Here is a 57,671-nt window from a genome sequence, read left to right as displayed (position 1 = left end):
CCGATGTTTTTGCTCTCGGGCCGATGTTTCTGCTCTCGGGCTGATGTTTTTGTTCTCGCGCCGATGTTTCTCCGCTCGGGTCGATGTTTTCGTTTTCGGGCTGATGTTTCTGCTCTCGGGCTGATGTTTCTGCTCTCGGGCTGATGTTTTTGTTCTCGCGCTGATGTTTCTGCTCTCGGGCTGATGTTTCTCCACTCGGGCCGATGTTTTCGTTCTCGAGCCGATGTTTCTGCTCTCGGGCTGATGTTTCTGCTCTCGGGCTGATGTTTTTGTTCTCGAGCCGATGTTTCTCCGCTCGCGCCGATGTTTCCGCGCTCACGCTGATGTTTCTGCTCTCGGGTCGATGTTTCCGTTCTCCGGCTGATGTTTCCGCGCTCGGGCCGATGTTTTTGTTCTCGCGCCGATATTTCTGCTCTCGGGCTGATGTTTTCGTTTTCGGGTTGATATTCCTGCTCTACGGTCGATGTTTCTACTCTCACCCCAATGTTCCCGCTCCCAAGCCGGAAAATCCCCAAAAAAATAGGAGGCTGTTATAGCCCCCACAACTCATTATCAGACGTTGATATCGCCTTCGCTCCTGCACCATAAGCCAAATGAACGTCCTCACTTGTTCTGATCAAACCACCGGCGATGATGGGTATTTGCGTCCGTTCGTAAATTTCCGTAATTAACGTTGGGACTATTCCTGGCATGATCTCAATATAATCCGGTTTCACTCGATTAACAATATGAATTGTATTTTCCAATGCATGGGAATCCACCGCAAACATTCGCTGAATAGCTAATATGTGATGTTGTTTCGCCAATGAAATCACATTACCCCTTGTTGATATAATCCCATCAGGCTTTATTTCCCGGAAAATAAATTCAATGCCATATTCGTCTGTCTTTAGTCCTTGAATTAAATCAGCATGCACTAGTACTTTTTTATTTGATCGTTTTGCATATGACACAAGTGATTTAATTTGTGAAAGTCGCGATTCTAAAAAAATAATATAGTCGTGATTACTATCAAGTAGTTTTTCAAAATCTTTCATTTCCCTAACAGCTGGTAAAATTCCGTTTAGTTCAGCAATAACGATCACCTCATTAGAAAACTTGGCACTCGTCTCTCTATAGCAGGTGCCGAAGTTTTTCATTTATGCTTTCGTGTAAAATATATTTCCGAAACATTATCATAGCATTGCCGTTACGTTTTTGAAAAGTGGAAGGGCGATACAAAATATCAAGTTATCAAAATTATTCAGTTGGAACTAGTTTCAGTTCTTCCCCTTCACTACTGGCTATATTTGTTTCATGGTAGTTCCCTTCGACCCAGTCATCCATTTGATCATGATACCATTCACTTTTAAAATGCCCTGACTGCCCTGGTCCAACGATATGATACCCTAACGCCATATCATTTGTATCAATGACAAATCGCCATGATGCACCATGATCGACTTCACCGGTAGATTCATCATAACTTGCGGCCATTGGTGTCACACTGCTGCCCCCAACAGGAATGGAATCCTCACGATTAAAGAAGAATGCTAAGACTGGGCTCACATCTGAAAGTGGGTGGTAAAACTGGACTTGGTGATAGTCACCCCATTCCCACGCGGATAAATCGTCTCCAAAACTCGATGCTAATTGTTTGATCGTATTCGTTAACGATATATGTAGCACTTCCTTTAGGCCACCATTTTCCTCAATCCAAACTGAATTTCCCCCGTTTGCAGCTTTCCTTAATAGCTCATCCGTTGTTTGACCACGGCTACCAAATAGATCCATCATGTTTTCCGGGATCTCATCGTCATACAATACTGCCTCAACCTCATCCATCCATGTATGGAAAATTAATGGTTGAGCATAACGAACATCATCTTTGTAATCCCATTCCTCCAATAATGTCAACGCTTCTGACTCCGTATCAGAAATATCCGCGCCTTCCAATACTTTCATAAACATTGGAACGAACTCCCGTGCCTGCAAATTCGTTTGATCCATCTGCAAATCTTGCATGTCGTCTACAGTCAAATTATCGTTAGCTGCCAATACTTCTGCAATTCGTTCATAACGATAAGGCTGTGCCCATACGTTGCTTATATGATAAGGATATTGTTCACCGACTACTTTATTGTTTGCTGTAGCAATAAATCCTTTATCTGGATTTACAACAGTTGGCAGTTCATCAAAGGGAATGTAGCCCTGCCAGATATTTTCTTCTTCCCAGCCTGACAATGGCAATAAAGCATCATCACCATTTTCATAGATCGGAATATTACCATTAGCTTTATAAGCAATTGTCCCATCCTTCGCAGCAAAAACAAAATTCTGCGCTGGAGCTAGGAAGTTTTCTAACCCTTTTTCAAATTCATTCCAATTTTTAGCTTTGTTCATTTTCAGAATAGCTTGAAGCTCCGTCGTTGGATCAAGTGCCGTCCATCGCAGTGACATCACAGTATCCTTTCCGCTTTCTTCCGCAAATTCTGAGACAATTGGGCCGTGACGGGTTTCAACAACTTGATAGTCTATTGTATCCCCATCTTTGACTTTGATCGGTTCATCAATCACGTCCGCCTGTTCCCACTCATCCTCAAACAAAAATTCATTTGGATTATCGGGATTGCGTTTTTCAATATACAATTGTTGTACATCTGGTCCTGTATTGGTCACACCCCAAGCAACATGTTGATTATGTCCCAAAATAATCCCTGGAACACCGGCGAAAATTACTCCACCTACATTCATCTCATCCGTTTCTAAATTCATTTGATACCAAATAGACGGAGTGGCCAGACCTAAATGTGGATCATCTGCCAATAACGGCATCCCGGACTTTGTTTTATCCCCACTAACCACCCAGTTGTTACTACCATTAAAAGCATGAGGAATAACCGCATGTTCAAAGCTGCTTGCAACATCTACTTCTGCCTCATTTATAATGGTCGGTTTTGTTTCTGGATAGCTAGGAAATAACTCATAGGCCTTTTCCTCATCAAAGTTATGCAATGCATAATAATTGAAGGCTTGTCTTTCCCAATGCCCCCCAAGGTCAAATGCCATGTATTTCCCAATAGTTAGCGAATCAATTGCTGTCCATTCTGCTGGCTCTGATCCCATCAAGGTAAATTCAACTGGTAAACTGTTATCCTCTTTGGCTTCATTAATATATGTATTCACCCCATCTGCAAACCACTGCAAAACTTGTTTTGATTCCTCTGCATAGATGTCATATGATTCTTCAGCTGCTCTCCTTAACCCAAGCGTTCGAAAATATTTGTCCTGATCAACTGCTGCTTCACCAACAACTTCACTAAGTGTTCCGGAAGCTTGCCTTCTTGACATTTCCATTTGAAACATTCGATCTTGCGCTTGAATATAGCCTTGAGCCATAAATAAATCATGCTCATTTTCAGCCTTTATGTGTGGCACACCATTTTCATCCGTGATAACGGTTACTTCTTGTTGTAAATTTGGCAGTTCGATTGTCCCTTCCAATTGTGGTAATGACTTGTTTACATATGCGTTTATAAAAAAGAATACAGCAAGCCCTAAAGCTAGCAAAACACCGACAATATAAAGTATAATTTTTTTCTTATTACGTTTCTTTTTCCGTGGCTCAGACTTGAGCGGATTTGGTTCGTGTAGTTCCAATGAAAAGTTCCTCCTCTAAAATCTCTCTCATTCGATTAAAATTACAGTATTTTCTGTTTATATTATATAATTCTACATCGATCAAGAAATTCCTCTATTAGAGTGAATTATTATTCAGTCGGATATTATTGGTCAATATAACAGGAAACTTTCACTGAATCCGAGCCTGTGAGAGGAATAATCATAAAAGGATTCAAGATAAAAAAATAGCTGTTCCAATAACTACATGGAACAGCTATATTAAACGAGATGAATAATTATTTAAAAGCTCGGGTTGCTGTCACAGCCTTTTTCCATCCATCATAAAGTTCATTCCTTTTCCCATTTTCCATCGCGTTTTTAAATGTTTTATCATGTTGCCATTGTTTGGCAATTTCATCTTTGTCTTTCCAGTATCCAACAGCTAACCCTGCAAGGTATGCCGCACCTAATGCAGTTGTTTCCTGGACAACTGGCCGTTCAACAGGTACCCCTAATATATCGCTTTGGAATTGCATAAGGAAATTATTTTTTACAGCACCGCCATCAACGCGTAACGTTTTCAAATCGATTCCAGAGTCAGCAATCATTGCATCTAGCACATCTTTTGTTTGGTAAGCCAATGACTCAAGTGTTGCACGGATGAAGTGTTCTTTACTTGTTCCGCGTGTTAAACCAAAAACAGCACCTCTTGCCTCACTATCCCAATACGGTGTTCCTAGACCAACAAATGCTGGTACCATGTAGACGCCCTCCGTAGAATCAACTTTTGTAGCAAAACCTTCACTTTGTGGTGCGTCTTCAATAATTTTCAAACCATCACGTAACCATTGAATTGCGGAACCGGCTACAAAAATACTGCCTTCCAGTGCATACTCTACTTTTCCATCAACACCCCAAGCCAAAGTTGTTAGCAATCCATTATCTGATGCTACGCCTTTTTCACCCGTGTTCATTAGCATGAAACAACCTGTTCCGTACGTGTTTTTGGCCATTCCTTCATTAAAACAAGCCTGACCGAACAATGCTGCCTGTTGGTCACCAGCAATCCCAGCGATCGGAACCTCATGTCCAAAGAAGTGATAATCGACCGTATTCGCATACACTTCAGAGGATTGACGAACCTCTGGCAACATACTTTTTGGAACAGTTAAAATATCCAATAGTTCGTCATCCCATTTAAGATCATAAATATTAAACATCAATGTGCGAGACGCATTTGAATAATCGGTAATATGTGTGTTACCACCAGACAGCTTATAAACAAGCCATGTATCCATTGTGCCAAACAACAAATCACCATTGTCCGCTTTCTCCCTTGCACCATCTACATTATCAAGGATCCATTTCACTTTTGTGCCGGAGAAGTACGGATCAAGCAATAATCCCGTTTTTTCTCTAAACAAGTCATTGTAACCCTTTTCACGTAACGTTTTACAAATTCCTTCTGTCTGACGCGATTGCCAAACGATCGCTTTGTAAATCGGCTTTCCGGTATTTTTATCCCAAACTACCGTTGTTTCCCGTTGGTTTGTAATCCCAATTCCAGCGATTTGGCTTGGATCAACATCCGCTTTTCGCAGAACTTCTGCTACACAAGCTAAAACGGAATTCCAAATTTCATTAGCATCGTGTTCAACCCAGCCCGGTTGTGAGAAAAACTGCTCAAATTCCTTCTGCGCTGTTTCTACGATTGCTCCATTGTGGTCAAAAAGAATCGCACGTGAACTTGTTGTTCCTTGATCCAAGGATAAAATAAATTGTTTTGTCATTATTAATTCCCCCTAATTCATTTTTTCTTCCATTTTGTTAGCTGCTGTTCTCCCTTTTTTCAGTTCAGAACTGGCTGCTCCAATTAAGATAACAGCAATAATCGCACTTAACACCCAAAAGAAGACGGAAAATTCACCTTCAAAGATAGCTTTATAAAAGACCGCACCATAAACACCGCCGATAATTGGACCAACAACAGGAATCCAAGCATAACCCCAATCAGATCCGCCTTTTCCCGGTATCGGCAGAAGCGCATGTGCAATTCTCGGTCCAAGGTCACGCGCCGGATTTATCGCATATCCAGTCGCACCCCCTAATGATAAACCAATGGCAACGATCAATGCCCCAACAATCAATGGGTTTAACCCTTCTGTGAATTCATTGGCACCGATAAACATAAGACCCATTAACAAGACAAATGTTCCGATAATTTCACTAACTAAGTTGGAAAACGGACTGCGAATAGCTGGATCTGTTGCGAATACTCCTAATTTCGCCGCTTGGTCCTTTGTTTCCTTCCAATGTGGTAAATAATTTAAAAAGACGATAGCTGCACCAATGATCGCCCCAATTAGTTGTGCACTAATATACATTGGAACTTTTGACCATGGGAAGTCCCCAGCAGCTGCGAACCCTAGTGTCACAGCGGGATTAATATGAGCGCCAGTAAAATTACCAACCGCATATACCCCCATCGCAACGGCTAGACCCCAACCGACCGTTACGACGATCCAGTCAGATCCCTCAGCTTTCGATCCTTTTAGAACTACACCACCAACAACTCCACCACCTAAAATAATCAGAATCATTGTTCCGATTAATTCAGCTAAAAACTCGGACATCGTATACACCCCTCTGTTTACTAATAACCTTTTTGCAACAACAAGAAACCTTTTTGTGTATAAGAAAAAAGACCCACACTTCTGTAACACACCTTCCCTAAGGAAAGTATTACCGAAATGTGGGTCTCCAAATCTCCACCACGTCATTAACTTGTTATCAACAATTGTAAATCAAACTGAAAACGCTGTCAACAATCATTTTATTTAAAATAGCGGAATTATATAGACGGTGAATCATTTTAGTTGCCGTTTAACATTATGTGAAACTGGCATCAGCGAAGACTTTTTCCTATGTTCGGCCGATGATCCAAAAAGTTTCGCGAAGCAAATCCTCTGACCTGGTCCTCTGTGTAATGTTTCAACAGTTCATTGATGATATTTTGATAGGTCGCGGCATTTTCAAGGCCGTTAATATAACTGCTTATTCCATCAAAATCAGAACCAAAACCTATTTGTGAAACCCCGCCAAGTGAACATAAATGATCAATATGTTTAATAAGATCTGAAATTGTTGCGTTTTGTTCATTACCAGTTGTGAAAAGTGGATGAAAAACGACATGGATAAGTCCATTTTTTTCAAACATTGCTTTTATCTGGTCATCATATAAATTACGCGGGTGATCAGTTAGTGCCCTTACATTGGAATGACTCGCAATTGGATAATCTGCTAGTTCCATAATATCCCAAAACCCTTTTACAGTGGCGTGTGAGACATCGGTAAAAACATTATGCTCATTGTTATATGTAACGACTTCTTTACCAAGCAGTGTTAAGCCACCACCACGAGGCTCCCCTGCACCGTCCGCACACAGGTTAGCATTATTCCATGTCAATCCAATTGATAAAACACCTAATCGATAAAGATGTCGCAGTTTAACTAGGTCATTGCCAAAAGCATCTGCTCCCTCTAATGTTAGAACTGCACCTATTTCATCTTCGTTAAGGTCGTCTAGATCTCCCCATTTTTTAATATGTTTCATTTCAGGATTTTTCCCAAGTACTTCAGAATAAAATAAATCAATCTGTTCCAATGCATGCTGCCATTTCTCATCTGAAGGTACTTCTGGGTGGATGAATATGGCAAAAAACTGTACCATGACATTTCCTTGCTTTAAGCGTTGTAAATTGCTGTCCAATTGGGTTGAATTTTTAAAGGACAAAGGCTCCATATCAAATGCTTGTCCTCTTTTAGCCAGCTGCAATTTTAATAAAACATCGCAATGTGTATCGATTAGTTTCATGCAAAAGTCTCCTTATTTAGTGTTAGGTTTTCCGCTTATTTTGGAATCGTGCTACTATAAAGCACTCTTTTCCTTGACAAACTCAATGCATTTTTCAGCAATGTGTTCTTTGTCATTATCAAGTGTTGCAACATGATAACTGTTATCCAATGAAATAAGCTTTCGGTCTTCTGCTAAAATTGTTTCAAAAATTTCTTGTGAATTCTCCGGTGGTACGACATGATCCTCTACTGACGAAAAAATAAGGGTAGGCATGTTAATTTTCCCCAAATTATTCCGAACCTGTTCTGACAAAGTTATAAGTTCTCTCATCGATTTCACTGGTGTTTTAGCATAAGCGAGCTCTTTTACATTTTCTTTTTTTATATCGGAACCAATCCCATCAACAAATCTCGTATCTGTAGAAGATAAATCCTTGTATGCAGCATTCATTTCAGGCATATGTGTTGCAGCGTTAATCGGCATAATTCCCTTTAGTTCAGGATGATGCTCTGCTAAGTAAAGTGTGAGTGTACCGCCCATTGATAGCCCTGTAACAAACACTTCCGAACATGACTCATTTAATTTTTTCAACCCATTTTCAACCGTTTCCATCCAATTGTGATATGTTGCTTGTTCCATATCTTCCGGTGTAGTTCCATGCCCGGTAAGCCTTGGCCCAAATACAGTGAAACCAACATCAGCCAACTGTTCACCCAAAAAACGCATGCTTTGTGTTGAACCTGTAAACCCATGAATCACGAGTACTCCTGTTTGATTACCAAGAAAATAAAATTCCTCAGCACCATTCATAACCTGATTATTATTCCCCACAACATTTCCTCCTCCAGTTTTAGACAATTCCATTTTATCACAAAGTTGGGACATGGGGACAGGTTAGTTGTCCCATTGCTTTTTTTTGGGAACAATTCGCTGACCCCATGTCCCATCGACTGTTTACCCCCTGCCGCCCGCTCATCATGACTGGGACAAGAAACCTGTCCCCATGTCCCACACAAAAAGAGGACTCGGGTTGAGTCCTCTTTTTGTGTATGCTATTTATTTTCGATTTTGCATACTTTGTTCGGCGATTTGAATCATTCGTTTGACCATTTCGCCACCCACCGATCCGTTCTCACGTGCTGTCGTGTCAGCTCCAGGCTGAACGCCGAATTCATTTGCAATTTCTTGTTTCATGTTTTCCATTGCATTTTCCGCACCAGGCACTAACAAATCATTACTATTGTTGTCATTTGCCATGTTTGATCACCTCTCGTGGGGTTTGGAACAGAAAATCCCTGTTCAACATTATTGTTTAACATTAGGCATATATTATTCCTGGTGAATGGTGGTGTTTTAGGTTTTGTTTACTTCCTCCCATGTCCTTACCAAACCATTGATAATTGGCTCAAGTACATCATTATCGGTATTATACTTGCTATGTGAAAATGGATTCCAGCTTGTAAACATTCCACCAACATTTACGGCAACATCTTTTGTGACATGGGTTTGGAACGTATCATTTAATGATTTTAATGGGTAAGCAAGCACGTCATCTTTATCATAAAAATTAAGCCACTCACCCTGAACATTTGGATAATAATTTTTCAACACTGGCGAAGGAACATAAATGGGTGAACCAAAATCAATATATCGTAAAGACCACAATGCCATTGGACTCCCCATTGTGTAAAAAAGTGTGAGTGTATCACCTTTTTCTAATGGAGAATTTTCCATCGATTGTTTTGTCCACGTCCCTATCTTTTCCCGCCTAAATTGCAAATCAAAAAAATAATTACTTGCAACAATGGAGCCAAGACTGTGACTTATCACGCATAATGGCGCATCAGGACCAGCCTTTTGCTTTAATCTACAAAGTGATTCCGCAAGCATGGCATGCACCTTGTCATAGTTTTGCGCGCCTAGTGTAGTTGGCTGATAGGCCACAGCATCGGCGAGAAATTCAATTGTAAATTGCCGCAATCGATGGTAATCAAGGTCTGCATCTTTTTGTACCCGATTCCAAAGTTTTTCCTGCTCTCCTTCAAATACTTCCGACCAAAACACCGGTTCAAACACCAATTCCTGTTTCAAATCTTCTTGTTGAAATTTTTTTAAAAAACCATCAGCAACTTTTTTGATCATTTCCTCGGCAAAGTTTTCCTCAGGTGTACCTGCTCCATGAAGTATCGCAACAGCAATTTTTTGCGTCATGGGCTCACTCCTTAATTAGGGATTGAAAAGTCAATCATGTTATTACAGATTTTCCGAACGAGAAAGCCCATTCCGGTCCGATAGTACCCCCTTTAGGGATGGGATGATAGTGAGGTCAAATACGGAGTGACACTTTTAACTGTAATGTTTTGTGGTGCTTCAAGTATTTGAAGATTCCACTATCTTTAATTTTATATATTTGTTGCAGTTATAATGATGAACTGATGCAATATAAGTATGGAAGAATATAGAAGAACAAAGACAACTGTATCATTGATTAACTATCATTTTGTATTTTGTCCTCGCTATCGGAGGAAGATATTTCTGGATGCCAAAGTAGAACAAAGATTTAAAGAAATGACGCATGAAATATGTGATTCGCTAAAAGTAAAAGTTGTTGCTTTAGAATGTGACAAAGATCATGCACACATGTTTCTAAATGCACTACCAACATTAAGCCCAACGGACATTATGGCAAAAATAAAGGGAGTGACATCTAAACAATTGCGTGAAGAATTTTCACACCTTCAACACTTGCAGAGTTTGTGGACACGTTCTTATTTTGTTTCGACTGCTGGAAATGTATCAAGCCAGACCATTAAGCAATATGTTGAACAACAAAAAACAAGGGGGTGAAATTATGTCACAAACAATCACTGTGAAAATCAAATTGTTACCTACCAAAGAACAGGATTTAACGTTGACGAAAATGAGTAAAACGTACATTTCAACGATTAATACTCTTGTGTCTGAAATGGCGAAAGAAAAGAAAGTCACCAAGAAATCCAGTAAAAATATTGATGTACCTCTGCCAAGTGCGGTGAAAAACCAAGCAATCAAAGATGCTAAAAGTGTTTTTAAGAAGGCAAAGAAAACTAAATTTGAAACGGTTCCAGTATTGAAGAAGCCAGTTTGTATTTGGAACAATCAAAATTATTCTTTTGACCTCACTCATATTTCCATGCCAATCATGATTGACGGAAAAGCAAAGAAAACACCTATTTGTGCCTTATTGGTAGATAAGGATAACCGTAATTTTGATTTGTTAAAACATAAATTAGGTACACTACGTATCACGAAAAAGGCGGACAAATGGATTGCACAAATTTCTGTCACAATTCCCACTGTTCAGGGAACTGGTGTAAAAGTCATGGGGGTGGATTTAGGTCTTAAAGTACCTGCTGTCGCTGTAACAGACGATGAAAAGGTACGCTTCTTTGGTAATGGCAGCCAGAACAAGTTTAAAAAGAGAAAGTTTCGTTCTGTTCGTATAGCATTAGGAAAAAAGAAAAAGTTAAATGCTATTCGCAGTTCAAAAGATAAAGAACAACGTTGGATGGAAGATCAAGACCATAAGATTAGTCGTGCCATTGTTAATTTTGCTAGAGACAATAAAATTTCTGTGATTCGCTTAGAACAATTAGCGAACATTAGACAGACGACACGAACAAGTCGCAAAAACGAAAAGAACTTGAACACATGGTCATTCTATCGTCTATCGCAGTTCATTGAATACAAAGCGAATTTAGAAGGAATTAAAGTTGAATATGTGAACCCTGCATACACAAGCCAAACGTGTCCGGATTGTTCTGAAAAGAATAAAGCAAAAGACAGAAAATACAGGTGTAAGTGCGGATTCACAAAACATCGTGATTTAGTAGGTGCTATGAATATTCGATATGCACCTGTGGTTGATGGTAATAGTCGATCAGCGTAGGGAACTATATGTTCTGCCCTATGAGTGGCAATGAGATGCCCCCACCTTGTAGGCTGTTCAAAGCAGAAATGAATTGCGAACGCTTAGTCATGCAAGAATCCCACCCGTTTCACCGTAAGGTCTAGGGCTTGCGTCTTTAGACGTGGGAGTCTCAATTAAGATATAATTGACCTATTTACGCCGAAAAAAGCCCTAATTTAACAATTATTATTTATTCTGGGAAAATCTCACCGAGTTTTCGTACATCCACATTCCCGCCAGAAAGGACACATGTCACTTTTTTGTCCTTAACCCCTAACTTTCCAAACATTGCTGCAGCAACTGTCACAGCACTTGAAGGTTCAATTAGCTGTTTCATTCGTTCTAAAACGAAAAATAACGCCTGACGAATTTCTTCCTCACTGACAAGTACCAATTCATCCAAGTATTTTTGAACAATCGGAAATGTTACATCACCAGGTTGACTTGTTCGGAGTCCATCAGCAATGGTTCTTGTTTCCGGAATTGTAGTAATTTCACCTTTTTCCAATGACAAAAGTGTATCATTAGCAATTTCCGGCTCGACTCCGATAACTTTCACATTGGGTTTCGTTTCTTTTATCACCGTTAGGATTCCGGAAATTAATCCACCTCCACCGATCGGAACAACAACTACATCCACATCATCAAGCTGTTCAAGAATTTCCAAACCTACAGTGCCTTGTCCAGCAATGATAAACGGATCATCGTATGGTGGTATGTACACTCCATCTTTTTCCCGAGCCAATTCCTGGGCACGAGGAAGGCGTTCTGCAGAAGTAAATCCACATTTTTCAATTTTTCCGTTATATGCTTCGATCGCTTGAATCTTGCTCCATGTCGCATCTTCAGGAACAACAATTGTCGCAGATACTCCTAGTACATTTGCGATATATGCAACAGCCTGCCCGTGATTACCAGATGAAGCAGCTGTTACAAATGTTGCACCATCTTTAACAACCTGCTTGACTTTATTTGTCGCTCCCCTAATCTTAAACGCTCCTGTTTTCTGCAAATGTTCTCCCTTTAAATAAATGTCATTTCCACAAATAGCGGATAACTGTTGTGATTTTATAATCGGTGTTTCGTGAATAATTTCCGTAATCTGCTTACGTGCTTGATGGATATCGTGAATCGTAATCATTAGAAAGGCCCCTTTTCTCGATTTGCATACCAGGAACCCAAACAATTCAAAATAGTTCGGGTACCTAGCACACACAATTATTTTTCTCCCAGTCTCTCATCTACAAAGTTGCTTAAATCCGCAGCAAATTCATCAAAATTATCAGGTGTAATATCATCCTTATCGGTACCTTCTCCTCTATATTTTTGAACTGTTCCGTCTTCATATTGAAGCCAAAGTGAACAACTGTAACCATCCTGATAAGAAGTTGGATCTTCAAAAGTATAATTACGCTTCCATTTTTGAACCTCATGTTTTTCTAAAATCTCCATTACCTGTTCGGCTTCGTAAAATTTAATCGTCCCATTATTAAAGCGGAGGCCACGATTACGCATCGAAGGATTTTTATAAATCTCTTTACTTGCAACATCAATTGCTACTTCATTCATTTCAGATATGCTCCCATCACTGAAGTATACTTTAATTACCTTTCGCAATGAATGCTTTTCTTTAGCTTCTGGTGCTTTCCCTATAAAAGCAAATTCATAAATATCAATCCCATTCATGTCCTTTCCCCTATTTCCATCATTTACTTCATCTTTGATTTTCTGACTATCTGCATCATCATCTCCATTTTTCTTTGTAGATGTTTGACATCCAATTACCGTTAAACATACCGTAAATATTACTAAAAAATAGAATATCCTCTTCATTAGTCGTCACCCTGCTGTCAACATAGATTTGAACATTTTATCGTTCAAATTCTTCTGCGACCAACTGAATATTTTGAATGGTTTGTTGAAAAGTTAACTGCTGTGCAAGTTCCTTGGCTTGTTGATTGATATCTTGCGCTTTCTGATTCACAGTGAGAGTCGTTCGTTCGTCTTTTGAAATGGTTTTGTCAGTTGCTTGTTGGATAGCGTCCGAAGCGTTTCCCATACGTGTGGCAATTTGATCCGCCGTTAGAAAATTAATCTGAATCATTGCATCCTCCCATTATCCTATATTTTTGAGTGGCTGTTTATTTCTGAATTTTAACACAGTTAATTAAAATTCTAGCATGTATATGGAAGGGATTACAAGTTAATATTGGTGTTAGACACTGTTGTTTCTTGAAATTGTTACTTTTATTCTACATTGTTTTTAAACCTAATCTTCTTGAACAAGGGCTAATTAAGCATTCGAAAATCCAGCCATAACAGCCCAATCACTATTTTTACATCCCCCTAACCAAAATGAAATGAAATTGTAAGATTATTTTTCTAAAAAAAGGCAATAGCTTGGTAAGAGATCCTTTTTTATTTGTAATTAGAACTTTTTAGGATGTTTCGGCAAATTCCCGTTTTTAAAATGAAACTTACCAGATTAAACGAAGGGATGATATTCATGAAAGGCATCATACTTGCTGGTGGAAGTGGAACAAGATTGTCACCAAGCACAAATAGTATTAATAAACATCTTTTAGCAGTTTATGATAAACCAATGATTTATTATCCATTATCTGTATTAATGCTAGCCGGCATGAAAGAAATAATGGTCATCAGCACTCCCGCTGATAGGCCCCGGTTTGAGGAATTATTAGGTGATGGGTCAGAGCTTGGAATTTCGCTTTCATACGAGGAACAGGTTGAGCCAAATGGAATTCCGGAAGCATTTATGATTGCCGAGGATTTTATTGGAAAGGATGATGTCACCCTAATACTTGGTGATAACATTTTCTACGGGCAAGGGTTTACGACTCTACTAAGAAATGCAATCAAACACCATAAACATGCAACCGTATTTGGCTATCGAGTAAAGGACCCAGAACGATTTGGTGTTGTCGAATTTGACCATCAACAAAAAGTGATTTCACTGGAAGAAAAACCAGTGGAGCCGCGCTCAGATTTTGCCGTAACAGGGTTGTATATTTATGACCACCGCGCCGCCAGTTTTGCTAGAAAACTCAGTTTCTCAAAGCGTGGAGAATTAGAAATTACCGACTTAAACAAGGAATATTTAAAACGAGAAGAGTTAGACGTTCAATTGTTAGGGAGAGGGTTTGCCTGGATGGACGCTGGAACGCATGATTCCCTGTTTGATGCGGCAGAATTTGTGAAAAATATTCAGCAACGCCAAGGTTTTAAGCTCGCTTGTTTGGAGGAAATCTCCTATTACATGGGGTATATCGATAATGAAATGCTAATGAAAAAGGGAAAATCGATGGAAAAGAATGATTATGGAAAATACTTACTAGAAATTGCCGGCCGCAAACATACACAACAATACTGGGAATCCATCGATCAGAATCCAATGTTAGGACTGGTGGAAAATGAATAAACAGAAACCAACACTGCTTGTAACCGGTGGAGCGGGATTTATCGGATCTAATTTCATTACGTATTTTTTGGAAAAGTATCCTGATGAACTACTACTGAATATTGATAAACTGACTTATGCTGGATCAACAGCAAACTTAGATGAAGCAGAAAAGCATCAAGGCTATGATTTCATAAACGGTGATATTACCGATGAAACATTGATAAATAGAATTTTTACAGACTTTGATATTTCTGGTGTCATCCATTTTGCTGCAGAATCTCACGTCGACAGGTCTATCCAAGATGCTAAACAGTTTGTCGAAACGAACGTTATCGGTACGACGGTTCTTATGCAGGCAGCTCGAAATGCATGGGAAAAACAAGATGTGCTCACAGAAAGGCGATTCCATCACATTTCTACTGATGAAGTCTATGGGTCGCTCGGCGCAACAGGTAAATTTCATGAACTGACACCATATGATCCACGAAATCCCTATAGCGCATCAAAGGCGGGTGCCAATTTACTTGTCAAAAGCTTTGGCTCCACCTTTGGAATGAATGTCGTTATCTCCAGTTGTTCGAATAATTATGGGCCAAGACAGCATAAGGAGAAACTAATTCCCACAATCATTGCAAACGCGCTCGCCTTACAACCGATCCCTATTTACGGTGATGGTCAACATATTCGCGACTGGCTCTATGTAGAAGATCATTGTCGTGCTTTGGATCTTATCTACCATCATGGAAATAGACTAGAAACATATAATATCGGTGGGGGAAATGAACGGACGAATATCACGATTGCTACGGAAATTTGCGACATCCTGGATCAATTGAAACCGGAAATTAAGGCACATTCGTCCATTCATAGTTTTAAAGAACTTATTTTGTTTACTACGGATCGTCAAGGTCATGATCGAAGGTATGCTGTTGACGATACAAAACTCCGGCAATCATTAGGTTGGCAACCTGTCGTTTCATTTAAATCCGGTCTAAAACAAACCGTTGCATGGTATGTGAACCAGTGGGAAAAAGTTATCCTTTAATTTCGGTAGTTGTCCCCGTTTATGGTTGCCAATCTTGTTTAACAGATTTATATAATCGTGTTGCAACTGCCATCGAGGCGATTCCGGCCCGCCTGGAAATGATTCTTGTCAATGATGCCAGTCCTGATCATGCCTGGGAAACCATTAAACAATTAAGTGCACAGGATAGTCGTGTCAAAGGAATTGATCTCGCTCGAAATTTTGGGCAACATCACGCGATCACTGCAGGACTTGATCACACAACTGGAGACTGGATCATCGTGATGGATTGTGATTTACAAGATCGTCCAGAGGAAATTGGCAGATTGTATAGCAAAGCGCAAGAAGGATATGATGTTGTTTTTGGTAAGCGTGTGGAGCGACAGGATGGATGGATCAAGCGCAAATCATCACAGTTTTTTTATCGTGTGTATGATTATTTCACAAGTGGATCATCTGACTGTACGATCGCCAATTTTAGTATCAGCTCAAAAAAGGTAGTAGAAAGTTTTCGACAAATGAGGGAACAAAATCGCTTTTTTCCTCTATTTATCCAATGGATGGGGTATCAAACAGGTACAGTTCAGGTCGAACATAACGCAAGAAAAGTAGGGAAAACATCCTATAATCTAAAAAAGCTGATTTCGCTTGGGACAGATGTGATTATTTCCCAGTCAAATAAGCCATTACGATTATCGATTCAATTCGGTTTTATCATCTCCCTTATTTCCTTTTTGTATGGGGTGTTTTTAGTTGGCCGATACTTTTTTCTGGATGTACCTGTTCAAGGTTGGACCAGTGTGATGGTTTCCATTTACTTTATTGGCGGACTGATTTTTTTCAATATTGGCGTACTCGGTCTTTATTTGGGAAAAGTATTCAACGAAACGAAAGGAAGACCACTATATTTGATTCGCCAAACGACGTCTGAGGCATTAGAGAAAGATACGAATGACGGGAGCTGATTGTATGACGGAGCACTTACGACCTACACCATGGGACAAACGAAATTTTTCCATCGACACATACGAGGTTATTTCCATGACTGAAGATGCGTTGCTAGAAACCGATTGGCAAGAGGGCCATTACACCATTAAAGTAGATCCATTAAAAAGCCCTGAAAAATTATTGGATCATGGCTTTTACTATATGGATACATTGATCGAACCAGAATGTATGCGTGATGAATTCGTGCCGTCTGACCGCGGTGGCACATTCATTTCAGAAGATTACCAGGCTGAAGAGGTGTTCGCTATTGCTGAGGAAGCCTTTGTTCATGGACGGTTCCATCGCGACTTTAATATCCCATCATCGCTTGCTGACTTACGTTATATGAACTGGGTAAAAGATTTACATGAAAAAGGCCAGATTTTTGGGCTGTTTTATGAACATGAACTTGCTGGTTTTTATGGCTATGAAGATGACAAAGTTCTTCTGCTCGGAATAAAAAAGGATTTTCGCAACAAAGGGCTCGCAAAAGCATTCGCTAGTAAAGGGTGCTTGGAACAGTTCAGGCTTGGTCATGACACGCTTCGGACATCCATTTCAGCGGCGAATGTAGCATCATTAAATTTATTCTATTCGCTTGGATTCCGATTGAAGCATACCGTAGATGTCTACCACAAATTGAATGGTACCAAGCCGGTGGAAGTGTAGCAATGGGATACGCGTATATTTTTGGAACTATATTTTTTACCGTTTATGGACAATTAATTTTAAAATGGAAAATTGATCGGGCTGGAAATCTCCCAGAAGCAGGAATCGATAAGCTGCTTTTTCTATTGCGCCTATTACTCGATCCTGTCATCTTATCCGGATTTCTTTCCGCTTTTGTCGCCTCCCTGTTCTGGATGGCGGCAATGACTAAATTTGATATCAGCTATGCATATCCATTCATGAGCCTGTCATTTGTTCTGGTCTTCCTGCTTTCTATTTTTCTTTTTCAAGAGCCAGTTAATGTTCAGAAAATAGCTGGGCTCGGATTAATTGTCTTAGGCATTATTGTGACAAGTCAATCGTTATGAGTAGGTGCGGGTGCGGGTGCGGGTGCGGGTGCGGGTGCGGGTGCGGGTGCGGGTGCGGGCTGAGTGGTCCGGCGACTTTCCGTGTTCGTCCGGCGACTTCCGGTGTTCGTCCGGCGACTTTTCGCGTTCGTTCGGCGACTTTCGATGTTCGTCCGGCGACTTCCGGCTTTTGTCCGGCGACTTTCGGCGTTCGTCCGGCGACTTTTCCCGTTCGTCCGGCGACTTCCGGCGTTCGTTCGGCGACTTTCGGTGTTTATCCAGCGACCGTACTGTTTTTATTAAAATGTGAGGTGATAACGTGATTCCGTTTAATAAACCGTGTGCTGTTGGGAGTGAAGAATCGGCAATACGTGCGGCGATCGAAAATAGTAAACTATCAGGTAATGGCCCGTTTACTAAAAAGTGTACCGATTGGTTGGAGGGTCGTTTGCAGTGTAAAAAAGCTCTGCTGACTCCATCGTGCACCGCTGCATTGGAAATGACCGCAATGTTAACGGAAACCAAAGACGGGGATGAGGTTATCATGCCATCCTATACCTTTGTCTCGACAGCAAATGCCTTTGTAATTAGGGGCGGGAAAATCCGCTTTGTTGATGTCACACCAGATACAATGAACATTGATCCTCAACAAATAGAAGCAGCAATTACGGATCGAACAAAGTCTATCGTTGTTGTGCACTATGCAGGGATCGCCTGTGACATGGATGCCATTATGGAGATTGCACACAAGTATGGACTATGGGTTATTGAAGATGCAGCACAAGCTTTGTTGAGTACATATAAAGGAAAACCACTAGGAACGATCGGTCATTTTGGTACCTTTAGCTTTCACGATACGAAAAACTACACCTGTGGGGAGGGTGGTGCGCTCATCATCAACGACCCAACTGCCCTGGAGCGAGCGGAAATCATCCAGGAAAAAGGAACAAACCGCCAGCAATTTAAGAAAGGAATGGTCGATAAATACACATGGCGCGATATTGGTTCTTCCTTTTTATTAAGTGAATTAAATGCTGCGTATTTACACGTTCAATTCCAGCACGCCAATACAATTAATGAAAATAGATTGCAAACCTGGCATCACTATAAACGAGAACTGCAGCCAGTGGAGAACATAACAATCCCCCACGTACCAGAAAATTGTATGCATAACGCTCATATGTTTTATATTAAAATGAAAGATGTGACAGAACGGAACCAGTTAATGGATTATTTAAACAAACACGCTATCATGACGGCGACACATTACGTTCCATTGCACAGCTCGCATGCCGGAAGAAAGTATGGAAAGTTTATTGGCAGTGACACAAACACAACGACTGAAAGTGAACGATTATTACGTTTGCCGTTATATTATGGAATCGGAGAAGAGGCAGTCGATTATGTGGTCAAAACGATTCACACCTATTACCAAACATAAATACGTTATTATCGCTTGTTTTATCATCTTGGCCTATCTAATGCCATATTACGTGCTAGGTGAAGACACCCATATTCGTGTACATGACAATTTAGATTCCAATATCGTCTGGTATAAAATGCTTGCGGAAAGTGGGCAGATTTTCACCCTGGCAGATGTTACCTTGCCAAATGTGATTAACGGATTGCCAAGAAGTGCATTGCCTTCAGCGTTCGATGCGATGGTCTGGTTGTATGTATTATTTCAGCCAATGACTGCATATATGATCGGGCAAACAATCATGAGGTTTGTCGCCTTTTTTGGTATGTATGTATTGTTAAAAAATCATATCCTTCGAAAAAACAATGTACCGCTCATTTCAGCTGGTGCTGCATTAGGATTTGCTATTTTACCGTATTGGCCTTCTGGTTTATTATCTATCGCTGGATTGCCATTAGCATTACATATTTTTCTAACCATCCGTTCATCAGGAAAAGCCACGCCGATATATTACTGGATCGTGTTATGTTTGATTCCCTTTTTCTCAAGTTTCATTTTAACATTTGTATTTTTCTTAGCACTGATGGGATTATGGTGGTTGTTTGATTGGATCCGGATGAAGCAAGCAAATTGGACTTTTTTTGCAGCAATTGCGGGTATGACTAGCATTTATATCCTTAAAAATTATTTGCTCATTTACTCGATGTTTTTCGAAAGTGGATTCACTTCACATCGCAATGAATTAGACCTTGGACATAAAGACTTACCTGGAACGCTTGATTTATTCCTGCATAATTTAATTAACGCCCATACACATGATTTGTCACTGCACTTTTTAATCATTTTTCCTATTATTGGGCTTGCATTGCTTGTGGCTGCTTATCGTAAACTAAAGCCAAAGCAACTGATTGGCTTTTTCCTTTTTAATGTGTTTCTTTCATTATGGTACGCATTTTGGTACTGGGAAGGCTGGCGTGTTGTAAAAGATAATTTCATGGTCGCCAACACCTTTAATTTTAGCCGGATTCATTTTTTCCATCCGGCAATTTGGTACCTCTGTTTCGCAATTGCGTTAACGATTCTGTGGAAGCACTTTAAATTTTTCAAACCATTTGTTGTTATCTTGCTTGTCTTGCAATGTTGGATGGTGTTTCAGTTGAACGAGGAAAACAAGTATAGTGAAATCGGCACACCGACATTCAAACAATTCTATTCCGAGTCCTTATTCCAGGAAATTGAGGATTACATTGGCGATGACCAGTCAAACTATCGCGTTGTCAGCATTGGTCTCCATCCCACCATCGCACAATATAATGGTTTTTACACATTGGACACGTACAATAATACCTTTCCACTAAGCTATAAACATAAGTTTCGTAAAGTGATCGCCCCGGAACTTGAAAAAAACGCCAAGCTAAAGAGCTATTTTGACACATGGGGTGGTAGGTTGTACATGTTCGTTGGTGACTTAGGAAAACATTATATGTTCACCAAAAAAAGTAAAAAAACGATTGATGACCTTACAATAAACACAGGGGCATTAAAACAATTAGGTGGCGATTTTATTTTTTCAGCTTTACCAATTGAAAATTTTAAGGAAAATGGACTTCGTTACGAGCGAAACTTTGTGAAGGATAATTTGCCATGGAAGATTTATTTGTACCGTGTTGTCGGGAGTGAGTAAATAACAATGGGAGAGTAGAACGAAAAAAATCGATCTACTCCCCCCTTTATAAAATGTCGTTGTTATTTTGCTGCGCTTCCTGTACTTGCTGACGTGTATCGTGAAGTTGTTCAGAGGCTTGCTGGAATTGTGGATTTTCCGTTGCCTCCGTTCCCGCCTGCTCCCGAGCAGTTTGTAATTCATCCTCAGCTTGTTGTAACCGTTGTTCCGCTTGTTCCAACAGTTGTGCATCTGAACCCTGTGCATCACTAACAGCTTGCTGAGCCGATTTTATTTGCCTGCTTGCTTGTTGTAATTTTTGATGTAGGTTTTGTTGCGTCATAAAAAGCACCCCCATTATTTTTGTGGAAAACTATCTTTATTGTTCCTTGAATTTTTCCATTTATGTATTACCCCTTAACCAAGCAAAAAGAGTTCCTGGTATCAATCACCAGCAACCCTTTTTTCAATTTCATTTAATTACGCTCCAGCAACAATTCCACAAACCGGTCCCCAACTTCACTTGTTGAACGTTTCCCGCCTAAATCAGGGGTAAGTTGCTCGGGTTCGTTTAGTATTTTTTTAATGGTCTTTAAAATAGTGCTTCCCCACTGCTTCTCACCGAAGAAATCCATCATTTGACTAACGGACCAAATGGCTGCAAGTGGATTAGCTAACCCTTTTCCAGCTATATCTGGTGCTGAACCGTGGACAGGCTCGAACATGGAAGGATAATTTTTTTCCGGGTTAACGTTGGCCCCTGTCGCGAGTCCCATTCCACCCGTTATTGCGGCGCCAATGTCAGTCAAAATATCGCCAAACAAATTCGATGTCACCACAACCCCAAAGCGTTCCGGATTTGAAACAAAATAAAGACTTGCTGCATCAACAAGATACGAATATGTTTTTACATCTGGATATTCCTTTCCAACTTCCTCAAAGACCTCATCCCAGAAAACCATGGAATAATTTAGGGCGTTTCCCTTACTAACACTTGTCAATGTTTTATTCGCTTTACGTGCTTCTTCATATGCATAACGAATAATCCGCTCCGTACCTTTTCGAGAAAATACCCCTGTCTGCAATACCACTTCTTCGGGCTTTCCCCTATATAACCAATCTCCAACTCCGGCATACTCTCCTTCACTGTTTTCCCGGATGACAAGAAAATCGATGTCCCTTTCCGTTTTCGATTTTAATGGTGTCAAGGTCGGGTGCAATAATGTAACAGGACGCAAATTCACATACTGATCAAATTCTTTACGGATCCGCAATAATAAATCCCTTAATGAAATGTGATCAGGTACACCTGGATAGCCGACAGCCCCAAGGTAAATCGCATCAGCACTTTTTAATTTTTCCATTCCGTCCGCATCCATCATTTTTCCATTCTCGAGATAATATTCACATCCCCAAGGATACCTCGTGAAAGAGAATGAAATCGCATCGTCCGCCTTTTCGATTGCTTGTAAAACTTTTACACCTTCTGCAACAACTTCTGGCCCAATCCCATCCCCTGGTATTAGTGCGATTGTGTAATTTTTCATGATTTCCCCCCTACTTTTCTATGCGCCAATCCTACTGTCCGCTTCCATGTACTTTTTTTCATGACGATTGCCTAAATAACGGAGCAAGAAGAATTGAACAATAATCCCCGCAATTAAAAGGGCAATACTACTTCCTATCACCGAATATGACAAATATAACACACCGGTAATTCCTGCTGGCACGAGCGCGGAGTTATCAACCCAAATGCGGGAACATCAACCCCAATTCGAAAACATCAACCCGAATACGGGAACATCAACCCCAATGCGAAAACATCAACCCAAATGCGGAAACATCAACCCGAATGCGGAAACATCAACCCCAATGCGAAAACATCAACCCCAATTCGAAAACATCAACCCGAATACGGGAACATCAACCCCAATGCGGGAATATCAACCCCAATTCGAAAACATCAACCCCAATTCGGAAACATCAACCCAAATGCGGAAACATCAACCCGATCCCTCGTATCAAGGCAAAGTGTTTTTCCGTAACGGCAGTCCAACCCCTATTTCAATCTACATCGCATTTTTCTTCAACTACGAAATTTAAAATCAAAAAACAATGAACTGTTGAACTCGCCACTTATCACTTGATTTAAGCAAAGGAGGAAGCACATGTCTACATATACTTCCTTCGTATCCGTTCCATCAACCCCGATAATACTTCATCAACAATGCTATTCATCCACCCGGCAATTTCACGTGCGTTAATTTCCTCATCCCCCTGTTTGCCAAGTAAAACCACTTCATCCCCTTCACGGACATCAGGTATATTTGTGACGTCAATCAAAGTTTGATCAAGCGAAATTGTACCAACAATCGGTGCTCTTTTCCCTCGCACGAGCATTTCTCCTCTGTTTGACAGTGCACGTTGGTAACCGTCGCCATGACCGATTGGTACGATTGCTATTTTTTCCCTAGTTGATGTGACATAACTACCACCGTATCCAACTGGTGTATTCGGTGGCAGTTTTCGAACATGTAAAAGTCTGGATTTTAATGTCATGACGGGTTGAAGTGTTATCATATCGCATTGACGAGGTGCTGGTGGGTAACCAAATAATGCAATTCCTGGTCTGACCATGTCTAGGAGCATATCATTTCTTTCAATGGCAATGGTTGAGCCTCCAACATGATGGAGGGGAAAATCATATCCATATCTTTCTAAATTCATGACCGTGTTTTCAAATAAGGTAAATTGCTGTTTCGTCGTTACCCAATCCGCTTCATCTGCACTGGAAAAATGTGTGTAAATCCCCTCCCATTGCAACCCAGGAAGATGGTAACACGATTGGCAAAAATCTACCATGTTCATTGGATCGATGCCAAACCGTTGAAGCCCTGTATTCATTTTCAAATGTACCGAGGCGGTTGTATGCTGTTTAATCGCCTCTTCACTGATAGCGTGTGCTAGTTTTTGATCGGAAATGGAGGCTGTCAATCCGTAATAGACAATATCTGCTGCCCGATCTGCTGTAACGGAACTTAAAATATGAATAGGTACGTCTATGCCATTTTCACGAAGCATTGCACCTTCTTCAACAGCTGTTACACCTAGACGTTCTGCTCCAGCGTCAATAGCTGCTTGCCCGATAGGAACGATTCCATGTCCGTACGCATTTGTTTTTATAACCGCTAGAAGCAAGCAGTGTTTGATGTGCGCTTTTAGTGTCCGAATATTTTCTTTAAAAGCAGTTACATCTATTTCCGCTACTGTCGGGCTTTGGGATACCAAATTCATTGAATGCAACAAGGGTTGGTCCCTCCCCTATACAGGTATCGTTTTGCTGAACCGTATTTATCACGTTCTTCAAATTGCTAGTAAAGCGTGCGAAATTCCTGCAAAATTCGCTTCGTTATTTCGCCAGGTTTCCCCGAGCCAATAACCTTTTCGTCAACTTTTAGGATAGGAATGACATCTAATTTTGTGGCGGTAATAAAGACTTCATCTGCGTTCAGCAGGTCATCAATGGAATATGCTGTTTCGTTTACCTTTAATTGTATCGCGTCACATAGTTGGAGAATTTTTCGCCTTGTAATCCCATTTAAAATAAAATTGTTTGCGGGATGTGTGTAAAGTTCACCATTTTTTACGATAAACACGTTCGATGCACTTGCCTCTGTAACAGTTTCATTACGATGGAGAATTGCTTCGATCGCATTGTTCTCTACTGCCTTTTGCTTTGCTAACACATTAGGTAGTAAGTTAAGTGTTTTAATGTCACAGCGTAACCAGCGAATATCTTCCGTGAGCACTGCGGTTGCGCCCTGATCTTCTACATCGGTCATTCGTTCTTCAGCCCTTGTGTATGCAACGGTTATAGGCGAAACATCAGCGTTTGGGAACTCGTGCCATCTAGGTGCAGCCCCCCGGGAAATCTGCATATAGATAATTCCTTCTGTCAGCCCATTTACCTTGACAAGCTTTTCCAAGTTGTTTTTCAAATCACTAATCGAACTAGGTAATGTCAATTGAACTTCCCGAGCACTTCTCGCAAGGCGTTCTAAATGTTCATCTAGCATGAGTGGATTACCATCGTAAACACCAATCACTTCATAGATTCCATCACCAAATTGATACCCACGGTCCTCGATATCAATTACATTTTCTCGATCGATAAGTTGATTATGATACAACATTTTCGCCATTGTAAAACCTCCCTTTTATTATCGGCTATTATGAAAGTCTGGATTTATATCGATGGGCAACATCCAATAGAACAGAGGTATCCACACTACATCCACTAATTACAACCACAACATGAGAGCCTAACGGAACTTTATTATTTAAAATGGCACCAATTCCAGAAGCAGCGGCCCCTTCGATAGCCATGTGGTGTTTATCTAGCATGACCGCCATCCCTTCTGCAATTTCATCTTCTTCTAGTAAAACAATATCATCCACATATTGCTGAACCATATCAAACGTATACTGATTATAAGTGCCAATTCCGCCTAGTAAACTATCAGCCAGTGTGTCTTTTTCCTTTATCGTGATCGGTTTCCCCGCTTGAATGCTCTCATACATGGTTGCCCCACGTGCTGTTGATATTCCGATTACTTGGATATTTGGATCAATCGATTTTAATGCCAATCCTAACCCTGAATGCAGTCCACCACCAGATAAACCACCAATGACAGTATCGACTTTTGGCAAATCATCTAGCAACTCCAAACCAATTGTTCCTTGGCCAGCAATAATATGCGGATCATCAAATGGATGTATCACCGTGAGTCCATGTTGTTCCTCCAACTGATAACAACGCTGTTCTGCATCATCTTGTGATTCCCCATAAATTTCAATTTGTGCACCTGAATTTTTTAATGTATCCACTTTAGCTTGGGGAACCTTGCTGGAAATACAAATCGTGGCATCAATCCCTAACTTCTTAGCAATGTAAGCAACACTCACCCCAAAATTTCCAGTCGAAAATGTCGTTATCCCACGTTCCATTTCAGCTGGCGTTAAGCTTAAAATTTTATTTGCTGCTCCTCTAATTTTAAAGGAACCACTAACATTCAAATTTTCAAGTTTCAAGTGAACAGATGTACCTGTGAAATCGGACAATGCCTGTGAATAGATGAGGGGCGGTTTCGTAACAATCGGAGAAATCCGTTTCCGTGCCTCCCAAATATCTCGTAGGACAGGTTTTTCTATCATCTTATCCCCTCATTTCTATTGTCTGATTTGTGATGCACGCTCGGGATGCGCGACTTTCCGCTCGAGGTGCGCGACTTTCCGCTCGAGATGCGCGACTTTCCGCTCGAGATGCGCGACTTTTCGACCGAGATGCGCGACTTTCCGCTCGAGACGCGCGACTTTCCGACCGAGGTGCGCGACTTTCTGACCGAGGTGCGCGACTTTCCGCTCGAGATGCGCGACTTTTCGACCGAGGTGCGCGACTTTCCGCTCGAGATGCGCGACTTTCCAGCGGAGGTGCGCGACTTTCCATTAACCGTTTAACGATCATTCTATTAAACAACGTCTGACAGTCTCTGCCAAAATAGATGCGCCAACTGGTAATACCTGTTCATTGATATCAAAGTGTGGTGTATGCAGATCGCGGTTTATTCCGTCTGCTACGGCACATCCAAGGAAGAACATTGCACCGGGAGCAGCTTCTGTCATATGTGCAAAGTCCTCGCCGCCCAGTCCGAATGGTGTTTCTACTATTGTAAAATTGGGATATAAATCCTTAATAGCACCTTTAATTAGCTTATTAACCTTAGGATCATTTTTTAATGACGGGTCTTCTGGTGTTATGATTAATTCATAATCGCCATCCAAAGCTCGCACCAATGAAAAAGCCTTCTTTAATTCTTCATGTAGTAGTTGTCGAACTTCTGGTTGATAGCTGCGAATGGTGCCCCGGAGTGTTACAACAGACGGAATTACATTGTTTGCTGAGCCAGTTTGGATACTACCAATACTAATAACTGCTGGGTCGAGCGGGGATACACGACGTGCCACAATTCCATGCAAGGCCTGCAACACTGGTCCAAGCATCCAGACTGGGTCTGCTCCCAAATGGGGATATGCCCCATGCCCGCCGGTTCCAAAAATTTTTGCAGTAAACACATCAACATTTGCCATACTATAACCATCGTGAACTTTCACTTCTCCAAGCTGATTCTCTGGACTCATATGCAGGGCAAGGACACAGTCAACATCCGTTAATGCACCAGCCCTGATCATGTATGGGGCTCCTGTCGAACCGGTAGCGTCAGCCATTTCTTCAGCAGGTTGGAATAGAAATTTTACCGTTCCTTGTAGTTCCTTATTCTGAAAACTTTCACCAAGTAGACTAGCAACACCTAATCCAATCGCAGTATGTGCATCATGACCACACGCATGCATCACACCTTGATTTTGCGATTTATATTCATGTTCATTTTCTTCCTGAATTGGTAAGGCATCCATATCAGCACGAACCGCGATTGTCGGGCCCGCACCAGAAGAAAGCGTGCCGACGACAGAAGTTGGATAGCCTACTCCAACCTCCACTTGCATACTTGGAATTTTCCCTAACACTTGAGCTACAAATTGTGCCGTTTCTACCTCTTGAAAACTTAATTCTGGGTACATGTGGAACCTTTGTCGCCATTCGATCATCTGTACAGTCAACTTTTTTGCCTTATCAACCATTGCTTTGTTTTCCGTAGCCACAACCAAGCCCCCTCTATGAACAAGAAGGAAGTTATACAACCTCCTTCACGTTAACTTACAGATGCAATCGCGGTAATTTCTACTTTTACACCTAATAATTGACTACCAACTGTAATTCGCGCTGGCTTTACGTCAACATTTTTAAAGTAAGATTCATAGACATAATTGAACTCCTGAACATTTTCTGAGGTCAAATCAAAAAGATGGCACGAAACATAAACAACATCAGCTAGCGTCGCATCCTTTTCTGCCAAAATATGTTTAATATTCTCCAAGCTGGCAGCGGTTTGTTCGGCAATTGTTTCTCCTGCTGACGTACCACCGTCTTGCCCCGATACAAAAATAAACGCCCCAGATTTCACACCTTGGGAATATGGCCCACTAGGCTTTGGTGCATTTTCCGTTTGGATCACTTGTTTCAAAAACATCACCATCCTTTCCATTAATAGGAGGAAGAAGGGCCCCGCCTAGTAGAAAGCTAGAATCTGCACGCCTTTCTCCCTTTTCACTTTACTCCATACCAATGGAAACATATTGTGACTCTATAAACGCATCGATTCCTTCATGCCCACCTTCTCGGCCAATGCCACTTTCTTTCATTCCACCAAAAGGAACCTGGGCCGCGGATGGTGCCCCGTCATTCCAGCCTACAATTCCGAAGTCGAGCTGTTCGATTACCCGCGTCCCTTTTGCTACATTTTCCGAAAATACATAAGCAGCTAATCCGTATGGTGTCTCATTTGCCAACTTTACTGCTTCATCCTCTGTAGCAATTTTTTGGATTGGTGCCACAGGGCCAAATGTTTCTTCTTGCATTACCACCATCGATTGATCCACATCTTTGATGACAGTTGGTGCAAAGAATACCCCGCCATCTTGTGTTATTGGTTCACCACCAGTAACGACCGTCGCCCCCTTTGCTACTGCGTCTTGTACGTGATATTTCACTTTATCTAGTCCTGCCTGATTAATTAATGGACCAATCGCGACAGATTCATCCGTACCGTCGCCAACTTTTAATTGTTTCACTGCCTCCGCAAATTTCTCGACAAACTGATCATAAACACCTGCTTGAACATAAATTCGATTGGCACATATACACGTTTGACCAGCATTTCGGAATTTTGAAGCTATCACACCTTTAACAGCCAAATCCACATTTGCGTCATCCAAGACTATCAATGGTGCGTGCCCACCAAGCTCAAGGGATAACCGTTTTACTTGGTCAGCACTTTGTCGAATTAAAATTTTCCCAACCTCAGTAGAGCCAGTAAAGGTAATTTTACGGACTCTGTCATCCTTCATAATGGCACCAGCAATTTTGGACGATGATCCAGTCACAAGGTTTACAACCCCATTCGGAAAACCAGCCTCTTCACACAGTTCCATTAATTTAACAGCTGTTAATGGGCTTTCACCTGATGGTTTCATGATTATCGTACAACCCGCTGCAAGTGCTGGACCCATTTTTCGCGTTAACATAGCTGCTGGAAAATTCCATGGTGTAATTGCTGCTACAACGCCAACAGGTTTTTTCCATACTTGCAGCCGTTTCCCAGATGCATGTGACGGAATTGTTTCACCATAAATTCGTTTGCCTTCTTCTGCAAACCATTCAATAAAAGAAGCGGCATAGGCTACCTCTCCTCGCGATTCATTGATTGGTTTTCCCATTTCCAATGTCATAATTTGGGCCAATTCCTCTTTATTTTCCAGCAGGAGCTGATGTAATCGTTTTAAGTAACCCGAACGCTCATATGCTGTTAGCTGTGACCATGACTGATAAGCCTTATGGGCAGCGTTAATTGCTTGCTTCGTCTCTGCCTCTCCACCATTCGGTACCGTTCCAACAAGTTGCCCATTAGCTGGGTTCGTTACGTTTAATGAGTCAAGAGCATCCCCAATCCATTCCCCATTGATATGCATGGCATAATGTTTCGCTTTGACTTTATCCATTTTCTCCATCACTCCAATCTGGTTTTATTCAACTTTTCAAACCTAACTTTTAGCACCAACAAGAACAGACGCAATTGATTCCTCTAAGATGTTCAACCCTTCTTCCAATTGCTTATCTGTAATTACTAATGGCATAAGTAATCGGATAACATTATCATAAACCCCTGCTTTCAGTGCGATAAGTCCCCGTTGGTGGGCCTGTTTTAAAATCTGGCCGGTTAGCTCTTTTTCCGGTTCTTTGCTAGCACGATCTTTTACAAATTCCAAAGCACACATTGCACCAAGTCCTCGATAATCACCAATGACATCAAACTGGTCATACATCTGTTTGAATTTCTCCATAACCCGCTTACCGACTGTTTCAGCACGTTCATTGATGTTTTCTTTTTCCATCACTTCCAATACTGCAAGCCCGGCACGACACCCGAGTGGACTTCCGCAATATGTTCCACCTAATTCACCTGGGCGTGCTGCATCCATAATTTCTTCACGTCCAATCACACCACTAATCGGCAGTCCGGCAGCCATTGACTTAGATATCGTGATCAGATCTGGCTCAACCCCGTAATGCTCCGTTGCAAAGTATTTACCTGTGCGCCCAAAACCTGTTTGAATTTCGTCCGCGATGAACAGAATGCCATGCTGTTTACACAATTCATAAACGCCTTGAACAAATGCCTTGCTCGGAACAATAAATCCACTTTCCCCTTGCACTGGTTCCATAATGAACGCTGCTACGAGACTCGGATCCACTTCACTAATAAAAAAGTTCTCCACTTGCTGCAACATGAAATCTGTATATGCTTCCTCACTCATCGAGTCTGGACGCCGATATGCATATGGATATGGGGCATGGTAAACTTCAGGGGCAAATGGTCCGTATTCATATTTATATGGCTTTACCTTACCAGTTAATGACATTGACAATAATGTTCGCCCATGAAAGCCGCCGGAAAAGGATACAACCGCCTGCCTCCCAGTAGATTTGCGAGCAATTTTTACCGCATTCTCAATTGCTTCAGCACCACTGTTTAAAAACATGACTTTCTTGGTAAAACTTCCCGGCGCCAGTGCAGCGATTTTTTCCGCAAATTCAATATATGGATCATACATCATGACATTAAACCCGGTATGAAGATACTTATCCACTTGATCATGTAAAGCATCGATAACGGTATCATGGCTATGGCCGACATTAATGCATCCAATTGCTCCAGCAAAGTCGATAAATTGATTCCCATCAACATCCTTCAGCAACGCTCCCTTTGCTGATTCAACAAATGTTGGAATCCCATAGCTGACACCTTGTGGAACAACATCGTGCCTACGGTTAAGCAGTTCCTTTGCCTTTGGTCCAGGTAATTCCGTTTTCACATGTGCAAATTGTTTGTTCATTTTGCTGAAACCTCCCCATTTTCATTTAGTTGGTTAGTACCAAGCAGCTTTTCCTCAACATAGCTAATGTGCGTTTGCACCTGGTTTTGAACTGTTTGTATGTCCTTAGAAGTTAGTGCACGAAGTAAATCCTGATGTTCGTTGTAAAATGATTGTGGACTGGAATAATACTTATCGAGATGCATGAGAAATGTTCTGATTTGTACTTGAAGTGAGTTGTAGATTTTAATAATACGGGAATTATGGCATAAGTTAACAACATAGCTGTGGAATTTCATATCGAGGTCAAACAACTCATTCCAGTCTTGTTCCTCGGCCTTTTCTTTCATTTGACTGGTTATTGCCTCCAGCTTTTGTAAATGCTGTTTCTCAAGGCGTGGTATGGCATCAGTAAAAGCACGGGTCTCCAACAACGTCCGCAATTCAATCATTTCACCCAAATCTTGGTCTGTAAAATTTGCAACGTACGTCCCTTTCCGCGCTTTACTAATTACTAATTCTTCAATTTCCAACGTTTTCAATGCTTCCCTTATCGTGCTTCTGCTGACATCAAACCTTTCTGCCAGTTCTGTTTCCAGCAAACGCTCCCCAAACTGAATTTCTTTATTCCAAATTTCTTTTTTTAACGCGTCCGCAATTAACTGACTCAATGGTTTTTGCAAAATAACACTATCATCATCCATATGCAAAACCCCTCTCCATTTAACACATAATTGTTTTATGTCGATTGTCGACATCATCACATATTCATCATAATTCAGACTATTTAGATTGTCAATTATAATTTAGATAATTTAAAATATTTATTTTTCGTCTTGACTTACAGCTTATTTCTAGCTATTTTAGGGGTAGTTACCGATTAATAGGAGACGGAGGAATTCAATGAAAAAGAAAATTATTGCGTACAATCGTGTAGAGAAGCCTGTTCTGGAAGACTTGCAAAAAAAATATGATGTACAATTTTTCAAAAACATTGATACAAAAAACGATCCGGATTTTTTGAAACATGTAGGCCAAGCAGAAGGAATTATTGGGCTGGAATTGGAAGTGGACCGCGAATTACTGGAACGCGCGCCACATTTAAAAATCGTGAGCAACGTCTCTGTCGGCTATAACAACTTGCATGTAGAAGAACTAAACAAGCGAAACATTATGGCCACTAACACACCAGGCGTACTAACAGATACTGTCGCCGATACTATTTTCGGCATTCTTATTGCAACCGCTAGACGAATTCCAGAACTAGATCAGTTTGTAAAAAATGGCGAATGGGTAACCGAGGCAGTTGGCGAAGAGCACTTTGGCATGAATGTCCATCATAAAAAGCTAGGTATTATTGGGATGGGACGCATTGGCCAAGCAATCGCACAGCGAGCTCATTTTGGTTTTGATATGGATATTTTATACCATAGCCGAACACGTAAACCCGACGCCGAAGAAAAATTTGCTGCAACATACCTCGACCTTTATGCATTATTACGCGAATCTGATTTCGTTTGCCTAATCACTCCACTAACACCAGAAACAAAAGAACTCATCGGAAAACGGGAATTCCAGTTAATGAAAAAATCAGCAATCTTTATAAATGGCTCAAGAGGAAGAACAGTTGTGGAACAGGATTTGATCAAAGCACTTCAGAATGGTGAAATCGCTGCTGCAGGATTGGATGTTTTTGAAAAAGAACCGGTTGATCCGAATAACCCGCTACTGCAAATGAAAAATGTTGTTACAACGCCACATATTGGATCCTCAACACACGAAACAGAACTTGAAATGTCGGAGCTCGCTGCTTACAATCTTGAGGAAGCATTGAACGGTAGAAAACCACCAAACCTAATCAATCCAAGTGTGTGGAATGGAAAGAAAGCGTAAATCTTTTATAGATTATAGCATTTAGCATTGTTTACACATGAAATAGGCGGAAGGTACGGCCCTCCGCCTGTTTTTATTTTGGTGATTTTCGCAAAGGAGCAGTGATCAAATACAGGAAATGACCTTTCACCCCTCCAATAGGAAAACTAAGCCAAGCGAATATTAGGTTTAACCAACAATTCTCGTGGAAAATCCGCAAGCACTTCACAACCTGAATCTGTCACCCGGAATGATTCACTGATCTCAACACCCATTTTTTCCATCCAAATGCCAGGGATTAAATGGAAGGTCATGTTTGGTTGTAACACGGTACGATCACCAGGTCTTAGGCTAGCTGTATGCTCACCCCAGTCAGGTGGATAGTTAAGCCCCATCGAATAGCCCATGCGTGATTCTTTTTTGATACCGCTTTTCTCAATTACTTTACGCCAAACTAATTCAAGTTCTTCGCAAGTTACACCTGGCTTAACAGCATCAAGCGCTGTATTAATCCCTTCAACAACAACATCAGCTACATATTGCATCTGCTCCGATGGCATACCAATTACCGCTGTTCGGGCTAGTGGTGAGTGATAACGTTTGTAGCAACCTGCCAATTCAACAATTACTGGATCACCCTGTTTGAACGTATCATCCGTCCAAGTCAAATGACATGCAGATGTTTTTTCACCTGTTGGGAGTAATGGAACAATCGCAGGGTAATCCCCGCCAAAATCCTCCAAACCACTGATTTGTGCATGTGCGATTCCTGCTACGACATCACATTCTCGAACTCCTTCATTTAACGTGTCAAAAGCAACTTGCATCGCTTTTTCGGAAATTTTTGCAGCCTGTTTAATATAGTCGATTTCCTGTTCCGATTTTATAATCCGAACCCAATTGACCATATTCGTACCATCTTTAAAGGTGGCATTAGGCAATCCTTGCACAAGTTGCATATAACATTTTGCCGTAAAATAGTATGCATCAAGTTCAACAGCAATGGTTTGGTTATCGCGTCTTTTCATTTTTAACAGATCACAAACAAAATCCATCGGGTGTCGCACTATTGATTGAACATAATTATCGGCGTAAGGAATAATATGGTCCGCATCAAGCCAAGTTGTATGTTTTGCGGCGCTAGCATCCTGCCCACGGCCCACCCAAATCGGCTGATCTTCATCAAGCATCACAATAAGTAGTTGATGAACGTAAAATGACCAAGCATCATATCCAGTTAAATAATTCATGTTTGCCGGATCTGTTACTAATAGGACATCGACACCAGAGTTAACCATTCGCTGTTTCGTTTTGGTCAACCTCGCTTGAAACTCAGAAATAGGAAATGTTAACACATTCATCCCTTCCCCTCGTGCATAATTTAACTGACGCATTTTGGAACGCGCTTACATAGTTTAATAATGAATTTGCATTGATGTGAGTTTGGTTAATTAGTATGATGTGGGCTGCTATATTTAACAGATGATGACAAGTAATTTATCCCGTGTAAACGGGCAGTAAAAGTGGGAGAGTAAGAAGCCCCACTAAATGAAAGGTGAGTATTAGAAGAAATTTTGCTTTATTCAATAGATATATTAAAGACTGGATCAGGGTAAAATAATGAACTTTTGTCGATTGTCGACACTGTGTTACCACTATTATAATTCAGTCCTTTTTTAGATGTCAATAATTATTTGAATAATTAAAAATGTACTATTATTTTATGAAACAATACCTTAAAATGCTATTGTTCAAACTAAATTTAATTAAAAATAGAAATTCGTTTAGATCTTTATTTAGGCTCTTTGCTGCTTTTTAAATTTCGTAGTTGATATAAAATGCGCACTAATTACTGCTACGGAAATAACTTCGCTGGTGTTGTGGTTTATAATCTTGTTACAATTTTTGGTTGCTTAGTTAAATCAAAATTACCATTTACTTTTGTGATAGTTGATTACGTTTCGGCGTGCTCAGCCTCTTCGTGACGCAAAGAACGCGTATCCGGGGTCTTTCGGATATCTATTGTACCCACCAGGAGAAGAAGACTAAAAAGCTCGACATTAGCTAATGCCGAGCTTTTCCATTTTTCCATTTAGAGAAATCGTCAATTACTAAAACAGTTAGGCGGAGTAAAATACCTTTAAAAATTATGCAATACGATCAATTTCTTTCTTCATATGATCATCTGCATATTTCTTCCCGTACTTCGCCATCGAAATTTTATAAAGAATCACACCTAAGACAGCCCACAATCCTACAATTGCCCATTCGTAAGGCCAAATCAGTGCAGACGGCATTCCTGGCATATATAAAATGGATATGCCGGCAGCCAATACTACCGCAATCCAACCAAGTGTTGTGCCACCAGGAAGTTTAAATGGACGCTTCATATCCGGTGCTTTTTTTCGTAAAATGATAAACGAAATGGCCACCATCAACCAGGCAACAACTAACCCAAGTCCACCAGCATCGACCAGCCATACAAGTGCAGGACGGCCTAATAACGGAGCAACTGTTGAAAATAGACCAATCAGCAAAATTGCTTTATGTGGAGTTTTATATTTTGGATGCAATTCACCAAGGGCTTTTGGTAGCATCCCCGCGTTCGCGAGTGCATAAATCGCACGACTACCACCAACATAGAACCCAATCCAACTTGTTAATATTCCACCAATACCACCGAGCACAAGGATATTGCCCATAAAGCGACTATCCCCAAAGGCCTTAGCCATTGCATCAGCTGTTACTAGATTTGATTCACCGATTTCTGCCGGATTCAATGTCCGCGAAACTCCAAAAATAACCGCAATATACCAAACAACTGCTAGAATAACAGATGCAATTAATAATTGACCGATTCTCTTCTGTGGTAGATTAATTTCTTCGGCGGCTTGAGGAATAACATCAAATCCGACAAACATGAATGGCGTCATAATAATAACGGTTAGTAATCCTGCAGCTCCTTTTTCAAATAATGGTTGCATGTTTTCCACATTGCCACTGACAGTACTGCCCGTAATTAACATAAGTCCCGCAATAATGATTAACAATGTAAAAATAAATGTAATCACTGTTGTTAACTTAATCCCACGGTAATTAATCCATGTTATGAGTAAAGAGCCAACAATTCCAATTCCAGCCCATGTAGCCGTTACATCCCAGCCTGCAATGGTGTATAAATAACCTTGACTATAATTGGGAATCAAATACTCGAAAACAGTTGGCAGTGCTACAGCCTCAAAAGCAACTACGGAAACATAGCCAAGAATAATCGCCCAGGTAGCGATAAAAGATGCCACCCTTCCCATCGCCTTATAACTGTAAACATGCTCTCCGCCAACAAGTGGTAGTGCTGAGGCTAGTTCAGCATATGTAAGCCCGACAAAGACAACTAGCGTCCCCCCAATTGCAAAGGCCAAAATTGCTCCAAGCGATCCTGCCTCGGTAATCCACAAACCAGTTGTTACGACCCAGCCCCAGCCAATCATTGCTCCGAACGCAAGTGCAAGAACTTCTTTATTCCCCAAAATCTTCAATAGTTTTTGTTCGTTTTTCATTTGCTTCCCTCCAGTCACTTTTATTTAATTAGATTATTCTGTTAATTATAATTATACCAGTTCCTTTCATTATATTTTTTTTAAATTCGCAGTTGATAGAAAATGCGACACAGTGAAGTTCTCTTTTGTGACGTTTTTTCTGGTTCTAATGGGATTGTGCTTGGACTTTCGCTCCGTCAGAATACTTCGCTTTCCGTGGGCACGGCCTCAGCCTCCTCAGAAGCAAAAAACGCTTCTTCCGGGGTCTTCGGACACGTGCTGTTCCCACAGGAGTCTACGTATTCTGACTCCGCTGATAGGGAATTTCCGATTATAGAGTGGTGATTGTCCATGAAATCAATGTTTAGAAGAGTTCTTATCACTTGAACAGAAAACTATTCTAAGCTGCGGAAAAATGCGAGACTCCTCGAAAATGAAATACACATTTTCTTCGTGCGGTGAAGATTCAAGGATGCCTTTTCAAAGTCCTATGGGAAAAGGAACAGTCTGAAGACCCCACAGTGAGCGTTCTTTGCGAGCGAGGAGGCTGAAGCGTTCCCCATGGAAAGCAAGTATTTTTCCGCAGCGCTGGATTAGCACTCATCTTATAAAGTTTTGGAGGAAATCACGTTGCTATTACGTCGCACTTTATATCTATTGTGTATAAAACAACAAATGGCTTCGGTGGGGCGAGTAATCGCAGTCCCAATCTTTTAGAAAACAGCCTATATTAAATATATCCCATATGGATGCTAGACTTGTTGCGTTATATTATTACTACACGCCATTAGAGTCCTACAATTTAAGATCGCTCTAACTGAAAATAGTCTTTCACATAGCTGGCTAAAATAATATCCTAGCCCAACCTAAAACAGGGGTGCCTCTCCGTTCTTTTAATGCGTAACACCAAGTTGATTTTGAACGGCCAGTACTGCATCATGAACTTTCTTAACCAATGTATTAACTTGCGATTGATCGATAATGAGTGGTGGTGCAAAGCAAATAATGTCTGATCCGTCATACGTAACAGGGCGACAGATGACACCTCTTTCATGTAACGCTTCGATCACTTTCGGCGCAACTCTTAGATCCGGAGAAAATCGCTTGTTTGTTTTCGGATCCTGAACGAGCTCAATTGCACCGAGAAGGCCAATCGTTCTAACATCCCCAACAATATTCAGTTCCTGTTTCAACCGTTGGAAGCCTTTCAGTAATACTTCACCCATTTTATGAGAGTTTTCCACCAACCCTTCTCGTTCCATAATTTCAATATTCTTCAATGCCACAGCTGCGGCAGTTGGGTGCCCACTATATGTAAAACCGTGGAAAAGTGTACCCTTCGATTTTTCTTTCAGCACTTCGTGAATATGATCGGAAACAACAACACCGCCAAGTGGAATGTAACCACTAGTAACCCCTTTAGCAAACGTCATCATATCAGGAGTAACGTCCCAATTCTCCATTCCGAACATTTTTCCAGTTCGCCCAAATCCCGTGATAACTTCATCCGCAACAAACAAAATACCGTATTCATCACACAATGCACGTACTTCTTTAAAATAATCTTCGGGCGGAATTAGTACACCACCAGCACCTTGGACAGGCTCTGCCATAAATGCTGCCACTGTTTCCGGTCCCTCCATTTCAATCGTATGGCGCAGTGATGTGATCGCTTTTTCTGTACTACTTCCATATGGTGTATCCGCATGGGTAATGTCTGTCATCATGTGACCTGCCATCCCCCAAAATTCAGGAATCCCCGTTACACTTGTCGAAGCTGCCGCAACCCCGTGATAGCCACGTTTTAGTGCGATAATTTTACGTCGTTGTGGTTCCCCCTGAATCTTCCAATAATGGCGCACTAGTTTAACTGCCGAGTCATTGGATTCCGATCCGCCCGAGGTAAAAAAGACACCATTTAATCCTTTGGGGCTAATGCTAGCAATCTTTTCTGCAAGTTTAATAGCCGGCTCATGGCTAAACGTAGAAAATGTGGAACTAAATGCCAGGTTCTTCATTTGTTGTGCAGCAGCTTCAGCCAATTCCTCTCGTCCATGCCCAACATTGACATTCCACAATGATGACATCGCGTCAATGTATACGTTTTCATTATTGTCGGTTAAATAAATCCCTTCCCCTTTTTCCATGATCACCTTTGCGCCATTTTCCTGTTGTTGTTGGATGGATGAAGTCGGATGAATAAAATACTTTTTATCCAATTCGATTAAATTGTCCATTTTGAATCCCCCTTTTTATTTATTCAAACTTGCTTCTATAAAACAAAAAACCAGCAAATACAGGCAGAGCTAAATAAGCATACTCTCTCTACCTATATTAACTGGTTTTAATCCAAGGTCATGCTCTACTTCATCAGCAGAGTCAATTAGATTTGGCAGTTAATGATTATCTTATTATTAATAATTTACCAAATATTATCACCGTAGTCAATCCTTTTTAAAGTATACTTTTATGGAAAAATACCTTTTCTAAAAAATTTATCCCAAATACCTCCATCATAGCGAAAGGAGCACCCAAAGTTGGATTGCTCCTTTCATTAAAGTATTTTTCACTATGTTCTATCCCAAAAACGTTGTTGAGCGACTGCTGTGACAAAGTCCTTTCCGAAGTTTGGATTATTTTCGGCAAAAACAACCCCGGCCAGATTATTATCTTCTGATCCTTTAATATAAGACTGGGCGGTCGTCGCAACACCAATTGGCTTATAGTGTTTGTATTGTTCATTTACAAAATGCATAATGTGCTGATTGAATTTTGCTTGATTTTCAGCCCTTCCACCAACAACATAAATCGAATCATAAAGGACAGGATATGTTGAAACAAATGCCTTTTCAGCTTTGATTTTTGTGCCATCAGCCCCAGTTACGGTGCCAAGCTTTTCACTAATAATCTCTATAAATACCCCATATTGCTGTAAGGTGGTAAGAACACCTCTTACCTCTTCTCCGTTGAATCCGTTGCTAATTAACACCCCTACTTTTCTTGTATATGCATAGTGCGGCGTATTAGCCAAGCTGAGTGAAGGGGAACTTTTTGATACTGGCACGTTTCCTCCGCTTGGACGGTTGACGCCAGTACTATCAGCAATTTTACATGCCATCTCTCTATCAACATTAGCAAACATATCCACAACTTGCTGTCTGACCGATTTACTTTGTACATAGCCAAGATGAAAGTTAAACGTTTCCACGATGTTTTGTTTCTCAACAGGCGACATACTATTCCAAAAAAGTCTTGGCTGGGAAAAGAAATCATAGAACGATTCGCCTGGTCGTTCCCTCGTCTTGTGTCCATCAACCTTTTCAGGATAATGTGCATACCCGCCTTCTTCAGGAGGAGTTTCTGCTGGTGTATTTCCAGCTAATGAATTTTTGTGGTAGTTTACGGAATCAACATCAATCCGATGGCGCACATAGCTTTGTCGTTGGTTAAAATTCGTTTCAGCAATAGGCTTATTGACCGGTATTTCATTTATATTTCCCGTTCCAAGTCGATGATAATCCGTATCTCTGTAGGCAAAAGATCTACCCTGCAAGACGGGATCATCGGTGAAATCGATTCCTGGAACAATAGTTGCTGGGTCGAATGAAGCCTGTTCTTCTTCTGCAAAGTGATTATCAACCAGCCGATTCAATGTCATTTTACCAATGATTTCAACAGGAACAACATCTTCCGGCCAGAGTTTTGTATCATCCAGAATGTCAAAATCATACTTAAATTCATCTTCTTTAGCGATCAACTGCACACCCAATTCATATTCTGGATAAGCTCCACACTCAATAGCCTCATGTAAATCCCGCCTATGGAAATCTGGATCTACCCCGCCGATTATATTCGCTTCATCAAGTAACAATGAATGGACCCCTAACACAGGCTTCCATACAAACCTAACATAGGTTCCTTTCCCCTGTTCGTTAATAAACCAGAATGTATTGACCGGCCAAGCTTCCATCATACGCCAGCTTCTTGGACGACCCCGATCGGACATAAGCCACATAATAAAATGCGCAATTTCTTGGTTACTGGCGACATAATCCCACGTATTGTCATGCGCAACAGTAGCTTGTGGAACCCCTGTTCTAGGATTTGGTTTAACTGCATGCACAAAATCTGCAAATTTCATGGCATCCATAATAGAGAAGACTGCAAATGAGAGTGCCAGCATATCGTAATTTCCTTCTTGTGTATAAAACTTGGTTGCAAAACCGCGTATATCAATGGCTGTATCCTTTGAGCCTTTACTCCCGATAAAGTTGGAAAATCGAACAAATACAGGTGTTTTACATCCAGGCTCTTGTAGAAAATGAGCTCTTGTGACATGCCTCATAGATTTATATAATTCAAATTCTCCATATGCCCCGTCACCTCTTGCGTGAACCACTTTTTCCGGGATCCGTTCTCGGTTAAAATGCGATTGTTTTTTATAAAAATGAAAGTCTTGAAATAATGTTGGCCCACGTTTTCCTGCCCTTAAAGACCACCGATCATTCGAGATTTTTAAACCGGCATCACTCGTTAATTTTTTACCTGGACCAGTGTTTTTTTCACGGTTCTTTTCCAGCTGCTCATCTTTAGGGTTGCCGTCAGTGGGCTTTATATTTCGATTTTGATTTTGATCTTGATTTTGATCTTTATCTTTATCCATCTGATCACCCATCCTGTTGTAAGATTTTAAACTCTATTTAAATCCATATGTGCCTTTATAAAAGTTTATTACTCTTTTTTAGCCGATTATTGCAAATGGGGAAAAGTGTAGATGATTGCTTTTGTAAAACTAGCGCAATCCAGGCATTGTAAAGCAGCATACATTCTTCCGGCAACTTTCCGCGTTCGTCCGGCGACTTTCCGCGCTCGTCCGGCGACTTTCCGCGTTCTTCCGGCAACTTTCCGCGTTCGTCCGGCGACTTTTCGCGTTCTTCCGGCGACTTTCCGCGTTCTTCCGGCGACTTTTCGCGTTCATCCGGCGACTTTCCACGTTCGTCCGGCAACTTTCTGCGTTCGTCCGGCGACTTTCCGCGTTCATCCGGCGACTTTTCGCGTTCGTCCGGCGACTTTTCGCGTTCGTCCGGCGACTTTTCGCGTTCGTCCGGCGACTTTTCGCGTTCGTCCGGCGACTTTTCGCGTTCCTGTCTCTTATACTACTCTGCCCGTGCCGACGATGGAGNTCCGCGTTCGTCCGGCGACTTTCCGCGCTCGTCCGGCGACTTTCCGCGTTCGTCCGGCAACTTTCCGCGTTCGTCCGGCGACTTTTCGCGTTCGTCCGGCGACTTTCTGCGTTCGTCCGGCGACTTTTCGCGTTCGTCCGGCGACTTTTCGCGTTCGTCCGGCGACTTTCCGCGTTCTTCCGACAACTTTTCGCGTTCTTCCGGCAACTTTCTGCGTTCGTCCGGCGACTTTTCGCGTTCTTCCGGCGACTTTTCGCGTTCGTCCGGCGACTTTCTGCGTTCGTCCGGCGACTTTTCGCGTTCGTCCGGCGACTTGGCGTTTAATTCGATGTAAGAGGACACAACGAATCTGCAAACAAAAAGAAACGTGATTTTCCAACCACGTTTCTAAAGTTAGCCTAATAAAAATCATCATACACAAGAGCAGCTTCGATCACAAAGTTAGGATGAACCTTCATTTAGTCGCTGCTAACTATCATCAAAGCCGTTTGCCAAAGACATATTACTCAACTTCTCAGCGATTATCTATTTTTTCCGGATACAAATCATGATTCATCATCCGATGGTCGGCCATTTGCATAAATTTTGTTCCGGGCTTACCATAATTGCAATACGGATCAATAGAAATACCTCCGCGTGGTGTAAATTTCCCCCACACTTCAATATAACGCGGATCCATTAGATCGATTAAATCGTTCATAATAATATTCATACTGTCTTCATGAAAATCACCATGGTTTCGGAAACTAAATAAATATAATTTTAATGATTTACTTTCCACCATTTTTTCTCCGGGTATGTAGCTAATGTAGACCGTACCAAAATCTGGTTGTCCTGTTTTCGGACACAATGTTGTAAATTCCGGACAATTGAATTTTACAAAATAGTCTCTGTTTGGATGCTTATTATCAAATGTCTCTAAAACTTCTGGTGTGTAATCAAATTCATATGTCGTTCCCTGGCTGCCTAAAAGCGTAATATCTGGTAATTCCTCATCTCGTCTTCCCGCCATTTTAAAATACCTCCCACCATTTTTAAAAACAAAAAAAGACCACAGCCTAAGGCACATGGTCTCCTAATCGATATCATCTGTCCTTAGTTTTTTATAGAGGGTTTAAGCTAAGAACCTCTCTCAATATCTTCAATTATTATATAGTGGGCTTCGTGTGATGTCAATTCGATATTACCTTTCAACACCAAACACTATTCCACTTTGTTTACGTGCCTCTTCTGTAATCGAAAGCACCAAATAATTTAATTCTTTCAACCTTTTATATTCCTGCTCATTCTCTGTCTCTATGATTTCTTGAAAATGATTAATCTCAAATACCATGTCATGCTCATGAACCACAGTATCTAATATTACTTTTTCATCAGAATGCGTTTTGACTAGCGCTTGATTTGTAAGTGTACCAGAATCACCGAATAACAGTGTACCTTCTTCCCCATGAATTTCATTTGGGTTAAAGGAATTGGAAATTTTCGAGCAAACAATCGTGCAAGTAAAATCAGGGTACACTAAAACAAGTGTGCCATTTCCATCAATACCACTCTTCAAGATAACAGGGAAATAGGTAACACGTTGCGGTTTACCAAATAGTGCTACAGCAATAGAAAGTGGATAAATCCCTAAGTCCACAAGTGCCCCACCGGAAAATTCAGCTGAAAAGATATTAGGTGTTTCCCCAGCTAAATACTTATCATACCGTGATGAATACTGGACTCGTTGTAGCATCATACTGCGGACGGTTCCTATTTCCTTGATATTCTCCTGCAGACGTAAAAAATTAGGAGAATGGATATTTCGCATGGCTTCAAACAAATAGACTTCATTTTCCTCGGCAATTCGGTGTGCTTCCTGTAATTCCGTTGTATTTGAAAAAATTGGCTTTTCACAGATAACATGCTTTTTATGCTTTAAAAATAAGACGGCCTGTTCAAAATGCAAGGAATTGGGCGACGCAATATACACACAATCGAGTTCATCACTTGCTGCCATTTGCTGTAAATCCGTAAAATAATGTGGTGCATTATTTTTTTCGGCAAACTGTTTTGCTTTGTCTTCCGCGCGGGAATAGACTGCCGCAAGTTTAAAATTATCCGCTTCGTTTGCGGCATCAATGAAGGCTTCCGTGATCCAGCTTGTTCCAATGGTACCGAATTTCATTTTTTCACACTTCCTTTATGTAATTGTTGTTAATAAATAACGTATACTACCTCATCTGCATTTTAGCAGGAAAAGAACTAGAACGCACGAAAGTTAATTGAACCGTTTTATCAAATCCCTCCACAGCTTGAATTTCCAATCGATTAATATTAAGATATTTCTAATTATAGATATTAACAGGAGGGATCAACATGGACCTAGGTTTACAAGGAAAGTCAGTTGTTGTATTGGCATCGAGCAAAGGCTTGGGAAAAGCATCGGCACAAACGTTTGCAGCTGAAGGAGCACATGTTTTTATTTCCAGCCGAAATGAACAGGAATTAGAAAAAGCAAAAAATGATATACAAAAAGAAACCGGAAATGAAAATGTGGAATACGCGGTCTGCGATATTACTAAACCTGATTCCATCAAACAATTAATCGCAAAAGCGGTAGAGAAAAACGGCACTATAGATGTTCTGGTTAATAATGCAGGCGGTCCTCCAGCAGGGCTATTTTCCGATTTCGATGACCAGGCATGGCACGATGCATTTGAATTGAACCTGTTAAGCTTTGTCCGGACCATCCGAGAGGTTTTGCCCTATATGAAAAAACAACGAAGCGGTCATATTGTTAATATTGCTTCCTCCTCTATTAAACAAACACTGGATAATTTGATTTTATCCAACACATTTAGAGCGGGGATTGTCGGTCTTTCCAAAAGTTTATCTCAGGAACTTGCAGAAGATAATATATTAATTAACACAGTTGGGCCAGGAAGAATTGCAACTGATCGTGTTGCCAATTTAGATCAACAAAATGCGGAAAAACTCAACATGAATGCGGACGAACTAAAAGCCAAGACGGAACAATCCATTCCAATTAAGCGATACGGCGAGCCACAAGAATTTGCGAATATGATTGTGTATTTATGCTCGCAGGCAAACACTTATGTGACAGGACAGTCATTGGTTGTAGATGGTGGTTTGGTGAAAGCGTTGTAATAGGAGAACTATTCAAAGAGGGTCCCATAAGCTCTTAGCATGACTTACGGCTTATGAGACCTTCTTTTTTTAAAAATGCCTTCAAGTTTACAAATTACAATTCTACCCCTTAACAGATCCAGCCAATAACCCTCTAACAAAATACTTTCCTAAAAAGATGTAAACCAGTAAAGTCGGCAGAGCTGCAAGTAATGCTCCGGCCATTTGCACATTCCACTGGACAATTTGGCTACCGGATAAATTCTGTAAGGCAACCATGACCGGCTGCTTATCTGAAGTTGTGACGGTTACAGCAAATAAAAATTCATTCCAAATATTTGTAAACTGCCAAATCGCTACAACGACAAAGCCGGTGATAGATAAAGGTATAATAATATGTCTGAAGATCCCGAGGAAATTTGCTCCATCTATTTTAGCGGCTTCTATCATTGTATCTGGAATACTTGCGTAAAAGTTTCGGAACATCAGTGTTGTAATCGGCAAACCATATACAACATGCACAAGAATTAATCCTGGTATCGTATTATATAAATCAATTGTCCGTAAAAATTGAATCAATGGAATTAAAATACTTTGGTACGGGATAAACATTCCGAACAAAATAACCATAAAGATTGTGTTAGCACCTTTAAACTTCCACTTTGATAAAACATATCCATTCATAGCACCTAACAATGCAGACAATAATGTTGCCGGTACAACCAAGTAAATACTGTTCATGAGGTTTGGAGCTAAATTAGAAAATGCTTCAGCATATGAACTAAAATCAATCGAAGTTGGTAATGCCCACATTTGATCTAGCGATACTTCATCTAAAGGCTTTAAACTTGTTACGAGGATGACGTAAATTGGCATTAAGAAAACAATTGCCAAAACGATCAGAATGAGATATTTAAAGAACTTTCCTATATTAAATGCCGCCATTAATTATCACCCTTTCTACTATTCCATAGGTAGGGAACGATAAAGATTGCAACTAAAAGCAACATGATAATTGCAATAGCAGCTCCGTTTGCGTAATAGTTTCCCCTAAATGTCGTTTCAAACATGTATACACCAGGTACATCAGTGACGAAATTTGCACCTGATCCTGTCATCGCATAAATAAGATCAAATATTTTCAATGAAATATGAGCCATGATAATAATGACGCTCATCGTAATCGGTAGTAGCATTGGCAGCACAACTTTTCGATAGATTTGAAACTCGCTTGCTCCATCCATTCTTGCCGCTTCCCGCAGCTCATCCGGAATACCGCGCAATCCAGCTAAATACATTGCCAGCGAAAAGCCAGTCATTTGCCAGACTGCTGCAATAACAACTGCAATGATCGCCACAGGCAAGCCAAACTCAATGCTCCCCCATTCAAATCCTGCCAAAACATTCGTATCTGTATACCACTTGGGTTCGATACCAAAAACACTTAGAAATTTATTAAATCCCGTTGAAGGATTTAACAACCACTGCCAGACAACACCAGTAACAATAAACGATAATGCCATCGGGAATAAAAATATATTTCGAAAGATCGCTTCACCTTTTAATTTTTGGTCAATTAATATCGCTAATCCCATTCCCATTACAATGACCAATCCAATAAATAACACAGTGAAGAACAATGTATTTCGTAAATCAGCTTGAAATCGAAAATCATGAAATAAATATATATAGTTTTTTAGACCGACAAAGGAAAAATCTGGTACTAATGTATTCCAATTGCTCAGTGATACATACCCCGTCCAACCGATAAATCCATAAACAAAAACAAGGATTAAAAGAAAAGACGGAATTAGAAACCCGATTGCAGTCCACTGGTCTTTGGTCAATCTCCTTTTACGTCGTTTTACTTGAATCTCTCTCTCCACATAATACCTCCTAACGAGGATTGAGTTACTAAAAAACAGGAGGCTACCTTGATGGAGGCAGCCTCACTACTTCTTTTACATTTCTGGTGCTGCGTTTTGTAAAGCTTGAATAAAGTTATCTGCATCCCGCTGAGTAACAAAAATATTTACTGCTTGATTGGCCTTTGTTAAAAACCCTTCAGACGCCGCAGATCCATGTGCAAGACTTGGAACTAATCTAGCATTATTAAAATCTTTCATTGCATCTTGACCATATTCATCATAATTGGACTTATCAGCGTCAACCCGTGCTGGAATAGAACCTTTCAGTGGGTTAAATGCATCTTGACCCTCTACAGAACCCAGAACCTTTAGGAATTCCTTGACTTCCTCCGTATTTTCAACACCCTTTGGCAATCCAAACGTATCCGTAATAATGGAAAATTGACCATCAGTATTAGGGAATGCAAAATAGCCAAAGTCTTTATTCGTTTCCAAATCCAAATCATTGTTAAAGTACCCTTTTGCCCAGTCACCCATGTTGATCATTGCAGCTTCCCCATTGGCAACTAACTGTGCTGAATCTTGCCAGTTTCGTGATGCATGATCTTCATTTACGTAATCAAGTATTTTATCAAACTTTTCTACAGCTTCCTCAATTCGCTTATCGTCAAAACCAATTTCACCTTCAAAAAGTTTTTGGTAATCATCAGGTCCTAACACACCTAACAATATATTTTCAAAAACCTGTGTGGCAGGCCAGCCTTCTTTATCACCTAAAGCTAATGGTGTTACACCTGCATCTTGCAATTTATCTGCTGCATCAAAAAACTCATCAAATGTTGTTGGTACATCAACACCATTTTCTTCAAATACGCTCATATTGTAAAAGATCACATTTCCGCGATGAATATCAACTGGAACAGAATAAATTTTACCGTCCTTGCTAACTAGATCAATTAGTTCTTCCGGAAATTTATCCATCAAGTCATTTTCTTTATAAAAATCATCCAATGGCTCCATTTTATCGGCAGCGACCCAACCTTCATTCAATTCGGCACCGCCATGGACTTGGAATGTTGACGGTGGATCATTCCCTTGCATTCTTGTCGCAAGCACTGCCTTCGCGTTTGTCCCTGCCCCTCCCGCTACAGCAGCATTTTCAATTTTTATGTCTGGATGTTTTTCCTCAAATAAGTCGATTAAAGCAAGTAGGCCGTCTTCCTCACCGGCACCAGTCCACCAACTAAAGATTTCCACTTCCCCGCCCGCACTTTCACTATCGCCGCTACCTTTATCCGAATCACCATCGGATTTTCCTGATGAATCCGAACTACATGCAGCTAGAACGAATGCTAATGCAAAAAGTAATAAAAACCCATAAGATTTCTTCACTACCAATTCCCCCTTATTTGATAACGCTTACACAAATTATAAAAAACATTGACCTGAAATGGGAAAAGAATTTCTGCACATTTTTACTATTCTCTTCACTTTTTTAAGATCCCTTGTTGAAAGCGTTTCGGAGACTCGGAAAAGTGCTTTTTAAATACCCTGCTGAAATAATTGGGGTCTTTATATCCAACCATGTAACTTATTTCTTTAAGTGAGTAATTATTTTCCTCTAGCAACTCTTTCGCTTTATGTAATCGTACTTTTGTTACATATTCTATAAAAGTTGTACCGAACTCATGTTTAAACATGTTTGAAAAATAATTAGGACTCAAATTTACATGTGCAGCTGTTTCTTCCAATGTAATCGAACCTTGAAAATGTTGTTGAATATACTTTTTCGCCTTTTCTATATATTGTTTTGATTGGTAGTAATCCTGTATATGCATACAACATACCGTAATAAACCTCTCCCAATCCTTTGTTGTCATTATTTCCGATCGTGGTCTCTCAGGAAATGCTATTCCTCGCTCAAGCATAATCCGTTTCATATGAAGATATAATTCATCTAAATTATGCTGCAAGAGAAAGTCTTGATATTCCTTATATAACCGAACTGCATCTTGGTCATTACCCTGTTCAACTTTTTCAATTAACCTTGTCAAAGATTCCCGATTATCTGTATATGTTTCTCTATTAAAAAACCCATAATGTCTAGCATTCTCTTTTTCTAGCTGATAACAAGCTATAAATGCCTCTTGATACGATTTTGGAAATTGATCGATCGAACTATACGAATGGCCCGCCCCAACAAAACTTCCCTGTCCTAGCTTAAGGTGTATTCCTCTGGCAGTACGCAATATTTCTGCCTTATCTGGTCTTCTGCGTAAGAAAATACAAATAGCGTACAGATTTTCATGATGATGAGCAATGAATGGAGTTTCAATAAGTTTTTCCAGAATGTGATTTAACTCATTTTGAAGAAAGTTTCCTTTAGCTTGTACCACAAGAAAATAGCCGCATGTCATCGTCGAGAAAAATTTTCTATGGATGTTTATCGCATCGGTTTCAATTGGGTATTGCATCAATTTAGTAATCAAATGTTCCTTAAGCACCTGATTAGATTGTGTCTTTTCCTCAACTTGCTGCCTTTCCATTACAATTTCCTTTTGTACACGACGGATTGCTTTAATAATTTCCTCCTTTTTTCCTGGTTTTAAAATATATTCTTTAATACCAAATGTCATTGCTTGCTTTGCGTATTCAAATGAATCGTACGCCGATACAAGAATAAATTTGATCACAGGGTTGATCTGTATGATCGTTTCAATCGCCTCCAATCCATTAATTCCCGGCATTTTAATATCCATAAAAATAATATCAGGCTGTAACGTTTTCGCTAGTTCAATCGCCTTTCTACCGTTAGGAGCTTCGCCAACTACTTTGATATCATTAAAATTATCCTCTATGAACTTTTTCATTGCTTTTCGTTCCAGCAGTTCATCTTCGGCAATCAATACGCGCATTAGCTTATCCTCCTTTATCATTTAGGTAGTAACAAAGAAATGGCTGTGCCTTTATCTGGTTCGGATTGAATGTCAACCACATGTGATTTCTGATAAAACAATTGCAAACGGCGGATGACATTTGTTAAGCCTATTCCTGTCAGGTGACCAACATGTACATCTTGTTGTTTCGCCAACGTCATTAGTTGTTCGACTTTGCTTTGATTCATTCCAACACCATCATCGCTAATTTCGACCACTACCTGGCATTCATGTTGAAAAATGGCCAGATTAATTGTTCCTCCTTCTTCCTTTTCCTCAATCCCATGTATAAAAGCGTTCTCTACTAACGGTTGTAATGTTAAACGAGGCACCTGAATAGATAAGCAAGTTTCATCAATATTCATATTGAATTGAATCCTTTCTGAGAACCGGGTCTTTTGGATATGAAAGTAGTCCTGCACTCCTTTTACTTCATCTGCAAGCGTTACACTACTATCAATTTCTCCTAAATTATACCGTAGCAACGTTGCAACGGAGTCAATTAACGAAGATGTTGATTTTGCATCTTCTAAATAAGCCATTTTAGATAGTGTGTTCAGCGTATTGAATAAAAAATGCGGGTTGATCTGACTTTGCAAATGCTTTAATTCCATATCTTTTAGCAAACGGTCCAACTCAGATTGATCCTTGATTTCTTCTATAAGTTCATGAATATTCGATCGCATACTATTAAAGGTGTCACCTAGGAATTCCAGTTCATCATTGGAGCGAATGTTGATCGGCTCCCCAACTAAATTACCTTCTGATACTTCTGTTGCAGCACGCGATAATGTATTTAATGGCCGTGTAATGCCATTGGAAAACCAAAACGCAAAGAATATAGCTAATATAATTGTTGTAACAAATAAGAAAATAATAAAATAAAAAAAGGAATCATTTCGTACTTGTAAATCTTGATAAAATGACTGATAAGCGGTCAGCTCGAGATCAATTAACTCCAGTGTTGCTCCTTGAATATAACCTGATGCATTTCGCGTCTCTTCTAAATGGTACGTGTATTGTTCAATATCATCCCTAAGAACAAACCCAACTGTCAATTCACTCTCATGGATAAATGTCTCGATTAAATTAACATAGTTCTCCATTTCCATTCGATCAATATCATAAAAGGATGAAGCTATCTTTTCTTTTTCATTTTGCAATCGTTTTTTTGTATCATAATACCTTTGTACTTTTTCAGGTTCTGCTTCCATTACAAAGGTCCGTGTCTCTGTAAATAGCTCTTCCGAAATTTGGGATATGGAATTCAATAATAAAAATCGTTGAAAGCTATCATGATATGTATTCGTTAACTCATTCGAGCTCACAAAAATAGAAATAGCAGTTACCTGGAATAAAAAGACAAACACAAAAAAATAGACTAATAGTTTTCCTCTAATCGTCCTCATTTTCCATCACCATTTTTGCGCCTCAGTAAATCCTCTTTTTCAATGATTTCCGTTTCAGTATATTGCTGTTTTTCCAAAAGATCTTTCTGCTGTAGTTCAATTAGGACATTTACAGAACGATACCCCATTTCTTCTGGATATTGTGCGATCGTCGCATCAATTTTATCTTGTGTTATTAAATCTAATGTCTCTGGTAAAACATCGAAGGAAATAATATAAATATCATTATTTGGGGCTATCTCGTCCAGACCATCAACCATACCAATACCATCAAGAGCACTAGTTCCAAATAAGACAGTTATATTCGGATGTTGCTTTAGCAATGAATAAGCCGCTTGCGAAGCACCAATTTCGGTAATATTAGATTCTTTCACCTCTACAATATGAATACGACCAGATTCTTTCACCTTCTTTTTAAACCCAGCAATTCGTTCTTGTTGATTTATCGCGTCATAACGACCGGTGACAATCCCAACATATTGTTCGCCAGTAGTATTTTCTAAAATTGCCTTTCCAGCAAGCTCACCTGCATAGAAATTATTTGTCCCCACATATACTTTTCGCTCACTACTTTTCACATCAGTATCCGTTGTGATAATCGATATCCCCCGTTCAATTCCTTTATGTACTAAATTAACAAAGCGATCACCTTCCACACCCTGTATAATAATCCCATCTACTTTTGCTGAAATCATCCGATCGAGCAGCCTTAGCATGCTATCGTTATCTGCTTTTTCCGGGGCAACATACTCAATATATATGTCGTTTTCATTTGCTGCTCTCATTGCACCTTCTTCAATTAATCGCCAATAGTCATTATTAGATTCCTCTGCAATCAAGGCAAAATGATACGCGTAATCCGTGGATTGTACGTTTTCCGTTTCAATATAGAATGTTTTATATCCATAGATCAACATACCAACAAAGCTGATAATAAAAAGCACACCGCTAAGTGTATAAAATAATAATGTAGACTGGGGCTTCATATATTCCACCTACTCTAAATATTCTTACATTTATATTATCATAAAACAATTCTATAAAATAGAAGAACCATTAAGATAAGGCAACAGTAACAACAGCTATTCTCCTGCCCCTTCTATAAAAATAGTTAAATCAAAACTGACAAAAGGGTGAATTATCTGCTAATATAGGTACAATACATATACAAAGGGGTGCTCACCAATGACAAATAGTACACAACAAACAAAACTAGTAGACACGTTATATGATGCTTATGACCGCAAGCAACCCATTCCTAAAGATCGGATTCAAGAAGATATTGAAAAGACAGACGCTTATGAGATCCAACAACAGCTTACCGACAAAAAGGCTATTCTCAATCAGGACAAATTAATCGGGTACAAAATCAGTTTGACAAGTGAGGAAACACAGCAATTATTTCATTCCACGACACCTCTTTATGGTGCTTTAACAAAGACAAGTCTTTCTAATGGAACAATTGAATTGGCCTCTATGCAGGAACCATTATTAGAGATTGAATTAATGTTTATTGCGAATGAAGATCTATCAAAAGATGATGATCAAGATACAATTCTACAAAAAATGAGTATTGCACCAGGACTGGAGATTCCTGATTCACGCTTTATCGACTGGTTTCCGAAGCTCAGTCTGGGACAGGTTATTGCGGATAGTGCTGTGGCAGGAAAAGTAGTTGTAGGGGAAGCGACACAAGGAATAACGTATGAACAGCTTGGAAACATAAAAGCTGTATTGCAGTTAGATGGTGAACCGATAGTTGAAGGGCCATCATCTGAAGTTCTGGGCAATCCGGTCCATGCGATAAAATGGCTAATCGATGAACTTGCCAAAAGCGGACGCCATATTGAAAAAGGAATGATCATATCATCTGGTACATTTATACTCCCGAAAACATTGCAAAAAGGAAAATACGACGCAAACTTTGAAAGTATTGGCGAAGTTAGTCTTCAAGTAGTTTGAAGGATAATTCATGCGGGACATGGGGACAGGTTTCTTGTCCCAGGCAAAAATTCACGGGTGGCGCAGGGTACAAAGTGGGACACTTAACCTGTCCCCATGTCCCTAAACAGAAAAGTAAAAATCTTTTCACTATAAAGGGTTGTATTTCTATTCCTATTAGTAATAAAATAGTATTTAATCATTTATTGATTTTCATGAAAGCAAGGCGAATAAATTTAACAACAAGGAGATAGTGCCATGGAAGAACAGTCAATTCAAATGAACCTATGCTCTACAAAGAAGGAAAAGCCAAGTTCAGATCAATTGGAATTTGGTAAGATTTTCACCGACCATATGTTTATCATGGATTATTCGAATGAGGAAGGATGGCATGATGCGCGGATTATTCCCTATCAGCCTCTTGCTTTGGATCCTTCTGCAATGGTATTCCATTATGGTCAGTCAGTTTTTGAAGGGTTGAAAGCATACCTTACACCAGATGGCGAAGCACAATTATTCCGTCCGGAGAAAAATATGCAGCGATTAAATCGTTCCAACAATCGTTTATGCATTCCGCCAGTTGATGAAGAATTTGCGCTTCACGCGATTAAACAGCTTATCGCACTGGAAAAAGATTGGATTCCAAGTGCAGAAGGTACCTCCCTTTATATTCGGCCGTTTATCATTTCGACTGAACCTTATCTTGGGGTAGCACCATCCAGCCATTATCAATTTATTGTTATTTTATCCCCAGTCGGTGCTTACTACAAAGAAGGGATTAATCCGGTGAAAATCGCCGTGGAAAATCAGTATGTAAGAGCAGTCTTAGGTGGCACAGGGGAAGCAAAAACTGGCGGGAACTATGCGTCCAGTCTAAAGGCACAAGAAATGGTCGCTGATAAAGGATTTGCCCAGGTACTTTGGTTAGATGGTGTCGAGAAAAAATATATTGAAGAGGTCGGCAGCATGAATGTGTTCTTTAAAATCAACGGAGAAGTAGTAACTCCAGCACTAAATGGAAGTATTTTAGAGGGCGTAACACGAAACTCGGTCATTCAATTGTTAAAGCACTGGAACGTTCCTGTTGTTGAACGACGAATTTCCATGGAAGAGCTCTATCAAGCAAACAAAGCAGGAATTTTAGAAGAGGCATTTGGCGCAGGAACAGCAGCTGTTATTTCGCCAATCGGACAATTAACCTGGCAAGAGGAAGATTACATTATTAATAACGGTAAAACTGGTGAAATAGCAAGAAGGTTATATGACACATTGACTGGTATTCAATACGGAAAAGAAAAAGATCCATTTGATTGGATTGTCAAAGTGGATAAAGTAGAACATCTTGTTAAATAAGTTTTAGGTGGAACCGTCTTTACAACGCTCAGAATTGAATCTGAGCGTTATTTTGTATGGTGTTAAATTTCCACATTCGATCAATTGTAAGACGATAGCTATAACTTTGTAGTGATATAAACCATTAACGTTAAGAAGAAACATAAATTCGAGAACATCAGCCCCAGAGCGGAAACATCAAACCGAATTCGAGAATATCAGCCCCAGGGCGAAAACATCAGCCCGAATTGGAGAATATCATCCCCAGAACGAAAACATCAACCCGAATTCGGGAACATCAGCTCCAGAGCGAAAACATCAACCCGAATTCGGGAACATCAGCTCCAGAGCGAAAACATCAACCCGAATAGCGAAACATCGACCGGAGAACAGGAAACATCAACCCGAGAGCGAGAACATCGACCCCGAGAGCAGAAACATCAGCCCGAATCGCGAAACATCGACCGGAGAACAGGAAACATCAACCCGAGAGCGAGAACATCGACCCCGAGAGCAGAAACGTCAGCCCGAATCGCGAAACATCGACCGGAGAACAGGAAACATCAACCCGAGAGCGAGAACATCGACCCCGAGAGCAGAAACATCAGCCCGAATCGCGAAACATCGACCGGAGAGAGGAAACATCAGCCCGAACGCGAGCACATCGACCGGAGAACAGGAAACATCAACCCGAGAGCGAGAACATCGATCCCGAGAGCAGAAACATCAGCCCGAATCGCGAAACATCGACCCGATAGCAGAAACATCAGCCCCAGAACGAAAACATCAACCCGAATCCGAGAACATCAGCCCCAAAACGAAAACATCAACCCGAATTGGAGAATATATCCCCAGAGCTTCAGCCTCCTGCGCCATTTTTTTAGCATTAAAATATCCTATACTTCCCGCAAGAAAACTTGGCATTAAACTCCACAAAAAGAACGCCCATCTTCCGGTTAAAATGTAACAATTAAACAGAAAAGTGGAATTCCAAATAAAACTAATAATGATATTTTTTGATAACGGTTCATATTACCATTCCCTCCATTGTCTTAACACTAGGCTAAGAGGTTGTATTTTTTGACAATATCTATAGAATGCGTAGAATGCGGACATAAATTGAGAAGATAAATCGCCGTTCAGGAAATACACGGGTTGCACTCACTTATTTTTTAAGTAATGATCGCATTTATTAGCAGCCCATATATACGTAGACTCCAGCGAGAGGAAAGGCCTAGGTGAGACCCCCGCAGAGCTAAAAAGGAACAATGGCTTACTTTTATGCATTTCACAAGCTCTAAATTTATTCCAATATAAATATCCAAAAAATAGCAGCGGATAAACCAAAAATATTTTATGCACGTATGAAAAGACGTTTGGTATTACGTAAAACCAAACGTCTTTTGATCCCATCCAACCAGCACGCCGCTAGAAAATAAAAGTTTTACTTCAAATAATCAGTCACAGCTCCTTTTGATGAACAGGATACATTATGTGCATATTTCCCTAAAATACCCTTTTTATATAACGGTGGAGCCACCCAATCATTACGGCGGCTTTTCAACACTTCTTCGGAAACGTCCATGGAGATTTCTTTTTGCTCGGAATCAATCGTTACTAGGTCTCCTTCTTTTACAAACGCGATTGGACCACCATCCTGCGCTTCCGGTGAAATATGTCCGACGACTAAGCCATGAGTTCCGCCAGAAAATCTACCGTCAGTTAATAAGGCAACTTTTTCATCCATCCCTTTGCCAACAATGATACTGGAAATCGACAACATCTCTGGCATTCCCGGCCCGCCTTTTGGACCAACGTAGCGGATGATAATCACATCGCCATCCTTAATTTCGTTATTCATGACCGCAGCAGTCGCTTCCTTTTCCGTATTAAAAACACGAGCAGGGCCTGTATGACGTTTTACTTTTACACCGGAAACTTTGGCAACAGCACCAGTTGGCGAGAGATTCCCTTTTAGAACAATTAACGGGCCGTCTTCACGTTTCGGATTATCAAAAGGCATGATGACTTTCTGCCCTTCCTCTAGAGATGGCGCCTCAGCCAGATTTTCGGCAACGGTTTTTCCTGTTACAGTTAAACAATCCCCGTGAAGGTAACCTGCTTCATAAAGGAGTTTCATGACAGCCTGTACACCACCAACACGATGTAAATCCTGCATAACATATTTACCACTCGGTTTTAAATCAGCCAAATGTGGCACTTTTTCTTGCATTCGGTTAAAATCATCGATTGATAAATCTACTTCCATCGCATGGGCAATTGCCAGCAAGTGTAAAATAGCATTCGTTGATCCTCCTAATGCCATAACAACAGTTATTGCATTTTCAAACGCTTCTTTCGTCATGATATCTTTTGGATAAATTCCTTTTTCAAGTAAATGGTAAACAGCTTCACCGGCAGCGGCACAGTCTTTCACTTTTTCTTTTGATTCAGCAGGGTTTGAAGAGCTGCCAGGCAAACTCATTCCCATAGCCTCTACAGCTGACGCCATCGTATTCGCAGTATACATCCCACCACAAGCACCGGCACCAGGACACGCGTGGCATTCGATTCCTCTTAATTCATTATCATTGATATCCCCATTATTGTGTTGGCCTACCCCTTCAAACACGGATACGATATCAATATCTTTCCCGTTATGATTTCCAGGTGCAATGGTTCCGCCATAAACAAATACAGCAGGAACATCGGAATTTGCGATCGCAATCATACAACCTGGAATATTTTTATCACAGGCACCAATCGCAACCAACCCGTCCAAATTCTCTGCGCCTACCACGGTTTCAATTGAGTCGGCAATCACATCACGACTAGGCAGCGAATACCGCATTCCCTGTGTGCCCATCGAAATCCCATCTGAAACGGTGATCGTATTAAAAATTAATGGGACACCACCTGCGCTTTTCGCCCCCTCTTTGGCATTGATTGCTAAATCATCTAAATGAATATTACACGGTGTCACCTCACTCCACGTGCTTGCTACCCCGATCATTGGCTTCTTAAAATCTTCATCCGAAACTCCGACAGCACGAAGCATCGCCCGGTTTGGTGCTTTCATTGCTCCTTCACTAAATACCTTACTATTAATACGTAAATCTTTTTTCATTCTATATTCATCCTCCCCTACATTTTATGAACGGCAGACTACTCGTTTCGTAGCCTCCACTGCCTAAGCTGTTTTTCCTCTTTTATCTTTTGGCGGGTCAATAGGCTCATCACTTTTCCCCCACCATGTTGCAAGTACCGGACCGGAAATGTTATGCCACACACTGAAAATAGCACTTGGTACAGCAGCGATCGGTGAGAAATGGGCAAGCGCTAATGTCGATCCAAGCCCCGAATTCTGCATTCCTACTTCAATTGAAACTGCCTTTTGATCACGTAAATCCAGTTTTAATAGTTTCCCTAATACAAAACCAAGTGCAAGTCCCAAGCAATTATGTAAAACGACAACAGCA

At 40.5% G+C, this 57,671-nt stretch carries 54 protein-coding genes and 1 riboswitch (2 of these 55 only partly in view); of the genes, 16 read left to right on the top strand and 38 right to left on the bottom strand.

The features are described from left to right. The 9 genes from C8270_RS09270 to C8270_RS09230 all read right to left on the bottom strand — a co-directional run. Positions 1–479, bottom strand: partial view of a hypothetical protein gene (locus tag C8270_RS09270; protein ID WP_158701681.1) — the 5' portion only. The gene continues 268 nt to the left of window position 1, outside the view; 479 of the gene's 747 nt are visible here — the first part of the coding sequence; it begins with the start codon at positions 477–479; its stop codon lies off the left edge, out of view. 51 nt (positions 480–530) lie between these two features. Further along, positions 531–1,076 carry a glycerol-3-phosphate responsive antiterminator gene (locus tag C8270_RS09265; protein WP_106498496.1) on the bottom strand — a complete coding sequence of 182 codons (546 nt, stop codon included), beginning with the start codon at positions 1,074–1,076 and terminating at the stop codon, positions 531–533. Positions 1,077–1,239: 163 nt separating this feature from the next. After that, entirely contained in the window at positions 1,240–3,639 is a 2,400-nt protein-coding gene (locus C8270_RS09260; RefSeq protein WP_106496555.1) for a penicillin acylase family protein, read from the bottom strand. 257 nt (positions 3,640–3,896) lie between these two features. Then, a complete protein-coding gene (gene glpK, locus C8270_RS09255) occupies positions 3,897–5,390 on the bottom strand; it encodes a glycerol kinase GlpK (protein WP_106496554.1) in 1,494 nt (497 codons plus the stop codon). Positions 5,391–5,402: 12 nt separating this feature from the next. Further along, positions 5,403–6,233 carry an MIP/aquaporin family protein gene (locus tag C8270_RS09250; protein WP_106496553.1) on the bottom strand — a complete coding sequence of 277 codons (831 nt, stop codon included), beginning with the start codon at positions 6,231–6,233 and terminating at the stop codon, positions 5,403–5,405. Positions 6,234–6,505: 272 nt separating this feature from the next. Continuing rightward, positions 6,506–7,474, bottom strand: coding sequence for a dipeptidase (locus C8270_RS09245; protein WP_106496552.1), 969 nt, complete (start codon positions 7,472–7,474; stop codon positions 6,506–6,508). A gap of 54 nt (positions 7,475–7,528) precedes the next feature. Continuing rightward, positions 7,529–8,287 (bottom strand): alpha/beta hydrolase, encoded by a 759-nt coding sequence (locus C8270_RS09240; protein ID WP_234028529.1) that lies wholly within the window; start codon positions 8,285–8,287, stop codon positions 7,529–7,531. Between the two features lie 225 nt (positions 8,288–8,512). Next, a complete protein-coding gene (locus C8270_RS09235) occupies positions 8,513–8,713 on the bottom strand; it encodes an alpha/beta-type small acid-soluble spore protein (protein ID WP_106496551.1) in 201 nt (66 codons plus the stop codon). Positions 8,714–8,809: 96 nt separating this feature from the next. Beyond that, positions 8,810–9,667, bottom strand: a complete 858-nt coding sequence (locus C8270_RS09230) for a chemotaxis protein (RefSeq protein WP_106496550.1) — start codon at positions 9,665–9,667, stop codon at positions 8,810–8,812. A 237-nt stretch (positions 9,668–9,904) separates the two neighbouring features. Between C8270_RS09230 and tnpA the strand changes: the two genes are divergently transcribed. Continuing rightward, the gene (tnpA, locus tag C8270_RS09225; RefSeq protein WP_106496549.1) at positions 9,905–10,303 is read left to right on the top strand and encodes an IS200/IS605 family transposase; all 399 of its coding nucleotides are present in this window, start codon (positions 9,905–9,907) and stop codon (positions 10,301–10,303) included. A 4-nt stretch (positions 10,304–10,307) separates the two neighbouring features. Further along, positions 10,308–11,384: an RNA-guided endonuclease TnpB family protein gene (locus C8270_RS09220; protein WP_106496548.1), complete on the top strand. Its 1,077-nt coding sequence runs from the start codon at positions 10,308–10,310 to the stop codon at positions 11,382–11,384. Between the two features lie 211 nt (positions 11,385–11,595). Here the strand turns inward: C8270_RS09220 and C8270_RS09215 are convergent, their stop codons facing one another. The 3 genes from C8270_RS09215 to C8270_RS09205 all read right to left on the bottom strand — a co-directional run bounded on the left by C8270_RS09215 (position 11,596) and on the right by C8270_RS09205 (position 13,509). Then, positions 11,596–12,546, bottom strand: coding sequence for a threonine ammonia-lyase (locus C8270_RS09215; protein WP_106496547.1), 951 nt, complete (start codon positions 12,544–12,546; stop codon positions 11,596–11,598). Between the two features lie 77 nt (positions 12,547–12,623). Then, positions 12,624–13,238, bottom strand: a complete 615-nt coding sequence (locus tag C8270_RS09210) for a hypothetical protein (RefSeq protein ID WP_106496546.1) — start codon at positions 13,236–13,238, stop codon at positions 12,624–12,626. A 37-nt stretch (positions 13,239–13,275) separates the two neighbouring features. Further along, positions 13,276–13,509 carry a TIGR04197 family type VII secretion effector gene (locus tag C8270_RS09205; RefSeq protein ID WP_106496545.1) on the bottom strand — a complete coding sequence of 78 codons (234 nt, stop codon included), beginning with the start codon at positions 13,507–13,509 and terminating at the stop codon, positions 13,276–13,278. Positions 13,510–13,911: 402 nt separating this feature from the next. On the opposite strand from C8270_RS09205, the gene rfbA reads away from it, so the two are divergent. The 7 genes from rfbA to C8270_RS09170 all read left to right on the top strand — a co-directional run bounded on the left by rfbA (position 13,912) and on the right by C8270_RS09170 (position 20,957). After that, on the top strand, positions 13,912–14,844 hold the full coding sequence (rfbA, locus tag C8270_RS09200; protein WP_106496544.1) for a glucose-1-phosphate thymidylyltransferase RfbA: 933 nt from the start codon (positions 13,912–13,914) through the stop codon (positions 14,842–14,844). Continuing rightward, a complete protein-coding gene (rfbB, locus tag C8270_RS09195) occupies positions 14,837–15,871 on the top strand; it encodes a dTDP-glucose 4,6-dehydratase (RefSeq protein WP_106496543.1) in 1,035 nt (344 codons plus the stop codon). Before rfbA ends, rfbB begins: the two co-directional genes overlap by 8 nt. Then, complete coding sequence (locus tag C8270_RS09190; RefSeq protein ID WP_106496542.1) at positions 15,835–16,815, top strand: glycosyltransferase family 2 protein; 981 nt, start codon at positions 15,835–15,837, stop codon at positions 16,813–16,815. The genes rfbB and C8270_RS09190 overlap by 37 nt, the downstream gene beginning before the upstream one ends. Positions 16,816–16,819: 4 nt before the next feature. Next, positions 16,820–17,506 (top strand): GNAT family N-acetyltransferase, encoded by a 687-nt coding sequence (locus C8270_RS09185; protein ID WP_106496541.1) that lies wholly within the window; start codon positions 16,820–16,822, stop codon positions 17,504–17,506. A gap of 2 nt (positions 17,507–17,508) precedes the next feature. Continuing rightward, entirely contained in the window at positions 17,509–17,874 is a 366-nt protein-coding gene (locus tag C8270_RS09180; protein WP_106496540.1) for an EamA family transporter, read from the top strand. A 298-nt stretch (positions 17,875–18,172) separates the two neighbouring features. Then, positions 18,173–19,294, top strand: coding sequence for a dTDP-4-amino-4,6-dideoxygalactose transaminase (rffA, locus tag C8270_RS09175; RefSeq protein ID WP_106496539.1), 1,122 nt, complete (start codon positions 18,173–18,175; stop codon positions 19,292–19,294). Next, entirely contained in the window at positions 19,257–20,957 is a 1,701-nt protein-coding gene (locus tag C8270_RS09170; protein WP_106496538.1) for a DUF6044 family protein, read from the top strand. Before rffA ends, C8270_RS09170 begins: the two co-directional genes overlap by 38 nt. A gap of 46 nt (positions 20,958–21,003) precedes the next feature. Here the strand turns inward: C8270_RS09170 and C8270_RS09165 are convergent, their stop codons facing one another. Together C8270_RS09165 and C8270_RS09160 are read right to left on the bottom strand one after the other, a co-directional pair. Then, positions 21,004–21,279 (bottom strand): hypothetical protein, encoded by a 276-nt coding sequence (locus tag C8270_RS09165; RefSeq protein WP_106496537.1) that lies wholly within the window; start codon positions 21,277–21,279, stop codon positions 21,004–21,006. A 133-nt stretch (positions 21,280–21,412) separates the two neighbouring features. After that, positions 21,413–22,483: a tartrate dehydrogenase gene (locus C8270_RS09160; RefSeq protein WP_106496536.1), complete on the bottom strand. Its 1,071-nt coding sequence runs from the start codon at positions 22,481–22,483 to the stop codon at positions 21,413–21,415. A 205-nt stretch (positions 22,484–22,688) separates the two neighbouring features. Here C8270_RS09160 and C8270_RS09150 point away from each other — a divergent pair, with 205 nt between their 5' ends. Continuing rightward, on the top strand, positions 22,689–23,039 hold the full coding sequence (locus C8270_RS09150) for a hypothetical protein (RefSeq protein WP_106496535.1): 351 nt from the start codon (positions 22,689–22,691) through the stop codon (positions 23,037–23,039). 69 nt (positions 23,040–23,108) lie between these two features. Here C8270_RS09150 and alr read toward each other — a convergent pair whose 3' ends face one another. The 3 genes from alr to C8270_RS09135 all read right to left on the bottom strand — a co-directional run bounded on the left by alr (position 23,109) and on the right by C8270_RS09135 (position 26,150). After that, positions 23,109–24,242: an alanine racemase gene (alr, locus tag C8270_RS09145; RefSeq protein WP_234028528.1), complete on the bottom strand. Its 1,134-nt coding sequence runs from the start codon at positions 24,240–24,242 to the stop codon at positions 23,109–23,111. Between the two features lie 65 nt (positions 24,243–24,307). Then, on the bottom strand, positions 24,308–25,138 hold the full coding sequence (gene dat, locus C8270_RS09140) for a D-amino-acid transaminase (RefSeq protein ID WP_106496534.1): 831 nt from the start codon (positions 25,136–25,138) through the stop codon (positions 24,308–24,310). A gap of 28 nt (positions 25,139–25,166) precedes the next feature. Beyond that, a complete protein-coding gene (locus tag C8270_RS09135; protein ID WP_106496533.1) occupies positions 25,167–26,150 on the bottom strand; it encodes a pyridoxal-phosphate dependent enzyme in 984 nt (327 codons plus the stop codon). A gap of 45 nt (positions 26,151–26,195) precedes the next feature. On the opposite strand from C8270_RS09135, the gene C8270_RS20265 reads away from it, so the two are divergent. Next, positions 26,196–26,453 carry a hypothetical protein gene (locus C8270_RS20265; RefSeq protein WP_199794664.1) on the top strand — a complete coding sequence of 86 codons (258 nt, stop codon included), beginning with the start codon at positions 26,196–26,198 and terminating at the stop codon, positions 26,451–26,453. Between the two features lie 3 nt (positions 26,454–26,456). On the opposite strand, the gene C8270_RS09125 is transcribed toward C8270_RS20265, so the two are convergent. The 5 genes from C8270_RS09125 to C8270_RS09105 all read right to left on the bottom strand — a co-directional run bounded on the left by C8270_RS09125 (position 26,457) and on the right by C8270_RS09105 (position 31,690). Further along, positions 26,457–27,656: a M20 metallopeptidase family protein gene (locus C8270_RS09125; RefSeq protein ID WP_234028527.1), complete on the bottom strand. Its 1,200-nt coding sequence runs from the start codon at positions 27,654–27,656 to the stop codon at positions 26,457–26,459. Positions 27,657–27,706: 50 nt separating this feature from the next. Continuing rightward, positions 27,707–28,084 carry a Rid family hydrolase gene (locus tag C8270_RS09120; RefSeq protein ID WP_234028641.1) on the bottom strand — a complete coding sequence of 126 codons (378 nt, stop codon included), beginning with the start codon at positions 28,082–28,084 and terminating at the stop codon, positions 27,707–27,709. 82 nt (positions 28,085–28,166) lie between these two features. Next, on the bottom strand, positions 28,167–29,612 hold the full coding sequence (locus C8270_RS09115; protein ID WP_442785796.1) for an NAD-dependent succinate-semialdehyde dehydrogenase: 1,446 nt from the start codon (positions 29,610–29,612) through the stop codon (positions 28,167–28,169). A 42-nt stretch (positions 29,613–29,654) separates the two neighbouring features. After that, positions 29,655–31,007, bottom strand: a complete 1,353-nt coding sequence (gene gabT, locus C8270_RS09110) for a 4-aminobutyrate--2-oxoglutarate transaminase (protein ID WP_106496530.1) — start codon at positions 31,005–31,007, stop codon at positions 29,655–29,657. Then, complete coding sequence (locus C8270_RS09105) at positions 31,004–31,690, bottom strand: GntR family transcriptional regulator (protein WP_106496529.1); 687 nt, start codon at positions 31,688–31,690, stop codon at positions 31,004–31,006. The genes gabT and C8270_RS09105 overlap by 4 nt, the downstream gene beginning before the upstream one ends. Positions 31,691–31,889: 199 nt before the next feature. Here C8270_RS09105 and C8270_RS09100 point away from each other — a divergent pair, with 199 nt between their 5' ends. Further along, a complete protein-coding gene (locus tag C8270_RS09100) occupies positions 31,890–32,879 on the top strand; it encodes a 2-hydroxyacid dehydrogenase (RefSeq protein ID WP_106496528.1) in 990 nt (329 codons plus the stop codon). A 146-nt stretch (positions 32,880–33,025) separates the two neighbouring features. Here the strand turns inward: C8270_RS09100 and C8270_RS09095 are convergent, their stop codons facing one another. From C8270_RS09095 to C8270_RS09065, 8 genes are all read right to left on the bottom strand, one after another. After that, complete coding sequence (locus C8270_RS09095) at positions 33,026–34,252, bottom strand: M24 family metallopeptidase (RefSeq protein WP_234028526.1); 1,227 nt, start codon at positions 34,250–34,252, stop codon at positions 33,026–33,028. Positions 34,253–34,812: 560 nt separating this feature from the next. Further along, entirely contained in the window at positions 34,813–34,950 is a 138-nt protein-coding gene (locus tag C8270_RS19935) for a hypothetical protein (protein ID WP_158701680.1), read from the bottom strand. 55 nt (positions 34,951–35,005) lie between these two features. Then, complete coding sequence (locus C8270_RS09090; RefSeq protein WP_106496526.1) at positions 35,006–36,415, bottom strand: APC family permease; 1,410 nt, start codon at positions 36,413–36,415, stop codon at positions 35,006–35,008. 872 nt (positions 36,416–37,287) lie between these two features. After that, positions 37,288–38,631, bottom strand: coding sequence for an aminotransferase family protein (locus C8270_RS09085; RefSeq protein ID WP_106496525.1), 1,344 nt, complete (start codon positions 38,629–38,631; stop codon positions 37,288–37,290). A gap of 332 nt (positions 38,632–38,963) precedes the next feature. Next, the gene (locus C8270_RS09080) at positions 38,964–41,057 is read right to left on the bottom strand and encodes a catalase (RefSeq protein ID WP_106496524.1); all 2,094 of its coding nucleotides are present in this window, start codon (positions 41,055–41,057) and stop codon (positions 38,964–38,966) included. Positions 41,058–41,112: 55 nt separating this feature from the next. Then, positions 41,113–41,400 carry a hypothetical protein gene (locus C8270_RS19930; protein ID WP_158701679.1) on the bottom strand — a complete coding sequence of 96 codons (288 nt, stop codon included), beginning with the start codon at positions 41,398–41,400 and terminating at the stop codon, positions 41,113–41,115. Between the two features lie 691 nt (positions 41,401–42,091). Then, the gene (gene queF / locus C8270_RS09070; protein WP_106496523.1) at positions 42,092–42,589 is read right to left on the bottom strand and encodes a preQ(1) synthase; all 498 of its coding nucleotides are present in this window, start codon (positions 42,587–42,589) and stop codon (positions 42,092–42,094) included. 77 nt (positions 42,590–42,666) lie between these two features. Further along, positions 42,667–42,713: riboswitch (PreQ1 riboswitch) on the bottom strand. Between the two features lie 47 nt (positions 42,714–42,760). Further along, entirely contained in the window at positions 42,761–43,744 is a 984-nt protein-coding gene (locus C8270_RS09065; RefSeq protein WP_106496522.1) for a Gfo/Idh/MocA family protein, read from the bottom strand. Between the two features lie 191 nt (positions 43,745–43,935). Here C8270_RS09065 and C8270_RS09060 point away from each other — a divergent pair, with 191 nt between their 5' ends. Next, positions 43,936–44,727 (top strand): SDR family oxidoreductase, encoded by a 792-nt coding sequence (locus C8270_RS09060; RefSeq protein WP_106496521.1) that lies wholly within the window; start codon positions 43,936–43,938, stop codon positions 44,725–44,727. 102 nt (positions 44,728–44,829) lie between these two features. Here C8270_RS09060 and C8270_RS09055 read toward each other — a convergent pair whose 3' ends face one another. The 6 genes from C8270_RS09055 to C8270_RS09030 all read right to left on the bottom strand — a co-directional run bounded on the left by C8270_RS09055 (position 44,830) and on the right by C8270_RS09030 (position 51,905). Further along, the gene (locus C8270_RS09055; RefSeq protein ID WP_442785828.1) at positions 44,830–45,582 is read right to left on the bottom strand and encodes a carbohydrate ABC transporter permease; all 753 of its coding nucleotides are present in this window, start codon (positions 45,580–45,582) and stop codon (positions 44,830–44,832) included. Positions 45,583–45,650: 68 nt separating this feature from the next. Further along, positions 45,651–46,592 (bottom strand): carbohydrate ABC transporter permease, encoded by a 942-nt coding sequence (locus C8270_RS09050; RefSeq protein WP_199794663.1) that lies wholly within the window; start codon positions 46,590–46,592, stop codon positions 45,651–45,653. Positions 46,593–46,667: 75 nt separating this feature from the next. Then, positions 46,668–47,972 (bottom strand): ABC transporter substrate-binding protein, encoded by a 1,305-nt coding sequence (locus C8270_RS09045; protein ID WP_442785795.1) that lies wholly within the window; start codon positions 47,970–47,972, stop codon positions 46,668–46,670. 89 nt (positions 47,973–48,061) lie between these two features. After that, positions 48,062–49,489 (bottom strand): response regulator, encoded by a 1,428-nt coding sequence (locus tag C8270_RS09040; protein ID WP_158701677.1) that lies wholly within the window; start codon positions 49,487–49,489, stop codon positions 48,062–48,064. Between the two features lie 17 nt (positions 49,490–49,506). Next, positions 49,507–50,919 (bottom strand): sensor histidine kinase, encoded by a 1,413-nt coding sequence (locus tag C8270_RS09035; RefSeq protein ID WP_106496516.1) that lies wholly within the window; start codon positions 50,917–50,919, stop codon positions 49,507–49,509. Further along, on the bottom strand, positions 50,916–51,905 hold the full coding sequence (locus C8270_RS09030) for a sugar-binding protein (RefSeq protein WP_106496515.1): 990 nt from the start codon (positions 51,903–51,905) through the stop codon (positions 50,916–50,918). Before C8270_RS09030 ends, C8270_RS09035 begins: the two co-directional genes overlap by 4 nt. Positions 51,906–52,104: 199 nt before the next feature. Between C8270_RS09030 and C8270_RS09025 the strand changes: the two genes are divergently transcribed. From C8270_RS09025 to C8270_RS20675, 3 genes are all read left to right on the top strand, one after another. Further along, positions 52,105–52,881 (top strand): 2-keto-4-pentenoate hydratase, encoded by a 777-nt coding sequence (locus C8270_RS09025; protein WP_106496514.1) that lies wholly within the window; start codon positions 52,105–52,107, stop codon positions 52,879–52,881. Between the two features lie 237 nt (positions 52,882–53,118). Continuing rightward, positions 53,119–54,213, top strand: a complete 1,095-nt coding sequence (locus C8270_RS09020; RefSeq protein ID WP_106496513.1) for a branched-chain amino acid aminotransferase — start codon at positions 53,119–53,121, stop codon at positions 54,211–54,213. Positions 54,214–54,440: 227 nt separating this feature from the next. Next, positions 54,441–54,563, top strand: coding sequence for a hypothetical protein (locus C8270_RS20675; RefSeq protein ID WP_267894841.1), 123 nt, complete (start codon positions 54,441–54,443; stop codon positions 54,561–54,563). Between the two features lie 1,073 nt (positions 54,564–55,636). Here C8270_RS20675 and ilvD read toward each other — a convergent pair. Then, a complete protein-coding gene (ilvD, locus tag C8270_RS09015; RefSeq protein WP_106496512.1) occupies positions 55,637–57,319 on the bottom strand; it encodes a dihydroxy-acid dehydratase in 1,683 nt (560 codons plus the stop codon). 63 nt (positions 57,320–57,382) lie between these two features. After that, positions 57,383–57,671: the end of a bile acid:sodium symporter family protein gene (locus tag C8270_RS09010; RefSeq protein ID WP_106496511.1), read on the bottom strand. It continues 677 nt past the right edge of the window; the window shows 289 of its 966 coding nt (coding positions 678–966); the start codon falls outside the window, past its right edge; the stop codon is at positions 57,383–57,385.

Source organism: Lentibacillus sp. Marseille-P4043 (genome assembly GCF_900258515.1).
Taxonomy (GTDB): domain Bacteria; phylum Bacillota; class Bacilli; order Bacillales; family Amphibacillaceae; genus Lentibacillus_C.
The sequence above is the reverse complement of the archived record's forward strand: the minus strand, read 5'-3'. Positions and strand labels throughout refer to the sequence as shown.

Excerpts from the sequence above, each read along its gene's own strand:
- glpK (WP_106496554.1), bottom strand. The coding sequence starts at position 5,390 with ATGACAAAACAATTTATTTTATCCTTGGATCAAGGAACAACAAGTTCA.
- C8270_RS09250 (WP_106496553.1), bottom strand. The coding sequence starts at position 6,233 with ATGTCCGAGTTTTTAGCTGAATTAATCGGAACAATGATTCTGATTATT.
- C8270_RS09245 (WP_106496552.1), bottom strand. The coding sequence starts at position 7,474 with ATGAAACTAATCGATACACATTGCGATGTTTTATTAAAATTGCAGCTG.
- C8270_RS09235 (WP_106496551.1), bottom strand. The coding sequence starts at position 8,713 with ATGGCAAATGACAACAATAGTAATGATTTGTTAGTGCCTGGTGCGGAA.
- C8270_RS09230 (WP_106496550.1), bottom strand. The coding sequence starts at position 9,667 with ATGACGCAAAAAATTGCTGTTGCGATACTTCATGGAGCAGGTACACCT.
- tnpA (WP_106496549.1), top strand. The coding sequence starts at position 9,905 with ATGGAAGAATATAGAAGAACAAAGACAACTGTATCATTGATTAACTAT.
- C8270_RS09220 (WP_106496548.1), top strand. The coding sequence starts at position 10,308 with ATGTCACAAACAATCACTGTGAAAATCAAATTGTTACCTACCAAAGAA.
- C8270_RS09215 (WP_106496547.1), bottom strand. The coding sequence starts at position 12,546 with ATGATTACGATTCACGATATCCATCAAGCACGTAAGCAGATTACGGAA.
- C8270_RS09210 (WP_106496546.1), bottom strand. The coding sequence starts at position 13,238 with ATGAAGAGGATATTCTATTTTTTAGTAATATTTACGGTATGTTTAACG.
- C8270_RS09205 (WP_106496545.1), bottom strand. The coding sequence starts at position 13,509 with ATGATTCAGATTAATTTTCTAACGGCGGATCAAATTGCCACACGTATG.
- rfbA (WP_106496544.1), top strand. The coding sequence starts at position 13,912 with ATGAAAGGCATCATACTTGCTGGTGGAAGTGGAACAAGATTGTCACCA.
- rfbB (WP_106496543.1), top strand. The coding sequence starts at position 14,837 with ATGAATAAACAGAAACCAACACTGCTTGTAACCGGTGGAGCGGGATTT.
- C8270_RS09190 (WP_106496542.1), top strand. The coding sequence starts at position 15,835 with ATGGTATGTGAACCAGTGGGAAAAAGTTATCCTTTAATTTCGGTAGTT.
- C8270_RS09185 (WP_106496541.1), top strand. The coding sequence starts at position 16,820 with ATGACGGAGCACTTACGACCTACACCATGGGACAAACGAAATTTTTCC.
- C8270_RS09180 (WP_106496540.1), top strand. The coding sequence starts at position 17,509 with ATGGGATACGCGTATATTTTTGGAACTATATTTTTTACCGTTTATGGA.
- C8270_RS09170 (WP_106496538.1), top strand. The coding sequence starts at position 19,257 with ATGTGGTCAAAACGATTCACACCTATTACCAAACATAAATACGTTATT.
- C8270_RS09165 (WP_106496537.1), bottom strand. The coding sequence starts at position 21,279 with ATGACGCAACAAAACCTACATCAAAAATTACAACAAGCAAGCAGGCAA.
- C8270_RS09160 (WP_106496536.1), bottom strand. The coding sequence starts at position 22,483 with ATGAAAAATTACACAATCGCACTAATACCAGGGGATGGGATTGGGCCA.
- C8270_RS09150 (WP_106496535.1), top strand. The coding sequence starts at position 22,689 with ATGCGGGAACATCAACCCCAATTCGAAAACATCAACCCGAATACGGGA.
- dat (WP_106496534.1), bottom strand. The coding sequence starts at position 25,138 with ATGGCGAAAATGTTGTATCATAATCAACTTATCGATCGAGAAAATGTA.
- C8270_RS09135 (WP_106496533.1), bottom strand. The coding sequence starts at position 26,150 with ATGATAGAAAAACCTGTCCTACGAGATATTTGGGAGGCACGGAAACGG.
- C8270_RS20265 (WP_199794664.1), top strand. The coding sequence starts at position 26,196 with ATGCGCGACTTTCCGCTCGAGGTGCGCGACTTTCCGCTCGAGATGCGC.
- C8270_RS09120 (WP_234028641.1), bottom strand. The coding sequence starts at position 28,084 with ATGTTTTTGAAACAAGTGATCCAAACGGAAAATGCACCAAAGCCTAGT.
- C8270_RS09115 (WP_442785796.1), bottom strand. The coding sequence starts at position 29,612 with ATGGATAAAGTCAAAGCGAAACATTATGCCATGCATATCAATGGGGAA.
- gabT (WP_106496530.1), bottom strand. The coding sequence starts at position 31,007 with ATGAACAAACAATTTGCACATGTGAAAACGGAATTACCTGGACCAAAG.
- C8270_RS09105 (WP_106496529.1), bottom strand. The coding sequence starts at position 31,690 with ATGGATGATGATAGTGTTATTTTGCAAAAACCATTGAGTCAGTTAATT.
- C8270_RS09100 (WP_106496528.1), top strand. The coding sequence starts at position 31,890 with ATGAAAAAGAAAATTATTGCGTACAATCGTGTAGAGAAGCCTGTTCTG.
- C8270_RS09095 (WP_234028526.1), bottom strand. The coding sequence starts at position 34,252 with ATGCGTCAGTTAAATTATGCACGAGGGGAAGGGATGAATGTGTTAACA.
- C8270_RS19935 (WP_158701680.1), bottom strand. The coding sequence starts at position 34,950 with ATGGAAAAATGGAAAAGCTCGGCATTAGCTAATGTCGAGCTTTTTAGT.
- C8270_RS09090 (WP_106496526.1), bottom strand. The coding sequence starts at position 36,415 with ATGAAAAACGAACAAAAACTATTGAAGATTTTGGGGAATAAAGAAGTT.
- C8270_RS09085 (WP_106496525.1), bottom strand. The coding sequence starts at position 38,631 with ATGGACAATTTAATCGAATTGGATAAAAAGTATTTTATTCATCCGACT.
- C8270_RS09080 (WP_106496524.1), bottom strand. The coding sequence starts at position 41,057 with ATGGATAAAGATAAAGATCAAAATCAAGATCAAAATCAAAATCGAAAT.
- queF (WP_106496523.1), bottom strand. The coding sequence starts at position 42,589 with ATGGCGGGAAGACGAGATGAGGAATTACCAGATATTACGCTTTTAGGC.
- C8270_RS09065 (WP_106496522.1), bottom strand. The coding sequence starts at position 43,744 with ATGAAATTCGGTACCATTGGAACAAGCTGGATCACGGAAGCCTTCATT.
- C8270_RS09060 (WP_106496521.1), top strand. The coding sequence starts at position 43,936 with ATGGACCTAGGTTTACAAGGAAAGTCAGTTGTTGTATTGGCATCGAGC.
- C8270_RS09055 (WP_442785828.1), bottom strand. The coding sequence starts at position 45,582 with ATGCCAATTTACGTCATCCTCGTAACAAGTTTAAAGCCTTTAGATGAA.
- C8270_RS09040 (WP_158701677.1), bottom strand. The coding sequence starts at position 49,489 with ATGCGCGTATTGATTGCCGAAGATGAACTGCTGGAACGAAAAGCAATG.
- C8270_RS09035 (WP_106496516.1), bottom strand. The coding sequence starts at position 50,919 with ATGAGGACGATTAGAGGAAAACTATTAGTCTATTTTTTTGTGTTTGTC.
- C8270_RS09030 (WP_106496515.1), bottom strand. The coding sequence starts at position 51,905 with ATGAAGCCCCAGTCTACATTATTATTTTATACACTTAGCGGTGTGCTT.
- C8270_RS09025 (WP_106496514.1), top strand. The coding sequence starts at position 52,105 with ATGACAAATAGTACACAACAAACAAAACTAGTAGACACGTTATATGAT.
- C8270_RS09020 (WP_106496513.1), top strand. The coding sequence starts at position 53,119 with ATGGAAGAACAGTCAATTCAAATGAACCTATGCTCTACAAAGAAGGAA.
- ilvD (WP_106496512.1), bottom strand. The coding sequence starts at position 57,319 with ATGAAAAAAGATTTACGTATTAATAGTAAGGTATTTAGTGAAGGAGCA.